The 57,671-nt window shown below is 37.4% G+C and carries 49 protein-coding genes, 3 pseudogenes and 1 other annotated feature (1 of these 53 running past the window's edge); of the genes and pseudogenes, 49 read left to right on the forward strand and 3 right to left on the reverse strand.

Annotated elements, in window-relative coordinates:
* Positions 1 to 104: 104 nt before the first annotated feature.
* A complete protein-coding gene (locus HT708_RS09165; RefSeq protein WP_054392792.1) occupies positions 105 to 404 on the reverse strand; it encodes a YbaB/EbfC family nucleoid-associated protein in 300 nt (99 codons plus the stop codon).
* Between the two features lie 402 nt (positions 405 to 806).
* Here HT708_RS09165 and HT708_RS09170 point away from each other — a divergent pair, with 402 nt between their 5' ends.
* The 4 genes from HT708_RS09170 (at position 807) to rpmA (ending at position 2,709) form a co-directional block, all read left to right on the forward strand.
* Positions 807 to 1,505 carry a YoaK family protein gene (locus tag HT708_RS09170; protein ID WP_000509046.1) on the forward strand — a complete coding sequence of 233 codons (699 nt, stop codon included), beginning with the start codon at positions 807 to 809 and terminating at the stop codon, positions 1,503 to 1,505.
* A 64-nt stretch (positions 1,506 to 1,569) separates the two neighbouring features.
* Positions 1,570 to 1,689, forward strand: a sequence feature (ribosomal protein L21 leader region).
* 35 nt (positions 1,690 to 1,724) lie between these two features.
* Positions 1,725 to 2,039, forward strand: coding sequence for a 50S ribosomal protein L21 (gene rplU / locus HT708_RS09175; RefSeq protein WP_000109141.1), 315 nt, complete (start codon positions 1,725 to 1,727; stop codon positions 2,037 to 2,039).
* 15 nt (positions 2,040 to 2,054) lie between these two features.
* Entirely contained in the window at positions 2,055 to 2,399 is a 345-nt protein-coding gene (locus tag HT708_RS09180) for a ribosomal-processing cysteine protease Prp (protein ID WP_000613692.1), read from the forward strand.
* A gap of 16 nt (positions 2,400 to 2,415) precedes the next feature.
* Positions 2,416 to 2,709, forward strand: coding sequence for a 50S ribosomal protein L27 (gene rpmA / locus HT708_RS09185; protein WP_000916509.1), 294 nt, complete (start codon positions 2,416 to 2,418; stop codon positions 2,707 to 2,709).
* 220 nt (positions 2,710 to 2,929) lie between these two features.
* Here the strand turns inward: rpmA and HT708_RS12220 are convergent.
* A pseudogene (locus HT708_RS12220) lies at positions 2,930 to 3,067 on the reverse strand (TIGR03943 family protein); the annotation flags it as partial.
* 478 nt (positions 3,068 to 3,545) lie between these two features.
* Here HT708_RS12220 and HT708_RS09195 point away from each other — a divergent pair.
* Positions 3,546 to 4,463, forward strand: coding sequence for a bifunctional riboflavin kinase/FAD synthetase (locus tag HT708_RS09195; protein ID WP_054392793.1), 918 nt, complete (start codon positions 3,546 to 3,548; stop codon positions 4,461 to 4,463).
* Between the two features lie 193 nt (positions 4,464 to 4,656).
* On the opposite strand, the gene HT708_RS09200 is transcribed toward HT708_RS09195, so the two are convergent.
* Positions 4,657 to 5,505: a YitT family protein gene (locus HT708_RS09200; RefSeq protein ID WP_000592055.1), complete on the reverse strand. Its 849-nt coding sequence runs from the start codon at positions 5,503 to 5,505 to the stop codon at positions 4,657 to 4,659.
* Between the two features lie 141 nt (positions 5,506 to 5,646).
* On the opposite strand from HT708_RS09200, the gene HT708_RS09205 reads away from it, so the two are divergent.
* From HT708_RS09205 to glgD, 44 genes and pseudogenes are all read left to right on the forward strand, one after another.
* Entirely contained in the window at positions 5,647 to 6,486 is an 840-nt protein-coding gene (locus HT708_RS09205) for a DegV family protein (RefSeq protein WP_023940128.1), read from the forward strand.
* A 105-nt stretch (positions 6,487 to 6,591) separates the two neighbouring features.
* Positions 6,592 to 6,867 carry an HU family DNA-binding protein gene (locus tag HT708_RS09210; protein WP_001284639.1) on the forward strand — a complete coding sequence of 92 codons (276 nt, stop codon included), beginning with the start codon at positions 6,592 to 6,594 and terminating at the stop codon, positions 6,865 to 6,867.
* Positions 6,868 to 7,348: 481 nt separating this feature from the next.
* Positions 7,349 to 7,679, forward strand: a pseudogene (locus HT708_RS09215) (hypothetical protein).
* Positions 7,680 to 7,890: 211 nt separating this feature from the next.
* Positions 7,891 to 8,169, forward strand: a complete 279-nt coding sequence (locus tag HT708_RS09220; protein WP_055387728.1) for a hypothetical protein — start codon at positions 7,891 to 7,893, stop codon at positions 8,167 to 8,169.
* Positions 8,166 to 8,330, forward strand: coding sequence for a hypothetical protein (locus HT708_RS09225; protein WP_016397553.1), 165 nt, complete (start codon positions 8,166 to 8,168; stop codon positions 8,328 to 8,330). The genes HT708_RS09220 and HT708_RS09225 overlap by 4 nt, the downstream gene beginning before the upstream one ends.
* Before the next feature lie 4 nt (positions 8,331 to 8,334).
* Complete coding sequence (locus HT708_RS09230; protein ID WP_172926290.1) at positions 8,335 to 9,480, forward strand: replication initiator protein A; 1,146 nt, start codon at positions 8,335 to 8,337, stop codon at positions 9,478 to 9,480.
* A gap of 311 nt (positions 9,481 to 9,791) precedes the next feature.
* Positions 9,792 to 10,106, forward strand: coding sequence for a hypothetical protein (locus HT708_RS09235; protein WP_050254393.1), 315 nt, complete (start codon positions 9,792 to 9,794; stop codon positions 10,104 to 10,106).
* A 190-nt stretch (positions 10,107 to 10,296) separates the two neighbouring features.
* Positions 10,297 to 11,991: an SEC10/PgrA surface exclusion domain-containing protein gene (locus HT708_RS09240; protein WP_172926291.1), complete on the forward strand. Its 1,695-nt coding sequence runs from the start codon at positions 10,297 to 10,299 to the stop codon at positions 11,989 to 11,991.
* Positions 11,992 to 12,136: 145 nt separating this feature from the next.
* Positions 12,137 to 16,051, forward strand: a complete 3,915-nt coding sequence (locus tag HT708_RS09245; protein WP_172926292.1) for an SspB-related isopeptide-forming adhesin — start codon at positions 12,137 to 12,139, stop codon at positions 16,049 to 16,051.
* An 11-nt stretch (positions 16,052 to 16,062) separates the two neighbouring features.
* A complete protein-coding gene (locus HT708_RS09250; RefSeq protein ID WP_172926293.1) occupies positions 16,063 to 18,552 on the forward strand; it encodes a G5 domain-containing protein in 2,490 nt (829 codons plus the stop codon).
* Positions 18,553 to 18,639: 87 nt separating this feature from the next.
* On the forward strand, positions 18,640 to 19,059 hold the full coding sequence (locus HT708_RS09255) for a hypothetical protein (RefSeq protein WP_050971563.1): 420 nt from the start codon (positions 18,640 to 18,642) through the stop codon (positions 19,057 to 19,059).
* An 80-nt stretch (positions 19,060 to 19,139) separates the two neighbouring features.
* Complete coding sequence (locus HT708_RS09260) at positions 19,140 to 19,367, forward strand: hypothetical protein (RefSeq protein ID WP_172926294.1); 228 nt, start codon at positions 19,140 to 19,142, stop codon at positions 19,365 to 19,367.
* Positions 19,368 to 19,376: 9 nt separating this feature from the next.
* Positions 19,377 to 20,126, forward strand: coding sequence for a conjugal transfer protein TrbL (locus HT708_RS09265; RefSeq protein ID WP_138703158.1), 750 nt, complete (start codon positions 19,377 to 19,379; stop codon positions 20,124 to 20,126).
* A 56-nt stretch (positions 20,127 to 20,182) separates the two neighbouring features.
* The gene (locus HT708_RS09270) at positions 20,183 to 20,557 is read left to right on the forward strand and encodes a hypothetical protein (RefSeq protein ID WP_033680424.1); all 375 of its coding nucleotides are present in this window, start codon (positions 20,183 to 20,185) and stop codon (positions 20,555 to 20,557) included.
* Positions 20,499 to 22,862, forward strand: coding sequence for a DUF87 domain-containing protein (locus HT708_RS09275; RefSeq protein ID WP_172926295.1), 2,364 nt, complete (start codon positions 20,499 to 20,501; stop codon positions 22,860 to 22,862). Before HT708_RS09270 ends, HT708_RS09275 begins: the two co-directional genes overlap by 59 nt.
* A gap of 10 nt (positions 22,863 to 22,872) precedes the next feature.
* On the forward strand, positions 22,873 to 25,620 hold the full coding sequence (locus tag HT708_RS09280) for a phage tail tip lysozyme (protein ID WP_172926296.1): 2,748 nt from the start codon (positions 22,873 to 22,875) through the stop codon (positions 25,618 to 25,620).
* A gap of 12 nt (positions 25,621 to 25,632) precedes the next feature.
* Positions 25,633 to 26,313 (forward strand): hypothetical protein, encoded by a 681-nt coding sequence (locus tag HT708_RS09285; protein ID WP_050223049.1) that lies wholly within the window; start codon positions 25,633 to 25,635, stop codon positions 26,311 to 26,313.
* Between the two features lie 10 nt (positions 26,314 to 26,323).
* Positions 26,324 to 26,563: a hypothetical protein gene (locus HT708_RS09290; RefSeq protein ID WP_172926297.1), complete on the forward strand. Its 240-nt coding sequence runs from the start codon at positions 26,324 to 26,326 to the stop codon at positions 26,561 to 26,563.
* Positions 26,556 to 27,443, forward strand: coding sequence for a hypothetical protein (locus tag HT708_RS09295; RefSeq protein ID WP_050223048.1), 888 nt, complete (start codon positions 26,556 to 26,558; stop codon positions 27,441 to 27,443). Before HT708_RS09290 ends, HT708_RS09295 begins: the two co-directional genes overlap by 8 nt.
* A gap of 1 nt (position 27,444) precedes the next feature.
* Complete coding sequence (locus HT708_RS09300; RefSeq protein WP_079253007.1) at positions 27,445 to 27,993, forward strand: DUF3801 domain-containing protein; 549 nt, start codon at positions 27,445 to 27,447, stop codon at positions 27,991 to 27,993.
* A complete protein-coding gene (locus HT708_RS09305; protein WP_138703163.1) occupies positions 27,990 to 29,825 on the forward strand; it encodes a type IV secretory system conjugative DNA transfer family protein in 1,836 nt (611 codons plus the stop codon). The genes HT708_RS09300 and HT708_RS09305 overlap by 4 nt, the downstream gene beginning before the upstream one ends.
* 17 nt (positions 29,826 to 29,842) lie before the next feature.
* The gene (locus HT708_RS09310; RefSeq protein ID WP_172926298.1) at positions 29,843 to 30,088 is read left to right on the forward strand and encodes a hypothetical protein; all 246 of its coding nucleotides are present in this window, start codon (positions 29,843 to 29,845) and stop codon (positions 30,086 to 30,088) included.
* Between the two features lie 77 nt (positions 30,089 to 30,165).
* Positions 30,166 to 30,573 (forward strand): hypothetical protein, encoded by a 408-nt coding sequence (locus HT708_RS09315; RefSeq protein WP_138703165.1) that lies wholly within the window; start codon positions 30,166 to 30,168, stop codon positions 30,571 to 30,573.
* 15 nt (positions 30,574 to 30,588) lie between these two features.
* On the forward strand, positions 30,589 to 31,062 hold the full coding sequence (locus tag HT708_RS09320) for a hypothetical protein (protein WP_138703166.1): 474 nt from the start codon (positions 30,589 to 30,591) through the stop codon (positions 31,060 to 31,062).
* Between the two features lie 47 nt (positions 31,063 to 31,109).
* Positions 31,110 to 31,337: a hypothetical protein gene (locus tag HT708_RS09325; protein WP_138703167.1), complete on the forward strand. Its 228-nt coding sequence runs from the start codon at positions 31,110 to 31,112 to the stop codon at positions 31,335 to 31,337.
* Positions 31,334 to 32,683: a hypothetical protein gene (locus HT708_RS09330; RefSeq protein ID WP_172926299.1), complete on the forward strand. Its 1,350-nt coding sequence runs from the start codon at positions 31,334 to 31,336 to the stop codon at positions 32,681 to 32,683. Before HT708_RS09325 ends, HT708_RS09330 begins: the two co-directional genes overlap by 4 nt.
* Before the next feature lie 11 nt (positions 32,684 to 32,694).
* Positions 32,695 to 36,861, forward strand: a complete 4,167-nt coding sequence (locus HT708_RS09335; protein WP_172926300.1) for a PBECR4 domain-containing protein — start codon at positions 32,695 to 32,697, stop codon at positions 36,859 to 36,861.
* Between the two features lie 48 nt (positions 36,862 to 36,909).
* Positions 36,910 to 37,218 (forward strand): hypothetical protein, encoded by a 309-nt coding sequence (locus HT708_RS09340; RefSeq protein WP_050223043.1) that lies wholly within the window; start codon positions 36,910 to 36,912, stop codon positions 37,216 to 37,218.
* A 221-nt stretch (positions 37,219 to 37,439) separates the two neighbouring features.
* Positions 37,440 to 37,808, forward strand: coding sequence for a plasmid mobilization relaxosome protein MobC (gene mobC, locus HT708_RS09345; protein WP_016398831.1), 369 nt, complete (start codon positions 37,440 to 37,442; stop codon positions 37,806 to 37,808).
* A complete protein-coding gene (locus tag HT708_RS09350; RefSeq protein ID WP_172926301.1) occupies positions 37,799 to 39,475 on the forward strand; it encodes a relaxase/mobilization nuclease domain-containing protein in 1,677 nt (558 codons plus the stop codon). The genes mobC and HT708_RS09350 overlap by 10 nt, the downstream gene beginning before the upstream one ends.
* A gap of 88 nt (positions 39,476 to 39,563) precedes the next feature.
* On the forward strand, positions 39,564 to 40,370 hold the full coding sequence (locus HT708_RS09355) for a ParA family protein (RefSeq protein ID WP_050262562.1): 807 nt from the start codon (positions 39,564 to 39,566) through the stop codon (positions 40,368 to 40,370).
* 52 nt (positions 40,371 to 40,422) lie between these two features.
* On the forward strand, positions 40,423 to 40,647 hold the full coding sequence (locus HT708_RS09360) for a hypothetical protein (RefSeq protein ID WP_172926302.1): 225 nt from the start codon (positions 40,423 to 40,425) through the stop codon (positions 40,645 to 40,647).
* Positions 40,648 to 40,689: 42 nt separating this feature from the next.
* Positions 40,690 to 41,457: pseudogene (locus tag HT708_RS09365) on the forward strand (Fic family protein); the annotation flags it as partial.
* A gap of 346 nt (positions 41,458 to 41,803) precedes the next feature.
* Positions 41,804 to 42,541: a hypothetical protein gene (locus HT708_RS09370; protein WP_050223039.1), complete on the forward strand. Its 738-nt coding sequence runs from the start codon at positions 41,804 to 41,806 to the stop codon at positions 42,539 to 42,541.
* 422 nt (positions 42,542 to 42,963) lie between these two features.
* Positions 42,964 to 44,286 carry an ISLre2 family transposase gene (locus HT708_RS09375; protein ID WP_240156214.1) on the forward strand — a complete coding sequence of 441 codons (1,323 nt, stop codon included), beginning with the start codon at positions 42,964 to 42,966 and terminating at the stop codon, positions 44,284 to 44,286.
* Positions 44,287 to 44,660: 374 nt separating this feature from the next.
* On the forward strand, positions 44,661 to 46,562 hold the full coding sequence (locus tag HT708_RS09380) for an ABC-F family ATP-binding cassette domain-containing protein (protein ID WP_023940130.1): 1,902 nt from the start codon (positions 44,661 to 44,663) through the stop codon (positions 46,560 to 46,562).
* 2 nt (positions 46,563 to 46,564) lie between these two features.
* The gene (locus tag HT708_RS09385) at positions 46,565 to 47,428 is read left to right on the forward strand and encodes an XRE/MutR family transcriptional regulator (RefSeq protein ID WP_054392794.1); all 864 of its coding nucleotides are present in this window, start codon (positions 46,565 to 46,567) and stop codon (positions 47,426 to 47,428) included.
* 79 nt (positions 47,429 to 47,507) lie between these two features.
* The gene (locus tag HT708_RS09390; protein ID WP_023940134.1) at positions 47,508 to 48,686 is read left to right on the forward strand and encodes an MFS transporter; all 1,179 of its coding nucleotides are present in this window, start codon (positions 47,508 to 47,510) and stop codon (positions 48,684 to 48,686) included.
* A gap of 92 nt (positions 48,687 to 48,778) precedes the next feature.
* A complete protein-coding gene (gene ligA, locus HT708_RS09395) occupies positions 48,779 to 50,737 on the forward strand; it encodes an NAD-dependent DNA ligase LigA (RefSeq protein WP_054392795.1) in 1,959 nt (652 codons plus the stop codon).
* Between the two features lie 2 nt (positions 50,738 to 50,739).
* Positions 50,740 to 51,699 (forward strand): diacylglycerol kinase family lipid kinase, encoded by a 960-nt coding sequence (locus HT708_RS09400; RefSeq protein WP_000134182.1) that lies wholly within the window; start codon positions 50,740 to 50,742, stop codon positions 51,697 to 51,699.
* A gap of 22 nt (positions 51,700 to 51,721) precedes the next feature.
* Entirely contained in the window at positions 51,722 to 54,001 is a 2,280-nt protein-coding gene (gene pulA / locus HT708_RS09405) for a type I pullulanase (protein ID WP_054392796.1), read from the forward strand.
* Positions 54,002 to 54,380: 379 nt separating this feature from the next.
* The gene (gene glgB / locus HT708_RS09410; protein WP_000375891.1) at positions 54,381 to 56,309 is read left to right on the forward strand and encodes a 1,4-alpha-glucan branching protein GlgB; all 1,929 of its coding nucleotides are present in this window, start codon (positions 54,381 to 54,383) and stop codon (positions 56,307 to 56,309) included.
* Complete coding sequence (locus tag HT708_RS09415; protein WP_023940141.1) at positions 56,299 to 57,441, forward strand: glucose-1-phosphate adenylyltransferase; 1,143 nt, start codon at positions 56,299 to 56,301, stop codon at positions 57,439 to 57,441. Before glgB ends, HT708_RS09415 begins: the two co-directional genes overlap by 11 nt.
* Positions 57,431 to 57,671: the 5' portion of a glucose-1-phosphate adenylyltransferase subunit GlgD gene (gene glgD, locus HT708_RS09420; RefSeq protein WP_000687036.1), read on the forward strand. 899 nt of this gene lie beyond the right edge of the window; 241 of the gene's 1,140 nt are visible here — the first part of the coding sequence; it begins with the start codon at positions 57,431 to 57,433; the stop codon falls past the right edge of the window. The genes HT708_RS09415 and glgD overlap by 11 nt, the downstream gene beginning before the upstream one ends.

Raw genomic sequence — 57,671 nt, forward strand, 5'->3', positions numbered from 1 at the left:
CTAACTTTTGGGGTGCAGTTCATTTGCTATTATGCGTTTTTTATAATTTTTGCACCTTTCTTAGCCTTTGTTATCGACAAGTATTGTTTTCTAGCTTCTTGTTTTTAGAATGGCAATTTCCCAGCGAAAGCACCCAGTTTTTTCTTGGTAGTTTTATCGATTTGTTCAAGAGCAGAGTTGATGGCTTGAACGGTCATATCAGAAAGAGTTTCAAGGTCCTCTGGGTCAACGACAGCTGGATTAAAGTCAATGCTGACAACTTTCTTATCTCCAGTTAAGGTCGCTTGGACAAGGTCTTGAGCAGATTTGCCAACAAATTGCATGGCAGCAAGTTCGGCCTGGCTTTGTTCCATTTGTTTTTGAAGTTTTTGTGCTTGACGCATCATGTTTTGCATGTTCATCATAAGATTTCTAAAGTTCCTTTCATCTCAAGGGGATAATCCTTGTTGTTAACAAGTGCCTGATTTTCTCTCCTAATTGTTATTAGTAGCATAGCCATCAAGCCCAAGTATTGATTTTATTATACCATTTTTTTAAGACATAGTCTTTTATTGGTGAGAGTTATTTATATCAAGGAGTGATTAGAAATAAATTAAAATAATTATTTTTGTTAAGAGGGGCTCTATTCTAGTTTCATGGAAATGATTTTACTAAAGGTTTGTATGCTTTGTCTACAAACATGGTACCTCTATCTATTTTCGGATAAATAGTTGTCTATTATTATTTTTATGCTAATAGTAAAATCTAAATGGTAGCCTACGATTTTTTAGAAAGAAAATGGTACAATATTTCTAAGAGAAAATACAATGGGAGGGAAAATGAGGTTATTACCTATAAGAAAAATATCACGTCAGTCTAAAAGGTTAGCACTTTTTTTGACGTTTTGTGCTGGATATGTGGATGCTTACACTTTTATTGTTCGCGGGAATACCCTTGTAGCTGGACAAACTGGAAATGTTGTCTTTCTTTCGGTAGAGCTAATACAGAATAATGTTTCGGATGTTAGGGATAAGCTTTTAACCTTAATAGCGTTTATGCTGGGAGTTTTTTTACTAACCATTTATAGGGAAAAATTGAGAATTGTGAAAAAGCCAATTCTGTCACTGATTCCTTTGGTAATCTTATCAATAATTATTGCTTTTGTGCCACAAACTGTAGATAATATCTATCTAGTGCCGCCCTTGGCCTTCTGTATGGGACTGGTGACAACTGCCTTTGGTGAGGTTTCGGGTATTGCTTATAATAATGCCTTTATGACAGGGAATATCAAACGAACAATGCTAGCTTTTGGAAATTATTTCCGAACTAAGCACACTCCTTTTTTGCGTGAAGGGTTCATATTTGTTAGCCTGCTTAGTAGTTTTATCCTTGGCGTTGTCTTTTCAGCCTATTTGACGATTTTCTATCATGAAAAGACCATTCTTGGTGTTCCTATTATGATGAGCATTTTTTATATCAGCATGCTTTTTGCCTCGTGGCGGAAAAAAGTAAAAGAAAAAGCTTGATTTTAGGTGTTATTACTTGTAAGAAAATAGGAGATATGCTATACTTAGAGAGTTGACTATGCACAATCCTGTGCAACCGCACGAACATCGTTGCTCGTCGTAGAACAAATTTAAACTTTGTTCTACATAGAGCTCTTCTTTTAAGTGGTTCGTCCCACGATGCTAGGCGAGTCTTCACAAAAAGTCGGGGAAACCCATAAAAATCATAGGAGGTGCATAATGAGCACATACGCAATTATCAAAACTGGCGGAAAACAAGTTAAAGTTGAAGTTGGTCAAGCAGTTTACGTTGAAAAATTGAACGTTGAAGCTGGTCAAGAAGTTACTTTTAACGAAGTTGTTCTTGTTGGTGGTGAAAACACTGTTGTCGGAACTCCACTTGTTGCTGGAGCTACTGTGGTTGGAACTGTTGAAAAACAAGGAAAACAAAAGAAAGTGGTTACTTACAAGTACAAACCTAAAAAAGGTAGCCACCGTAAACAAGGTCACCGTCAACCATATACTAAAGTTGTCATCAACGCAATCAACGCTTAATTTTAAGGAGAACACATGATACAAGCAGTCTTTGAGAGAGCCGAAGATGGCGAGCTGAGGAATGCGGAAATTACTGGACACGCCGAGAGTGGCGAATGCGGCTTAGATGTCGTGTGTGCATCGGTTTCTACGCTTGCCATTAACTTTATCAATTCTATTGAGAAATTTGCAGGCTATGAACCAATCCTAGAATTAAACGAAGATGAAGGTGGTTATCTGATGGTTGAAATTCCAAAAGATCTTCCTTCACACCAGAGAGAAATGACCCAGTTATTCTTTGAATCATTTTTCTTAGGTATGGCAAACTTATCGGAGAACTCGTCTGAGTTCGTCCAAACCAGAGTTATCACAGAAAACTAACACGGAGGAAAACATTATGTTAAAAATGACTCTTAACAACTTGCAACTTTTCGCCCACAAAAAAGGTGGAGGTTCTACATCAAACGGACGTGATTCACAAGCAAAACGTCTTGGAGCTAAAGCAGCTGACGGACAAACTGTAACAGGTGGATCAATCCTTTACCGTCAACGTGGTACACACATCTATCCAGGTGTAAACGTTGGTCGTGGCGGAGACGATACTTTGTTCGCTAAAGTTGAAGGCGTAGTACGCTTTGAACGTAAAGGACGCGATAAAAAACAAGTTTCTGTTTACCCAATCGCTAAATAAAAAGGTTCAGTGAACCTTTTTATCCCGAGCCTTGAACTGTAAAGGCGAGGAAGCTAGAAGTAGCATTAAATAAGGCTTTCCGAGTTTTCGGAGAGCCTATTTTTTTGTTTTGATACCCATACTTTTTAATATGTATAGTGGATTGAATCTGGAATAGAACACTGCTAAAAATTGATTTGAGTTTCCTACTCGATTTCTTCAGATTTTATTTCAATTGACTATAAGAACTGGTATCTGGTTTCAAATATTGGCTTGTCATCCCTCCACTTGTCTGAATGGCTTGAGCCGTTCCTTCTGATAAGGAAAAAGATATTCTTTAGCGAGAATCCAAGATAACAGATGGAGAGAAAAATAACCCAGTCTGAAGCACATTAGATGGGAGTTGTTGGAAAGCAGTCATCTAGTTTTTCTTTGCTGCTTTGGCTTTTTCTTTGTCATCAGGGAAAGTGACTTGCTTCAAATCAGGGAGTTTAGGAAATTCTTCAAACATCTTGCCCAAGTTGTCTCATTTTGTAAATTTTACAGCCATAGGTGTACCTCGATTCTAAATTCTACCTTTTCGGCACCAATTAGTAATTTAAAGTTCTCAGGAGTTAGTTGCATTGCTTTTTTATACATAAGCATAGTATGACACTTTATGGTTACCGAACAAGTCTAATCACTCCTTTCAAACTTTTGAAGATGTCCTACAAGTTTTTGAGAAGAATATTGCAAAGTTCATAGTTAAGCAACGATAGAGTGAAGTGCTTTTTGAAAATAGCTACACTTCAGGTGAAAAAAACGACATTTCAGATTTTCTGTTCCAGAAATAGCTATCGCTATGATATAATTATTTTATGATTATTACTATTCCTATAAAAAACCAAAAAGATATTGGCACACCATCTGATTCAGTCGTTGTTCTCGGCTATTTTGATGGCATACATAAGGGGCATCAAGAATTATTTCGTGTTGCCAACAAAGCTGCGAGAAAGGATTTATTGCCTATCGTCGTTATGACCTTTAATGAATCTCCAAAGATCGCTTTAGAGCCTTATCATCCAGATTTGTTTTTGCATATTTTGAACCCTGCTGAACGTGAAAGAAAATTAAAGCGCGAAGGTGTAGAGGAATTATATCTCCTTGATTTTAGTAGTCAATTCGCTAGTCTCACTGCACAAGAATTCTTTGAAACTTATATCAAGGCTATGAATGCCAAAATTATTGTTGCAGGTTTTGATTATACATTTGGTTCTGACAAAAAAACAGCAGAAGATTTAAAGGATTACTTTGATGGAGAAGTTATCATTGTTCCACCTGTAGAAGATGAGAAAGGAAAGATTAGTTCAACTCGTATCCGTCAAGCTATTTTAGATGGAAATGTGAAAGAAGCAGGAAAACTTTTGGGGGCACCGCTTCCATCAAGAGGTATGGTGGTTCATGGTAATGCTCGTGGTCGTACAATTGGTTATCCGACAGCGAATTTAGTGCTTTTAGACCGTACTTATATGCCAGCAGATGGCGTTTATGTCGTTGATGTTGAGATTCAAAGACAGAAGTATCGTGCTATGGCTAGTGTCGGGAAAAATGTGACCTTTGATGGAGAAGAAGCACGTTTTGAAGTCAATATTTTTGATTTTAATCAAGATATTTATGGGGAAACCGTCATGGTTTATTGGCTTGATCGCATTCGAGATATGACCAAATTTGACTCAGTTGATCAATTAGTGGATCAGTTAAAGGCTGATGAAGAAGTAGCTCGGAATTGGTCTTAAGAGCATAAGTAAATAAAAAAGAGGTTATTTGTAACCCAAAAGATAGATGAATAATACTCTTCGAAAATCAAATTCAAACCACGTCAGCTTCGCCTTGCCGTACTCAAGTACAGCCTGCGGCTAGCTTCCTAATTTGCTTTTTGATTTTCATTGAGTATAAGTCTAACTTTTGAGATCACTACACTACCTCTTTTTATTCTTTTTCAAAGGTGAATCCTTCTCCTAGGATTTCATGGGCTTCTGTAATGGTTATAAAGGCTTGAGGATCGATTCGATGAATCATTTCTTTCATTTTCACAATCTCATTTCTACCGACAATACAGTAGATGATTTTCAAATTTTCTTTACTATAGTAGCCGTGACCAGAAATAAAAGTAACACCTCTTCCGAGGTCATCATTAATTGCCTTAGCAAGTTGGTCAGGACGTTTTGTGATAATCATAAAGCCTTTGCCGGCATATCCTCCTTCACCAATCAAATCAATAACACGAGAAACAATAAAATCAAACAAAAGCGTGTAGGAAACCAATCTCAAATCCTTGAAGATTAGGAGAATCAACATGAGAATACAAAAATCTAAGATAAAGAGCAGTTTTCCTATGGATATATGAGTGTATTTGTTGAGAATACGAGCTAGAATATCAGTTCCGCCAGTTGTACCTCCAGCATTAAAAATAATTCCAAGGCCAATTCCTAATAGGATTCCCGCTATAAGGGCTGTGATTAGTAAATCACCTTGAAGATCAATATGAAGGGGAATATGCTCAAAAAAAGCTAACCAGGCGGACAAAGCTAAGGTTCCTAGTAAACTAGAATAGAGGGATTTGGCTCCAAAAATCTTCCAAGCTAGGATGAAAAGGGGAATATTAATCAGCAGGTTCATGAGGGAAACAGGGATTTTAAAAAGATAAAAGGTGATGAGGGTAATGCCTGTCGCCCCTCCTTCAAAGAGATGATGGGGAACTACAAAATAAGTCAGTCCAAAAGCATAAATAGCAGCACCTAGTAAAATGGTAAAAATGGGGTAAATTTTTTTAATCATAGGACACCTCTTTTCTTATAAGTTGATTATATCAAATTTTACAGAAAATTTGATTGACTCCATTAGGATTTTTAATCTTTTTTTTGATATAATTAGAAGCAAGGAAACCAATCTGAATCCTAAAATAGAAAGATTGATACTATGACAAAAATTAAGATTGTAACCGATTCATCTGTTACTATTGAACCTGAACTAGTAAAGCAATTAGATATTACAATTGTTCCATTATCTGTAATGATTGATAATGTTGTTTATTCTGATGCTGATTTGAAAGAAGAAGGTAAATTTCTTCACTTGATGCAAGAAGCTAAGAATCTTCCAAAAACAAGCCAGCCGCCTGTAGGTGTCTTCGCTGAAGTGTTTGAAGACCTATGCAAGGATGGCAGCCAGATTCTTGCTATTCATATGTCCCATGCTCTTTCGGGGACTGTAGAAGCAGCGCGTCAAGGTGCTAGTTTATCTACTGCCGACGTGACTGTTGTTGATAGTTCCTTCACTGACCAAGCCCTGAAATTCCAAGTTGTTGAGGCTGCGAAGTTAGCTCAAGAAGGTAAAGATATGGAGACAATTTTATCTCATGTAGAAGAGGTTAAAAACCATACAGAGCTTTATATTGGTGTTTCAACTTTGGAAAATCTTGTCAAAGGTGGACGAATTGGCCGTGTAACTGGATTGTTGAGCTCACTTCTCAATATCCGTGTTGTCATGCAAATGAAAGACCATGAATTGCAGCCAATGGTTAAAGGTCGTGGAGCTAAAACTTTTAAAAAATGGTTAGATGAGTTGATAACATCGCTTTCTGAACGTTCTGTAGCAGAGATTGGAATTTCATATTCTGGTAGTGATGATTGGGCAAAAGAGATGAAAGAAAGCTTACAAGCTTATGTTGAACAGCCAATTTCTGTTTTGGAAACGGGTTCCATTATTCAAACTCACACGGGTGAGAATGCGTGGGCTATTTTGGTACGTTACCATTCCTAAAAAATAAATAAAATGGGAAGAAATAGCGTTTTTAACTTGACCTAAAAGGGATTTTAGGATATGATTATATTTGTTAATTAGAAATTATTTGGAGGAATCGTTAACATGGCAAACAAACAAGATTTGATCGCTAAAGTAGCAGAAGCTACAGAATTGACTAAGAAAGACTCAGCAGCAGCAGTTGAAGCTGTATTTGCAGCAGTAGCTGACTATCTTGCAGCTGGTGAAAAAGTTCAATTGATCGGTTTTGGTAACTTTGAAGTTCGTGAGCGTGCAGAACGTAAAGGTCGCAACCCACAAACTGGTAAAGAAATGACAATTGCAGCTTCTAAAGTTCCAGCATTCAAAGCTGGTAAAGCTCTTAAAGACGCTGTTAAATAATCAGTCTTTAAAAAGCCTATTGTATCAAGCTTTCTAGCTTGGTCGGTAGGCTTTTTAATTATGAAATCTAGTAATAAATAGAGTTAAAAAGTTGAATGTTCCGAAAATATTGTATATATAGTAGACTGAATCTAAAATAGTACGAAACAATTGCTAAAACATTTATAGAAATTAATTTTACTTTCCCAATCGATTTGTTCTCATCTTATTTCAATTTGCTATACGTACGTATATAATGAAAAGAATTAAATAATAGACTTGTGCGATAACTATTTGAAGCAAGATTAGCTGGTTAGAAAGTCCAACAAGATAGCGAAGGAATCTAACATAAATTTTACATAATTTACTTTATGTTACAAACCCTTCGCTAAAATACTTACGTAAGTGTCTAGAGTTTTGAGAAACACAAGGAACATATAAATATATGCAGAGAACGAGGAAATTCGTTCTCTTTTTCGTTGCCAAAAATTAAGGAGAAAAAATGTCAGATAATATTGAAATTGTTATGGATATTGATTCGCTAGAAATTTTCGATGTAATAGATCTTGATAAGAATGAAAATATGGTTGATTGTATTTCTGAAGGAAATTCTGATGAAAAAGTATCTCCAGACAATGACCTTGCTAGAGTTTGGCTTGGAAACGATTATTATAAGCTCGCTAGTATTTTCTGGAAAGTCATAAAAGATGATGTTATTCATGAATTATATCTTAGAATTAAGCTTGGCACTTATCCGTATTTCAGAAGAGCTAGAGATGGAACATGGGGAATGGGGACAAACCAGCCAACTGACTTATGATGAAGCCCTGTAGACGACGATGGAATTTACTCCTGAGTTACTTGCTTCTGTTTGAAACGAGAGAGGCCGAGATAGCACGACAAGACTAGAAGTCTTAAGAAAACCTTACAAAAAAAAGTGAGGTACAACTGATGAGTGTAGAACGTGATCTTGTGAGAAAGAAAATCAAGGAATTTAAGTTAAGGATAGGCGAATTAGAAGAAACATTGGAAGGGAGTTAATCCATGTGGTTGGAAACAATCGTTTGTTTTGATTGTGATTATGAGGAAAAATGGGAAGAAGATGATATTTTCAAGCCTATTCATTGTCCTGAATGTGGAGATGTATTAGATGTTGTAAAAAGAGATTGGTTAGGTGAAACAATACTTAGAAGCACAGTGCAGTGTGAGCGATGTAACTTTTTATTTGACCATTTGGATTTTCAGCTTGGTCTATCTGAATGCCCGAGTTGCTTTTCAAAGGAGCTCAAATTGGTGAGACAGAAAAAGGAGATAGTAGAATGACTAAAGAAATGTTTGTGCAATTTTCAAAAAAAGCAGCTGTTAACGAAGTGATGAGAAAAACAGGAATGAGTAAAAAACGTGCTGTTAAGGCGGTTGAAGAATTAGAGAGAGAAGGAGTTCTGTTCTCTATGGGAAATGGTACTGTGATGATGGGGGTGTGATAACATGGCTGATATTACAGTAAATCAAGTAGCAACACAGACCTTCTATCAAATCCCACAAATTTTCATGGTAAATGTTAAGAAGAAATTTTCTGCTGAGGGGAAACCTACTGGGAAAATCAAGATGACGAGTCTCTATGCCAAGAAATTATCAAATGATGGCAAGATTGCTTATGGAGTACTCTATGATCGATGTATGTTGAGTATTCATTCTTACAGAAACGGTGAACTGACTTATGTTGATGAGAATGGTTCAGTATTTCTTGTCTATACGGTTGAGGACTTAATGGAAATTTTAGATCGCAGTAAGCCAACTGTATTGAAAATCAAGAAAGAATTGAAAGAGCTTGGATTGCTTCGTGAAGTGAAACAAGGGAAGAATCGTCCGAATCGTTTGTATCTTCAAAATGTGAATGCTGAATTACAAGAATATGAACACTATGATGCTGAAGTCGTAGAAAAAGGACGTGACAAAGGAACTGTAGTCTACCACCATGTAAAAACTTTAGATTACAAAGGTTGTGTCTTATTTGAAATTGAACGTCCAGGCAGTGAAGAAGAATCTTCTATTTTGAAAGATGAAAACTCTGTTTTAGAAAAGCCTATCAAATCAATAAATTCTGGAAGTCAAAAATCTTTACCTCCAAAAAAAGCTGTTAAATCAACGAATTTTGGAAGTCAAAAATCTTTACCTCCGGAGGTAAAAAATTTTAACCCTATTAAGACTGAGAAGAGTCATACTGAGAATAATAGTACTAGACATAGTTCTAGAAAGCCTGCTTCCAATTCTAAGGAATTGAATCAGACTGCTGGAACTTGTGACACTCCTTCTCAAAAAACAAGTGGGAAGAAATTTATCAAACCTCAAGTCTATTCTCTCTTGCAGGAAATTGCAGATAGCTACCGAGATCATTTACCGTGGTACCAGCATTATAATATGACTCACCGCCAAAAGATGATTGTTGGCCAATACATTCAGACAGGATGGATAACAAGTAGTGAGGTTCTTCACTGTATCGAACGGATTCCTGAATGTGATAGTCCTTTTGCTTACTTGATTCAATCTATTGAAAATTTGATTGGCGAACGTAAGAGCGAGGCCAAGATGCAAGCTCATAGAGAAGCAGAGTATAGGTATCTGAGTAACTAAGCTATAGATGACATGAGACTAAATCTAGCTTTTTTGACCTGAGCAAGTCATAAAACTACTTTTGACCTTTGAAAATTGAATACCCCCACTGTCCTGATTAGCGGAACTAAGCATAAAAAGAAGAACAAGGGCGGTGTGTAGGCTAGAAAAGGATATCTAGTGCTGTTCCACCACGTAAAAGCAGGCAAAGCCTAAGCTGAAGGAGTTTGCGGTTTCTAGACTTAAAACCGTGTGTAAAAAATACAGCAGGTATGTACGTCATACCTCGGCATGGCTGTAAATCAGCCTTGATTCAGTAAGGAGGAGACAAGATGAATCAATCAAAATTAGTTACAGAGGTCACTTTAGCTGACCTTAGACGCTTAGGAAATCAAGGGAATGCAACCGCAAGACTTGATAATGGTGATGAAATCAAATTAACTAGCAGATATGGTTTGGTATCTAAAAACGGATATCTAGCAGGTAAACTAGAAACGGTTTGGATGATTGTAGAATATTCAAAAATTTATAAAGAGATTCGCACCATCAAACGAGGTGATGTTTTAGTGGCTAGACGCATTAAACAAGGAAATACCAATCGTTTACTACTGACTGGTAAAGGATATCATCGTCCAACGAAGCATTAAACAGATAGAGCCTCATCTATCTGTTTCATCAAGGAGAGGAGATTTGAACTGTTTTAAACGTCCTATCTTTGATTAAGCGGATAGATGAATGAAAATCAAGAAAAAATTGAGAAAAACCTCTAAAAATGGTAAAATAAAAGTATAAAATAAATATTTTAAGAACGTTTTTAAACAAAAAGGAGATAAGATTATGAAATTGAGAACAACTATCTTAGCAACAACTGCTAGCGTAACTTTGCTTGGGTTAGGAAATAGTCAACCTGTGTATGCGAATAGTACAACAAGCAGTCAAGTAGAGAATTTAAAAAGTGAATTGATTAAAGCAAAGAGAGAATATGAACAAGCTAAAAGTATCTATGACAATGCTTTATCATCTGCACCTAGCAATACGATTACATTGAGCGATAAGTATATAAAGGCTTTGAAGACGACTTTTTCTGATTTTAATATTAGCCAGACTGAACGTGATAGAGCGAAATCTATCTTGCAGTCAGAAAGTTTGAGATTAAAGAATCAAAATAGCTTTCATAAAGATGTTGCTGATGAGGGAGAGCGTCTGGATGTCAACAATCTACCACTAGCTGTTCGTCAGGAGTTGTCATTTTTTGCCCAAGATTTAATTAACCAAGTTCGTTCTCAGGTTGGAACACCTAGAGTCAGTGTTTCAATTTCGGCACTTGACTTTGCAGATAAGGTGGCGAAAGCATATGTTCAAGATAACTGGGGTTGGGATAAAATGAGCGTATCTGGTACACTTGGTCATGATGCGACTGGAATCAATCATGTGGCGAGAGAATATGGACTGCCTACAACCAATTCTGAAGAAGAGAAAAAAGGGGAGCAAAACTATGAAAATCTAGCTTCTCGTCTACCTGGTTTCAAAACAGCTAACAAGGCTCAGTTAAAAGAGGCTATCTATATTGGGATGATAGAGTTTATGTTCAATGATACTGAGTGGATGCATGCTCAGAGTATTGCTGGCTTGAACTGGGGAAATGTGAACTCAAAAGATTATTTTGGGCTTTCATTCTCTAGTCGTTCTTCTGTTAGTTCAGCCCATTTTATCACGGTTTCCCAAGAAGATATCAAGCGTGCAAGCAAATCAAGCTTTAGCACGGCTGCTGTGAGTGATCCAACTAGTGTCAATCGCCGTCAAGCAATCAAAAAGCTAGAGGAAGACTACAAAGCCAAGGAAAAAATTTATCAAGATTTTCAAAAACAAGCAGATAGTAAAGGATCTCAAGGGCAGTCTAACCAAGGTTCAGCTACTGTGACAGAACCAAGTAAACCAAGCGCTGGCTCAGCTGAGCCTACTAAACCGATTGAAAACACATCTGATTGGCGTGACCAATGGAAGCAAGAGGGAAGTTATTGGTATTATTTTGATCATGCAGGAAAAGCTCTTGTCAGTGGTTGGAAGGGAAACTATTATCTCAAATCAAATGGTGTGATGGCACGTAATGAATGGGTTTATGATACAAGCTATAAAGCTTGGTACTATCTCAAGTCAGATGGAAGTTACGCACAAAATAGTTGGCAAGGAAGCTACTACCTTAAGTCAGATGGGAAAATGGCACAAAGTGAGTGGTTATACGATTCCAGCTATAAAGCTTGGTACTATCTCAAATCAGATGGAAGCTATGCACAAAATAGCTGGCAAGGAAGCTATTACCTTAAGTCAGATGGAAAAATGGCACAAAGTGAGTGGGTATATGATTCCGATTATAAAGCTTGGTATTATCTCAAATCAGATGGAAGTTATCTGAGAGATCAATGGTTCAAAGACGGAAGTGCTTGGTATTATTTGAAAGCAGATGGTAAGATGGCAAAAAATGAGACGATTGGTGGTTATCGTTTAGATTATTCTGGTAAGTGGATTTCTTAAAATTCATTACAATATTGTATAGAAAAGTCAGTGAAAACTGGCTTTTTTCTTTTGGAAAGGAAAGAGATGATTTTATATTATAAGAGGCCTCGGGCGCCAACATTTGAGATTTTATATTGATTAATAGTTTAGATAAGGAGATAGAATGCACAAAGTAAGAGAAACAAAAACATATGGATCTATTCGGAAATCAAAAATTTATGGAACTTGTGGAGTGATACTAGGTTTAGCAGCTTTAAGTATGATAAGTCCAGTTATGGCAGATGAGCGAACTGAAAATAAGGCCACAAATGCGCCTTATGCCCAGACGAGTCCAAGTAGTATTTCTACTGAAAATCAAGGAAAGAGTGAAGAAAAAACAGGAACGTTAGAAGTTTCTATTTCTCATTCCAGTTTAGATGAAACTATTCGTAAGGCACAGGAAGCTGGATTGAAGGTGGAATTTGATTCTGTAGTAGATAAAGGAACTGCAAGTACAGCCTCTGAGTTGGAAAAAAAGCAAAAGGAAGTCGAAAGTGATTATCGTACACAAACAGATAGTATTGAGAAAGCTACTGAAAAATATCGTGAAGATCAAAGACAAAATCAAACGAGCCGAAAGAAAATCCAAGATGAAAATACTGCGAAGAAGGAACAATATCAAAAGGATTTAGCTTCTTATCAGGCTGAAGTGAATCGAATTAATCAGAAGAATGCTGCTATTCGTGCAGAGAATGAAAAAAATCAACGAGAGAATCAGGCAGAAACAGATCGTATTAATCAAGAGAATGCAGAAATCCGAAAACGAAATGAAGCCAAGAGAGTAACTTATGAAAGCTCTTTGACAGACTATACAAAGAAGCTAGCAGCTATTAAAGCTGAACGAGAGGCAATTCAAACAAGCAAGCCTTTATTTGGATCTGAAACAGGTTTCAAAGTTTATGGAGGATATAATTCAGCTGGTCGGGGAAGTTTAGACTATTATAATGATTTTACAGTAGTACCAGATGATAATCTACCAGTAGAGAGTATGCGTGGTTTTTTAGGTTATCATGCAGATACCTATGTAACAGGAGGCACAGGAACTCGAGTTAGTAAGGACAGTACGGGAACTTACGATGTAATTAAATCTCCAACATTTGGAGATACATTTTATATTCATAATATTGGGACGTTGACAGATGGTAGAAAGATTATGGCAAAAGTCATGGTTTCGGATTTAGGAGACTATCAGGGAGAAGTTCGAAATGGTGTTCCTGTGACAGATCCAGATATTTATCTTAAGGGTGGAGATGGTGGTAGTCTTTATTTTGTTTATAATAATCATACACGTTTAGAGTTGATTTTTGATTTTTATCTTGAAGGTACGACAACTCCTGTTTCCCTCTTAATTGGAACAGTTATTACCGATGTAGATTGGGGTCAAGGTTCAAATTTGAGTTATGGCTCATCTGGTCGTGGAATGGTTCTTAATCCAAGTGGTTCAGGTTTGGATTTTGATGGTCGCGTTATGAAGGGAGTAGAAAATGGAGTTAATGATACCTCAGATATTCCTAAGGCTTCCTTTGCTTCAGTAGGGTATGGTTCTAGTTTAACGTACCTTCACACATCATCTCCTGGTTCGACAGAGGGAAGAACTCCCGCTGAATGGGATGCAGAGAATGCGAGTGGAAATGCTCAAAACGTTGTCTTCACAATTCTTGGGGAAGGGGCGGAGTTGAAAAGCATTCCACCAGTAAATCCACCTCGCAAACCAACTTATGAAGTTGAAACTACTCCACCCAATTCTCCAACTGGAAAACCTGAAGAGGTACTCCCACCCAAACCTGAGGAGATAAAGGAAAAAGAGATTCCTTCTTTAGTATCCCCTCCAACAGTAAGGGTTAGATATGCACGCTTACAGGCAATGCCTGGTCTAGAAAAGTTTGTAAAAAATTCTTCTGGTGAATCTATTGATAAAAGCTATGTGCCTAAGCTTTCAACGGTACAGTGGGAATTAACAACTAAGCCTCTTCCAGCTAATCGTGAAGCTATTACAGACTTTGAAATTGTGGATGCCTTGCCTTCAGGTTTTGTGTTAGATGTTGAAGCTTCAAAAAAAGTTAGCTCAGATTTTGAATTAACTTATGACGAATCGAGCCATGTTGTTTGGGTGAAAGGCTTAGAAAGTTTAAAATCTAAGCTTAATCAAGATTTAAGTAAGGAAGTACAAGTACCAGCTCCAATTTTAGTAGGAAAAGTTACAAATGATGGAGCGACCTACAAGAATAACTTCCAATTAAAGATTAACAATAAGTACGAAAGTTATTCAAACATTGTTCAGATTTCAACACCTGGGAAACCGAATGATCCGGACAATCCGAATAATAATTTCATTCAACCTCTTAAACATAATTACAATAAGGATAAAGTTATCATTGATGGTAAACCAGTTCTAGTTGGTTCGACAAATTACTACCATATTACCTTGGATTATGATCAATATAAGGGGATGAAGGCAGATCCATCTACTATTTTAAAAGGATTCGGAGCAATTGATGATTACCCAGAAGAGGCTGTTACGATTAATCAATCGGATATTCGTTATATTGACAGCGAAGGACAAGAAGTTGCTGGTATCTCAGTGTATCAGTATGATTCTATAGATGCCGTTGATAATGATAAGGTAAAAGCTTTTCTTGCTAGTTCTGAAATTAAGCCTAAGGGTGCTTTCCAAGTATTTTTAGTGGATGATCCAGAAGCCTATTTTAACCAGTATATTAAATCAGGAAAATCGGTTACAATTATTGATCCAATGCTAACTAAGGAAGAACTGCGAAATACAGGGAAATCATTTGAGAATACAGCTTATCAAGTTGATTTTGGTAACGGTTATCAAACAGATACAGTTGTAAATAATGTTCCTACTGCGAAACCAACCAAGAAGAATCTGAATAAAGCAGGCGTGAATATCGATGGGAAACAGGTCTTGGCAGGCTCTGTCAACTACTACACGGTAACGGCAGATTATAGTCAATACAAGGGTATTGAAGCAGATAAAGACAGTATTGGCAAAGGGTTCTATATCGTTGATGATTACCCAGAAGAAGCTGTTACCATCAATCAAGATGGTGTTCAAGTGACTGATTCTAAAGGTCAAGTAGTTAAAGGTTTGAAAATGGCTCTTTATGAAAGTCTGGATAAGGCACCAACAGGTGTCCAAGAAGCTATGAAGTCTAGGAATTTCACTCCGAAAGGAGCGATTCAAGTATTCGAGGCGGAGAATCCAGAGGAGTTCTACAAGACCTACGTGCAAGCTGGAGAAGTTCTGACTATTACCAATCCAATGACTGTTAAGAAAGAATTAGGTCAAACAGGTGGTAAGTATGAGAATACGGCTTACCAAATTGATTTTGGTATGGCTTATGTAACTGAAACTGTAGTCAATAATGTTCCGAAGATTGAACCAAAGAAAGATGTGGTGATTGACCATCTAAGTAAAGAAAGTTTAGATGGCAAAGATGTCAAGCTGAATCAAACATTTAATTATAAATTAGTTGGTTTCCTGATACCAAAGGATCGCTCGGAGCAGTTGTTTGAGTACCAGTTTAGCGATGATTATGATGAAACACATGATGAGTATCAAGGTGTTTATCAAGTGTTTGCGACTGTAGATTTTGAAACAAGTGATGGCCAAAAATTTAAAGCTGGTGATGAATTAACTAAGTTCACAAGTCAAGTAGTAGACAAGGCTAAAGGTAAAGTAGATATTAGCTTTGATGATGCTTTCTTGAAGTCGATTTTGGGAACATTAGAGTTTCAAGCAGAAGTATATCTACAAATGACACGTATTCAGTCAGGAACAGTAGAAAATACATATCGTCATACGGTTAATGGTGTGGAAGTTGTATCTAATACGGTTGTGACTCATACTCCAGAAGAAGTAAAACCAGAACAACCAAAGAAAGAAGAACCAAAAGAAGAAGTTTCAAAAGCGGAATTGCCTAATACTGGTATGAGTAGTTCCAACAATTTAGCTCTTCTTGGAATGGCTATGGGAACAATCGCTTTAGCTTTATCTATGCGAAAGAAAAAAGAATAGGTTAAAAATTTATGAAAAAATGGAAACAGCGTTGTAGTGTAATCTTAGGACTAGCAGTTCTAGGATTTGCGAATTTAGTTGAAGTTGTTACACCGTTTGTAGAACCTACAAGTGTTTATGCACAGGAGAATAGTAACGTAAATGGTAATACCCTAACTTTTACGGCTAAGTCTAGAGAAGAAATCATTCATACAACAGAGAAGAAAATAAAGCCTATGGATTTATTGGTGGTGTTAGATTTTTCAAGTTCTAATACAAATAATATCACTAAAATATTTTCAGATTTGAAATCGTTGGCCTCTACATTGACTGACAAAGATCAAATCTGGTTGTTTAGTTATTATATAAATTCATCAAACTCTTATACAGCTGACAGATATGAAATTACATCTGGTAAGCCGCTGAGTAAGACAGTTCTGATTCGTTTATTAGAAGAAGCATCTTCCATATCTTCGTTGAAAGATTTGTTAAAAAAGAATGGCTTTAATGTAAATGATGATAGTTTTGGAAAAGGTTTTTCGGAAATATATAATGAGTATACTGGAAAAAAGAACTCTTATGTTTCGACAATTCAGTTTACTGATGAATGGCAAGATGATGAAGAAATCGATGTTCAATATGCGAACTGGGCAAAAAATCATGCTAAAACATTTTATACAGTTACCTATAATGCCAATGAGGGTAGCCACTCTGTTGAAGCTATGAAGGCGGCAGGTCATAATAATATTTTTATATCTGATGCATCTACGAATGAATTAGAAAGACAAAAAGCCATTAATGCTCAGTTTGCTAAAACAGCTGTTGAGGAAATCAAAGAAGAGAAAGTTTCTGTGAAACAAAAAGGAACAGTCTCTATTAGCCCTGAAGCAGATTTGACATTAACATCAGCAGAGCTAATTTCTCCTAATGGTCAAAAAACTCCTCTAACTATTACTAATAATACCGTTTCTTGGTCAGGTGATTTGGATAATGGTTCTTATACTGTTAATTATACCTTTACTGGTACACCGTCTGTGGAACGTAGTATTCGCAGTTCTGTAACAGTAGATGGTAAAAAAGTCGATGAAAAAATCAATACTCTCAGACCTGAAAAAATTGCTTTTGAAACCAAATATGAAGAGGATCCATCACTGGCTGCTGGTCAAGAGAAAGAAAAGCAAGCTGGTAGTGAGGGTTCACAATTGGTTTCTCTAAAAGATGGTAAGGTTATTTCAACTACTATTACAAAACCTAAAGTTGATCGCATTGTTCTTAGAGGAACTAAAGGATCAGACGTTGAGGTGAAGACAGAAGACATTCCTTTTAACAAAACTTATACAGAGGATCCTGAGTTAGAAATTGGACAGACCAAAGTTGTAACTGAAGGTGCTGTAGGTCAAAAAGAAATAACAAAGACTTATGTTACTCAATCAGGTAAACGTGTAGGGGAGCCAGCTGTCACAGAGAAAATCCTTAAAAAAGCCGTTGATAAAGTAATTGCAAAAGGTACAAAGGGGCAAGATGTAGATGTTGCAGAGTCTGATATAGCTTTTAAGACGGTTTATACAGAGGATCCTGAGTTAGAGTTTGGACAAGAAAAAATTGTAACTGAAGGTGTTCTAGGAGTTAAAAGAACTACTAAAACCTATGTAACTCAAAAAGGAGTTCGAACGAAAGATGAACCATCTATAAAAGAGGAAGTTCTTAAAGAAGCTGTTGATAAAGTAGTAGCTAGAGGAAGCAAATCAGCTGTTGCGACTAAGGAACTAGATTATAAAACAACATATGTTGAGGATAAAGAGTCAGAAGCAGGTAAAAAGACAGTTGTTACAAAAGGTAGCAAAGGTCATGAAACAAGCACTGTTACTCATAGCTTTAATTCTGAAACAGGAGAAGTGACTGCAAATGAACCGAAGGTTGAAAAAACTGAATCTGTAGACGAAGTCATTTCTGTGGGGACAAAGCCTGTTGTCACAACTAAAGATTTAGATTACAAAACAAAATATGTTGAAGACAAAGAGTCAGAGGCAGGTAAGAAGACAGTTGTTACAAAAGGTAGCAAAGGTCATGAAACAAGCACTGTTACTTATAGCTTTAATTCTGAAACAGGAGAAGTGACCGCAAATGAACCAAAGGTTGAAAAAACTGAATCTGTAGACGAAGTCATTTCTGTGGGAACTAAGCCCAAAGTTGAAATTATGGAAACAGAATTTAAAACTGAAAAACGAGAAAATAAAGATTTAAAGAAAGGTGAAGAAAAAATTATTCAAGCTGGTGTTAAAGGTAGAGAAACAATTACGACAACTTATTATCTTGACCCAGATACAGGAGAGGTAAAAGAAAACAAACCGACTCTTGAAAAAGTAGATCCTGTAAATGAAATTATCGAAGTAGGCACCCAAGCTGAAAAAGTATTACCTAATACGGGAACTAGTTTATCCAATTTCTTGACTTTGACAGGAATGATTGGAATAGTATTAGGAAGCTCTGTAATAATCTATAGGAAATTAAATAAAAAGTAGTAAAATATAATGTAAAAACAATATAAAAATATTGTTAAGGTTGTCGATTTATGCTATAATAACGGTAAATCGTAGAGGAGTAGAGTTATGAAATTAGGGAGTGATTTTTCCTGGTTATGGGTAGCTATCATTAGGATTTTTACAGCTCCCTTTTATATCATTCTTTGGTGTATTAATGTTGTGAAATCCACTATTGGTATGTTTATTCTGTGGGTTATAGCTAAAATATGCATAACAATCGTATTGATTGGCGGAATGGCAATTATTCACCATCTATTCAATTTTCCAAGCGAAAACATAATTGATAGTATTTTTGGATGGTATACACCGCATATATTAGGAATGCCCCATAATTCACTTATTACTGCAGGTCAAGTAGTTGATGCACCAAAAGAAGGAGGGTTATTTTTCCCACATCCGAATATTGAAGTTCCAGTTATTATTGGTCTCAGTATTCTAGTAGCTACTGTTCGGACGATTTATCGTGAAGAATTTGATGAATTATAAAAATAGTATTGTGTTTGGCACTGTAGAAATCTCTGCAGTGCCTTTTGTTATAAAAAAAGAAATTAAAAGAGGTAAAATAAATGGAAATTCTTACAAAACTTTTTGCTGGTCTAGGCGGTGTTGGAACAATTACAGGTCTTGTTTGGATCTGGAATGGTTCATATGACTTTATCCAAGGAAGAAAGAATAATGATAAGCAAAGACGAGATGAGGGTTCTGATTCTATGACTCATGGTGCATTTCTGGCCCTATCTTCTGCGGGAATTTCAGCCGCAATTATTGCAGTACTAAATCTGATAAAATTTTAGGAGTAGCCTATGAATTTAGATATTAGAGAACTAACTAGTTCTCTTTCCAGTTACAGCTCTGCGACAAACCAAGCTGTAAATATGATGGCTGATGCAGTCAGACCTATTGGGTATATCCTTTTAGGTCTTTTTTTCTGGTTTGAAATGGCATCGTGGTCACAAATGGTCAAGTCCAGAGGGGGAGCGTTAACACAGAAGATTTGGTTAGAGGCTTTAATGAAATATTTATTTGCCTTAATCATGATCTCTGCCTCATCTCAAATTTGTGATGCCATTCTGGAATTACTTAATATTATTGTAAAGGTAATTGCACATGTAACACCTACTGTTAAAGCAACTATTGATTCTAATATTTCTGGTGGGAAAGGAATATTTGAAAAAACTATCATTACTTTAGTAGGGAAAGCTGTAAGTGGAGTAGCTAACATTATTTTAGGGATTATTGTTTTCTTACGTTACTTGGATTTATATATGCTTAAGGCCATAGCTCCATTGTTAGCAGCGTTCTTTATGATGGACTCGTTACGAACTGTCACGATTAACTTCCTGAAATACTTTGCGGCCTCTGCCCTTATTGGTGTCATCCTAATTATTGTTTCTGTTGTATACGATTCGATTGTGGCAACAGATATTCTAAAGGTTACGACTGGTTCCAGTGATTCTTGGGGGACGGCCTTTGCTTCAATTGCCAAAGGAGTAATCTATATCTTTGTAATGGTTGGATCTAGTCGAAAAGCCAAGCAACTTATAGGAGTTTAATCTATGTGTAGAAAAATTAGAATTAATCGATGTTATTTTGTATGAGAGGAAACTAATTGAAAAAAATTGGATCAGAATTTTTAAGAGAATTTGAAAACGAGGACAAGCCAATTCTATTTGGTCTAACTACTAGAATGCTTGTTCTATACGTGTGTTTGATAATAGCTGTCTCAGGGACAATTGCTATATACTTCTTTGGTCTACCTGATTGGTACATCTATCTTTGGGACGCTCTATTTGTCGTTCCTGGAGGAATGTACGGTACAGGCATGACCAAGCGAATGCGGATTAAAGAAAAAATCAATTTCTTTTTCCGAATCCAACAACGAACCTATGAGACAGAATTTGGAAAGGTAGGAATGTATACGAAAGATGAGTTTATTCAAAAGCAAAAGAGAAAAACTAGAAAACGCAGAAAAGAAAAGAATTGAGCGCTTGCGTCGTCAGATGAAACCTACGACGCAAAACACGATCAATTACACACATCTACATGAAGATGGATTGATGCACATTGCTCGTGAGAAATATTCTCGTAGCTTTATGTTGGGGGATGCTTCTTACTCGACAGCTCAACAAGATGAAAAAGAGAGTATCATCGATACAACGATGGACGCTCTAAATTCACTGGATGAGGGCAGTAACTACCAACTCCTAGTCATTAACCGTCGAGTATCGGATAACTCCTTGCAGAATATCTTGTTTGAAGAAACAAATGATGGCTACGATGACTATCGTGAAGAATTGAACGAGATGATCAAGGAGCGATTTACGACACATGCTAACAACTTCGAGGTACATAAGTATGTGACCATTTCAACTAACGCTGATGATCGAAAACAGGCGCAGTTGATCCTACAAGATATTGGAGTTTCCCTAGGGACTCAGTTCCAGGAATCTGATATTACTTTTAGGGATATGAATGGTTTGGATCGCCTAAAAGTCTTTTCTGAGCTACTACGAGGTAATCCATATGTCAATTTTGATTATAAAGAAATTGCTTTGACAGGTTTATCTACTAAATCATTTATTGCGCCAAACAGGATTGAATTTCAAGAAAAACGCATGATTATAGATGATAGTTGGGTCAAGGTACTTTATGCCCACCGCTATCCAAACTGGATGTCTGATCGTCTCATTCGGGATTTAACAACACTAGGATTTGAACTAGCTATTACTATCCATGCAGAACCTTATGAGAATGTTGAAATCTTAGAAAAGATTAACGATGCAGAAATGGATGCTGAAATTGGGAAACTTCGTTCTAAACGTAAGGCCGCTCAATCTGGTATCTTTGATGATGCGGTTGTGGCTGGTCGTGACCAAGAAATCTCAGAAGCTACCAAGAAGTGGCGAGACGAGATTACTGAGTATGATCAGAAAATCTTTTCTGGTTTGATTGCAGTGTATTTTAAGGCAGAGAGCCAAGAGGAACTACAACGTAACGAACAGAAGATTAAGCGTGCTGGCCGTAAATTAGGGGTAGAGTTTGAAGATCTTTATTATTATCAAGAAGAGGCTTTGAATACGATTTTACCTATCGGGGAGTGCTTCTTGAATGTGAAGAAGAATTTTATGAGAAAGATGACGACAGCTAATATTGCTACGCAAGTTCCTTTTACCAACGTGGACTTAAAGTCTGAAAGCTCACTCGCTCGCTACTATGGTCAAAATCAGTTATCAAACAATATCATTACACTAGATCGAAAACGTGATTTGAACACGGGTTCAGGAGTTGTGTTAGGTTCTTCAGGATCTGGTAAATCTACAACAATAAAGGGTGGAGAAGTTATTCCAACTTTACTGAAATATCCAGAAGACCGAGTTATCATCGTGGATCCCGAAGATGAATATTCTGATATTGGCCGTGCTTTCGGTGCTCAGATGGTGGATATTTCGATTGGTTCTAAAACACATATCAATCTTTTGGATCTACCAGATCTGGATCGTTTGGATGATGAGGATGACGATCCAATAGGGGATAAAGCAAACTTGTTGATGGGATTGTTTGAATCGATTCTGTCAGAGGTGACAGATGCACAGATTGGGATTATTGACCGAGTGACAGGTGTGACTTATGAACGCTATTTAACAGATCATTATACTCCAACTTTAAAAGAGTGGCACCAGGTCTTGAAAGAACAACCTGAACCCGAAGCACAAGACTTAGCTTTAGCGGTAGAAACCTATACAACTGGTTCTCAGGACATTTTTGCTCACAATACCAACGTGGATCTCAATCATCGCTTTGTTATCTTTAATCTGAAGAAGTTGTCTCATAAGTTGAAGCCGTTTGCTTTAATGGTTATTCAGGATTATATCTGGAATCAAATTGTAGAGAATCAAGGGAAATGTACTACATGGGTTTACTTTGATGAGATGCAGATTCTATTTAAAAATAAGGCTCAAGCAGACTTCTTTACTACGTTGTATTCACGGATTCGGAAATATGGTGCGATTCCAACAGGAATCACCCAGAACGTAGAAACGCTAGCTGCTGTTGAAGAAGGTCGGAAATTGCTCTCAAATAGTGAGTTTATGATTTTACTCAAACAAAAACCTCAAGATTTGGCTATCCTAAAAGAGATTGTCAATCTGACTGATAAACAGATTCGCTACTTAGCACGGCCAAAAGCTAAAGGTACTGGCTTAATCGTAGCTGGGCCAGTTGTGGTGCCATTTGAAAATCCAATACCAAAGAATACTAAGTTGTATAACTTAGTCGCAACAGACGCTTAGGAGTCTTACTATGGATCAGGAGAAAGGCAGACCAAAAACAATCGGTCATAGGTTAGATCGAAAGCTAGAAAAAGTTCGTAAGAATTACCGAACGGTTCAACAAGATAGCGCAAAACAACTTACGAAGTTACAATCTCAGACCAACTCTAAACGTCAGTTGGTAAAGAAGAGTCGAAGCCAATTTCGAGCTTCTAAGAACAAGCTCAAGAAAATACAAAAAGAGTATAAGAGAATCCAAAAAGAGTACAAGAATATCCAGAAACAAGGAAGAAATCTTGGAAAAGAAGGAAAGGCACTTCGTCCAGAGGAAATTAAAAAGCAGGTCTTCCTTAAGCAGGAATTAGATAAGGCGAAACTGGAGAAAAAAACTTCTAAAAGAACTTTTAAAGCCGCTCAAGAGGCTAATGGTGGTTCACGCAAGAAGAAGTTTCTTCGTGTGGCAAAACAATCTGTAGAACGAGTTGCTAATCAACAGGCTAGCTCTGTTGCGCAACAGGATGATACACTGTCAGATATAGCACGAACTAAATATCGGTATCAGGATATTCAGATTCAAGGGAAACGAATCAAAACGATTGGGAAGTATAGCGGTAAACTTGGCCAAGGAATGGTTAAATCGAGCTATAGCCTTGGAAATAGAGCCTACAATAAAGCTAAGGGTAGAGGTTTCACTCGAACTCCAAGAGAATTTTCTTGGGAAGGAAAACTCTCTCGTCGTATTCAGGATTATAAGAAACGCTTGGCTGCTTCTAAAACAGGGAAAGTGGCTAAGAAAGCGAGGAAGTTTTACCGTGTAGGTTCTAAACCGCTTCAAGCTATTATCAACAATCCATTTAGCTTAAAGGCTTATCTGATTGCTTTTGGTCTGCTTTTGTTTCTGGCTATACTTGGTATCGGTAGTTCAGGAATTACCCGTCAAGATGAATTTGATTTGAATGATACTTGGTTGTATCTTTCAAAATTAGATCGTGAAAAATCGAATGACAAGGTAGATTATTGGACAAAAATTGACGATCCGCTTTTGTACTTGAATTATAAGTATGATGATATTTCAGATAAGCTTCGTATAGACGGGAATAAGTATTTTTCACAACAGAATCGTGGAAAACTTTACTTAGATACCTTATGGAAGAATTTGAGTGGGGATAAAGACAATCTTAAAACGATGGAAGAGCTTTATACCAAAAATAATCTCTATAAGCTTGACAAGGACGAGTTAGAGGAGTATAAACAACTCTTAGAAATTGCTAGAGATAGTGGAAAATATATGTTGCTTCAAGAACTAGATAATCCATTTTATACAGAAGAACAACCTGAATCACAAGCACCTCTTCAGATTATTGAGCGTTTTGGATATAAATCGAAGACGGAAGTTTTTAATGGCTCTGTTTTGCAGGCTTCAGGAGGTCAGTCTCTGTTAGCTGTTTTAGATGGGAAAGTTGAAGTTAAGGGGAGTGACATAGAAATTAGTGATCAGGATTCTAAGTTTCTGTATAAGAATGTAGATACGATTCGCTATAAAACAGGTGATCATGTTAAATCTGGAGAGATCATCGGAAAGGTAGCACCTGAAGGGAATCAAACTGTTTATTATCAAAAGCTAGAACCTGATCGATCAAACAAGAAAGATAAAGATGGGAATATCAAGAAGAGCTGGACTTATGTCAATGTCGGTTTTTACTTCCAGCGTGTAGAATATACCCAAGCAACGTCTGTTGTCAGTAATATTGAAACATCTGGAGATAAAGGAAGACGTGCAAGAGCTTTTGCGGATACAATCAAAAAAAATATACCAGAAGCAATAGATGAAGGAATCGCAGCCGTTTTGGGAGGATTTGATATTGAGAGTTCCATTACCTTTAAACGCTATGAAACAGACTTTCTAACCAATAATCAGTTCGATAAAGTTGCTAAAGAACCAACTGCAGAAAATCTAGTTGGTAATTGGGGAGCCTTTCAAGCTATGTACCCTACCTTGCCTCTAAATGAAAGAGGTTATCTAGTCAACGGTTTGCACTATATCGGGATTGGGATTGGTCAATTTACTGGTCCTCGTGCTCTTGCATTGTGGAATTTTGCAAAATCTGTGGATGGAGATATTTGGTCTGCGGAAGTCCAAACAAAATTTCTTCTGGAGGAAGATGATCCAACTAGGCGTGCAGCATTCAGAAGAATTGTAACGTCTACTGGATCCGTAGAAGCTCTTGCGGAGGACTTCTTGAATGCTTGGTTAGGAGTTCCAGGAAACAAACTCTTAGAAAGGCAATCTGCAGCCCGTCAATGGCTAAATTTCTTAAAAAATAAAGGAGGAGGTTCAACAGGTGTTTCTAGCAAGCAAGTTCCAGCAGAATATAAAGATAAGCTACCTTATGGACTACCTACCGATCAAGCACTTTTAGAAGGACAAGGCTATTCAGGTAACGCTTATGCACTAGGGAATTGTACTTGGTATGTCTATAATCGCTTTGCTCAAATTGGAGTTGGCATTCATCCCTATCTAGGCAATGCCAATCAGTGGGTTGATAGTGGCCAAGCGCAAGGATATGACATTTCAACGACTCCTAAACCAGGTTCTGCAGCTGTATTCATGAATGGTGTAGCTGGGGCATCGCCAATCTATGGTCACGTTGCTTTTTGTGAGTACGTTAATAGCGATGGTAGTTTCTTGGTTTCAGAAATGAACTTTGGTGGTTTATATGTGTCGAGTTGGCGTACTTTGAAACCACAATCAGGTATCTATTTTGTTACCCCTAAATAAGAAAGGAAAAGAATGTATAATCAAAAATTAATCAAAATGGTAAAGGGATTCTTTATGGGATTCATTGCTGTTTTATGTATTGTATTGGGTTATTCTATTGCTCAAGTACAACAGAATTTGAGACAGACTAGTCAAAGACAGGAAGAGGTGAGGCAAGATAAAGAAGAGAAACAGCAGGAACAACTTTCTCTTTCTGAGCAACAGGTTGAAGATTTTTTGATTGCTTACTATACGAAGAAGGATTTAGAAGAGAATCGCCCACGTTATAAGCCTTTTATGACAGATTCCATGTATCAGGAAACTATTCAAGAAGAACAGAAACCAGTTAATCAGACCTATAAGGGGTATGTGGTTGACCAAGCTTTTGAATCAGGATCTATCTACATTGATAAACAACATAAAATTGCTTTAGCTCAGGTTCAATATACTAGTACCACCCTAACAGAGAAAGATAATAGGGCTTCTAAGGGGCTTACTGGTAGTACTAAGGCTACAATTCGGTTGACCTATGTAGAAAAATCAGGGAAACTATTGATCAATAAAATAGAGCCTATTGTATTGACTGAAGCGAGAGGACAAAGTATAGGAACCTATACAGATACTAGCAGTTCAAGCGCGACTCCAGTTTCCTCTACATCGACGGCAACACCTACATCTTCTGAACCAACAACCGCAACTAGTAGTAACCAATAAGGAGAATGGAATGAATAAAAAAATAGAACAACTTGAAGGTAAGCTTGAGAAAGTGAGGAAAGATAAGAAAAAAGCGCAACGACAAAAAGAAGAAGCAGATCAAAAAATCAAGAATTACATAAATCAAGAAAAAGATTTGGAAGCACAGCTTTTTGTTGCTCTATCAGAAGAAAGTGGCTTATCCTATCAGGAAATGAAGGAACTAATCCTTCCAGCAAAATCAAGTAACCAAGGAGTGAACCATGTATAAAATTATTAATCAATTGACTAATCAAGAGGAAACATTTGAGAACCGAGATGATTTGTTTTCAAAGTTAGAAATCATAAACGAGAGAATGAAGAGTAATAAAATAAATGGAATCTATCGACTTTATTCTCTCAATTCTGAAGGTGAAATCCTACAAGAAGAAAGTCTTGAAATACCTTTTGTTGGTATCATTGATCAGTTGTTGGAAAATTTTGGTATGAGTGCTGGAAAGAAAAAGAGAGGTTTTCTTCATTTTTTAGAAAAACATAAAGAAAAGAACTCTTCACTAGGCACACCAGGATCTCAACCCCAACCAGAACCAGCTCCTGAACTAGAAGATCTAACGGTAAAGAAAGAGGCGAATTTAGCTCGTCAAAGAATTGCTGAGCTAGTTTCTCAGAAGCCTCAAGATGAGGTTGGAGAGGAAGTACATTTGGAAGATAAAAATACCTATTCTTCCAGTGAATGGACTACAGAAGACTTCAGTAGATTGGATGAAAAAGAGGAAGAACTAGTAGAAGCTTCACAAGATATGCCCACACAAGAAGTAGTTTCTATTGTTGAAAAATCAACGCAGGAAGAGAAAAGCCCTCTTTCTGTTAAAGAAGATAAGGGTAATGTTGAGCCTTTCTTCTCCCTTTCTAATGTGACTTCAGTAAATTTACCTTCAGAGGTTATTGATAGCTTTGAGGCTCAGACGGTTACTTATAAGCAATCTATTAAACATAAAATTCAGTCTAACGAAGAGTTTATTAAGGAAGCAAACGAGGAAATTAATGAGTGCCAAAACAAAATCAATGAGTTGCGACAACAGATTCTTGCCAAAGAGAAACAAGCTAGTCAACTGAAGGATCTTTATTTTAAAATTGAAGAGGTGAGCTAAAATGGAACAAGAACAAGTGGTAGCCCAATTAGGACGGGCAACTCTTGTGACAGGAGAAATCATCTTAAAAGGACTCTTTCTGGTGAGCTCTAAGGCAGTTGAAATGTATCAAGCCAGAGGGGAAAATGTCCTCTTTACTGGTGAGACAGACTGGAATAAATTCATGGCAACGGCAGATGCGAAAGAAGTCCAGCAATTACTAAATAATGAAGTCAATCTCGAGGCAGTTCGAAAAGAACTTGGCCAATACGGGATTGGCTTTTCTTTTTATACACACCCTGATGGTAAGACAACTCTTGCTTTCAATGCAAAAGATAAAGGAGTTGTCGAACAAGCCTTTAAGGATGTCCTAGAAGGCATCACAAGAGATCCGAGAGGATTCAATGAGCGGAACCTTAAAAATGGGAAAACGACTTCTTTTGAGGAGAAATTGCAACATTTCAAAGCAGTGGAGCAAAAGAAAATTTCTTCCCTCCAGGTAAACATTCATACGAAGGAGTTTGTTATTCCAGAAAATATCGAACCACAGATTGGAGGAAAAATGAAGTGATTACAGAAAAGAAGAAACGGAGACTTAGACCGTATTTGTTGTTAGGAATTGGTCTATTCTACCTCTTTCATTGGTTCTTTAAACTATGGCTGTTGGCACCAGATACTGATTCAGTAACGGATGTATTTGGATTTGGAAAGCTTAACTGGATGAATGACCATCTAAACGATAAATCTTGGTTTGATTTTCAATTTACTCCAGCTTCTTTATTAATTGGTATGGGCGGATTTTTGATTGCTTTTCTGCTGTATTTGAGAGTATCGGATACAGGGATTTACCGTTATGGAGAAGAACATGGATCAGCTCGTTTTGCGACGAGAGAAGAGTTGATGAGATTCCGAGACGAAGAACCTGAAAAAAATATGATTTTTACCCAGAACAGTCAGATGGGACTATTTAATAACCGCTTGAGCTTTGAAAATCAGATTAATAAAAATATTCTGGTGTATGGAGGTACAGGGGATTCAAAGACACGTAGTGCTGTAAAACCGAATATATTACAAGCTAACTCTAGTTTTGTAACTACAGATACTAAAGGGATTTTGATTCATGAAACAGGGAAATCACTTGTAGAAAAAGGCTATAAGATGAAGATTTTTGATTTGATTACTTTCCTGAATTCAGATGGCTTCAACGTTTTTAGATATATTCATAATGAAATGGATATAGACCGAGTGGCAGAGGCAATTACAGAGTCTCTCAACAGAAATGGTCATGAAAGTGATCCTTTTTGGCCTGCAGCTAATAAACTACTCATGCGTTCTCTAATTGGCTATCTTTATTTTGATGGTCAGCTCGATCACTATCTACCTAATTTAGGGCAGGTTACAGATATGATTCGAGAATTGAGACGGAATCATCCAGAAGCGGAAAGTCCGGTTGAATTGATGTTTGAAGATCTGGAGAGAAGGAGACCAGGGAATTATGCCTGCAGGCAGTGGGAGCTATTTAATAAAAACTTTGATGGTCAGACACGAGCTTCTGTTTATGCCATTTTTGCAACAACTTTCTCAGTATTTGATCATGAGCAACTAAGAAAGATTATTGAAAAGGATACACTGGAGATTGAAAAATGGAATATTGAGAAAATAGCAGTTTTTATTCATATTCCAGAAGTGGATCCAGCTTATCAGTTCTTATCTGCCCTTCTTTTTAGTACCATTTTTGATGTGCTAATAAAAACTGCAGATGCAGTTATATTAGGTGAGCATCCAACAAAGATCAAGGAAGACTTATTGCATCTACAGGTGTGGGCAGATGAGTTTGGTCAGATTGGGAAGATTCCTAATTTACCACCAATTATCTCAGTTATTCGTTCTCGAGAGATTTCTATCAAGATGATGGTGCAATCTCAAAGTCAGATTGAAGTGTTATATGGTAAAGAAAATACGAAGACGATTATCAATAACTGTGGTGCTATTCTTTATTTAGGATCCAATGACTTAGACACGCTTAAGTACCTATCTGAGCGATCAGGGAAGCAAACTCTGAATGATCAGAATTATAGTGAGAGCAGAGGAAGAAATGCCAGCAGCTCTAAGCAGAACTCTAAAATTGGTCGAGAACTGTTGACACCGCACGAGGTGGCTACGATTGGAACAACAGAAGCCCTACTCTTCCTATCCAAACAAAATGTTTTTCGAGATCAAAAATTTAACCTGGACACGCATCCAAGAGCTTATCTCTTAAGTAATGGCCCGACCGATGAGAACTGGTATCGATACAAGCGCTATCTAAGCGATATTGATGAGTGGAAAGCCCAGGTTGGGGAAGAAAATGTTATTCATATTGGGATTAAGGAAGTTGAGGAAGTTCCTCTCAAAGTGAGTTAGGAAAGAAAGGAAATCTAATGGAATTTTATGACTCTTATTGCGTTTTAATTGCTATAAATTGGGATCAGTATGTGTGGCTGCATCAGGAAGGCGAAAAAATAACCTGGCATGAAAATTTTGCTCATGCAGGTTTTTTCCGTGATTTTAATACAGCTAAAAGGGTAGCGGAAACTCATTTATTAGAAACTTTTGGAGCCATAGGTTTCTATAAGATTGTTGGTTTTTCTACAGATGAACTTGGCTATATAGAAATTAAGAACTAGATAGCACAATGTGTTTTAGTATTTTGTGATATAATGAATGGAGAATAAGCGATGATTGAGAGGAGTGTAATAATCCTATGAAATCTACCATAAAAAATTATTATGAAATGTGGACGAAACGGCATGAACGTCGATACAGAGAAGCCTTGGGTTACTATAACCAGCAGTCTAAAGAGGCATTATTAGCAGAATTGACAGAGCTAGAGATAAAAAAGGAAAGGAGTTCTCGCAACTGGAAATTATTGGTAGGTCTTGTATTAACCATTATTTTTTCAGATGATTTAAAACGACTTTTAGCAATTTTATTTTCACCTTTAACAGGTGTACCTACCAATAAATTGCATGAAAGTGTGTTACTGAGCATCAGTATTGCACTATTTATAGTTTTGTTATTTTTGACTATTTTAATCTATAACTTTAGCTATTCGTTGCTACTGAGACGATATCTCATTTTAAAACGCTATATAGAAGAACATTATACTTGAATATAGGAGATAAATTTGTATAGAGATCGATTTTTTGAAGTATTAGAAAGCCCTTATACGCCTTATGTGGCAATAGAATTAATTTATGCAATAGTTGTCATTTGCTTTAATCTTAATCTGGGAAATTTAAATAAGCAACTAACACATCATTTTGATATTGATAAAATGATAAATCAGAAAGATGTGTCAATTGCATCTAATGTCATGTCATATGAAAATAATATTTCATGGCACTTTTTGTTTTTTGGAATCTTGTTAATTATCATTGGTTTTATAATACCTATATTATTTTCAATGATAAATAAGTCTAGTTATAAGAGAGAAGAAATAAAAAATGCCATTTGGTTTATTATTGCCATAGTCATAGTGGTTAATTTCTTTTTAATTATTTCAATATCAAGAGTTCTTTTGAGTCCAATCATTATAGCAACTTTAATAGTGTGTGCGTTAGGAGCAACATTGGGATCTCTTGCAATTTCTAATACCTAAAAGTACAAGGCAGCCGTAATGGCTGTTTTTTTGGTGAGGAGAATCAAATGAATTTAGAACAACTTAAGCAACGGCGAGATGAGCTGATTAAAGATAATGAGTTTATGGATAACTTAATTAAGGAGAAGGAAGAAGAGTTATGGGAAGTGAAAGTGAGAACAATTGCGGCTTCTGAGTTGGCTAGATCAGCATTGGAATCGGCTTTACGTTCCGCAGGTATCGTAGACACCTTTTACGGCCCAGATAACGGAAAGAAAGGAAACGAAATAGAATGAATATACTACCACAAAAACAATTTAAACGAATGAAGCGTGAAGTTGAGGAGGAAACTGCACGAGGGATTGGTTATTTTGAGGGGATTTTAGAACATATCCCTTCTTACCCCTTATCTGAAGCAGTAAAAGAGTTGGCTTTAGCTGGTTGGATTACACCTCATACAGATGTTATCGATGTCCAGAATATGATTGTTACTGAATCTATAAAATGGATGAACTACCAGGACTTCAAAGAAGTTGCTCCCTACTTGTTTTCCTACCCTCTAGAACAAAGAGAGAAAGATTTATTGGTTCAACCAGTGAAAATCTCCAGAGAGTATTTTGAAGAATTAAAGGCCAATGCAGAAGAATTATTTCACTTGAAACAAGACTTGCTTCAGGTTAATAATCAATTAGATGCTAAGATCCAGGAATTGGAGATGGATCAATTACCAAATGGCGATCAAGTTATTGGAGTGGATTTAAAAGCTGAGGAGGTATTGTTGCTACGAACTCCAGAAAATGCTCAGGTTGAGGAGTGGGAGGTTCGTAAAGATGGCTTGATTACTGATTATCGTTCCAATCTTTCAGAATATGCTCAAATTGTAGATACTTTACTTGAAATGGAGAATCCAGAGATTGATACGATTCTCTATGAAGAAGTAATCAACTATTCTAAGAAAACTTGGCCAGAATCAGAACCAATTCAACTTCCAGAAAATATCAAGGAACTATTGAATCAAGAGGGCAAGCTTGATCCCTCATATTATCAAATAGCCCAGTTTGAAACAGTAAAACAAGCCTATATCTATGGAATGATTTCACCTAGTTTTCAGGAACATTTCCCTCATTATTCAGATTTTGTTAGGAACTATGTAGAAGATAGAGAACAATATGAGTTTTTCAACTATCGTACAGAAGTCGTTTCATTAGCTCAGGAAATTCTAGTACCACGTTTAGGAGATATTAACCAGATTTTAGGAACGAATAATCAGGAGTTAATCGTTCAAGAAGTTATTGGTTATTCTCAGGGTGAAAGCTGGGAACTAGCTTATTTACGGGATACAAAGACGGAAGATAGAGAATCCGTTCGGTTTTATCTTGAAAGTGAGATTGGAGCTTGGTATAAGGGAAGTTTGACAGAGTTGGCTGTTATCCGCTTTGATGATATTGATTTAGAGAAAGGATTTAATGGCCATCAGGAAGCAGTCTATCATATCGATGAGAACTTGTTAGTTCAGGATAAGCTAAAACAAGCCCAACTCCATTTTCCTGATTTAAAACGCTTTGTAGAATCGGAAGAACTTGAGAAAGAACAGAGACAAGATATAGCAGCAGAAAAAGAAGAGCCAGAATTTTCATTGTAGGGGGACAACAGATGGTGTTAAGCAAAGAAGAAGCCAAAAGATTATCTATTATTTCTGTTGCAGAGCAACTAGGCATGGAGTTAAAGCGTACAGGTAGCTATAGCTATAACTGGGTAGAACATGATTCCTTTGTAATAGATGCAAAGAAAAATGAATTTTACTGGAACTCAAGAACTGAATTTGGAGATGTCATTCAGTTAGTTCAAACCATACGAGGTGTTTCTTACAAGGAGGCGATGCATTTTTTAGAAACTGGAGAATTTAAGGCAGTCGATGTAGAAGCTCAGACGGCCTCAAAAGAGCCTTTTAGCTATCACTTGGAAAGATATGAGCGTCAGGATTTCAGCGCCTCTAGACGCTATTTGAAGGCACAGAGAGGCCTTTCAGATGATACGATTAACTTTTTTATTAGCCAAGGCAGTATAGCGGAAGCAATCCGAAAAAAAGGAGACTATTTTGAGCCTGTGATCGTCTTTAAATATAAAGACAATACAGGCTTTTTAGCTGGAGCGAGTCTTCAGGGAATAGTAGAGAATCGAGAGCACTATCCTGAACGTGGGCGTTTAAAACAAATTATGAGAAATTCAGACGGACAACTAGGTTTCTCAATTGATATTGGAACTCCTAAACGTTTGGTATTTGCGGAAGCTCCAATCGATCTTATGAGCTACTATGAGCTCCATAAAGATAGGCTTCAGGATGTTCGCTTAGTAGCTATGGATGGAGTAAAAGATGGGATTATTAGTAGACGGTTTATGGAATTGTATGCAGAGATAAATGATAAATCCTATCAAATCAATCAGAATACAGGGAAAGCTCTAGAATTAGTAGCCAGAACAACAAACTATTTTAAAGATGGTCAGCATCAGGATATGATTACCTTAGCTGTAGATAATGATATGGCTGGACATAAATTTATAACTAGTCTTCAGGAAAAGGGGATCCCAGTACAGATTGCGATTCCACCTATCCTTCAGAGAGACCAGGAGAAGGAAGATTGGAATGATTTCCTGAAGGGAAGGAATAACACTCCTAAAGAGTTAGCACATGTTTATACGGTAGATGAAAAGTCTTGGTATTACCAGGGCTTTTTTGAGAAGGAACTAGCTCTTGCAAAAGCGCAAGAGCTAACTGCAGATGATGTAAAAGCCTTTGTCTCAGCTAGGCAGCTGACGAAGGAAGAAGTCCATCAGGAATATACAAGGATTGTCAATCAAGAAAAAGAAAGGAAACATACTATGTCGGAAGTACATGAAGCAGGGGCTGAGTATGAAGCGCAGGAACAAATTCAGAGCACAGAAAAAACTCCTGAGAGTACTCAGGAGCAAATGAATGATAGGGCCAGTGGTGGAGAGGGCTATTCACAGCCGGATGCTGTGGGCAGTGCCGAACCTGAAGCTGAACCATCAGCAACCTTTGAGCAAACTGTTACCAGTCACCCGACATCACCCTATCGTTACTTACAGTTTAGCACAAACTTTGAAGAAGTGCAACGAAGATATTCAAAATATCATCCAATTACGCAAGATGATTTAAAAAAAATGAATCAGTATGCAGGCTCTATTCAGAGGTCTTCTCAATGGTATTTAGAAGAGTTAGCAAATAGTAAAGTCTATTATTTTTACTCAAATAATGGAGAAGTAAATTTGTTAGATGTTAGTTTTAAACAAGAAAACTTTTTACACTTAACAGGAATCAGACCTATTGTGGAAGGGAAAAAAGCTTCAGATTTTGTAGTTGATTTTGCAGAAGGAAGAGGAAACTATAACCAAATAATGGTTAGTAATAGTCTAAAAGAAAAATTACAAGTCATTCCCATGTTGGAAGATATTCTTGATTCTAAATCGTTTGTATTGGATAACTTAGATGAGGTAAGAATAGCACAACGGCTTAATTTTTCAGAAGCTATTAAGAGTAAAGATGAAGACTTCCTACTTCTTTTCAAAGATATAGGAGAAGAACGTGTCCCTGCATCTCTTATGAAAATTAAGAAAGATTTAAAAGTTGATGTAGAGAAAACCGATGGAAAAGTTATTCTAGGTATCTTCCGTGAACGTAATGGCCACATTGAACAGCTATCAATCAATGAGGACTATATTAAAGATGGGGGCAAAGAATTGCAATCCATTATGGAAAATGGCTTGTTTGAGGCAATTCAACCAAATGAGATTGACAAAAATAACTACAATGTCCGCCTTCAATGGGCAGAAAAGCATGATGGTGGGCCAATTTTACCTTTTAGCGAAACAGAGTTGATTGATTATCAGTCTTTTGCAACAGAGCTATATAAGCAGAATAATATCTATTACGACAAACATCATGCGAGTGTAAGTGATCGAATGAACCAGGTAGAAGGTGCTTCCTATACACCTATTACAAAGGTTCAATTTGCTTTATACAGTCCTGACGGTGAACTAATTCAGGATAGCATCCGTTACAATATTGGTGAGGAGATTAATCCAATCGCTCATAAAGAAAGACTTGGTACACGAGAAATGAGAGAGCATCCAGAGCTGATGAAGGTAGATGGGACATTATTTAATCAGTATCATCTGGAGAGATTAGCGAGTGAACTAGATATTTCTCAGTTCAGTTACGCTTTGGAAGATACTCCTTATGCCAATCAACTTTTATCCCAAGTACCTTATGGAGTGTTAGAAAACAGCCCGATTGGTTTTTCGGATAGTAGTCATGATAGTCGTCTTGGTTTTATCTCTTTTGATGGAATGGATAGCGTTGAAGTTGAAAATTTATCTGCTTGGTTTGAGAAGTTGGGAGTTAGAGATTCGCCTCAAGAACAAGTAGCTCTTGTAGAAAAATGGCAAAAAGAAGTGAATGATTTATCAGAAAAAGTTGAACAAACTATTGCCAATGTTCGAGAAGAATTTGAAAAATTACAAGTCAAAGATTCGCAAGAGACACTAGATAATACATACGAAAAAATTTATCAGTATAACCGAAAAGATGAGAGGGATCGTGATTTGGATGGTGATGGTATTTCCAATTCTGATGAGATGTTGCAAGGAACAGATCCTTACAATGCTGCTTCTAACCTTCATAAAAAACAGGAAGAACGAGAAAGAAGGATAGATTCTGAAGCGGAAACTGGAGCGATTGTCACCGAAACAATTACTGCTAAAACTTCAGAACAAACCATTTCCCAGTTAGTCGCAAATAAAGATACAAAAGCTTTAGCTGAACACTTGAAAGAGGGAATGAAGAACTATTTAGATTCAGAACAGTTTAAATCGTTCTTGGATACGATGAGTAAGTTTCACAACTACTCACTTAACAATATTCATTTGCTGAAGATGCAAAATCCTAATGTTTCCCGTGTTGCAAGTTTTAATAAATGGAAAACGGATTTTGACAGAACAGTTAAAAAGGGTTCAAAAGCTCTGAAGATTTGGGTTCCTTACCAAGTGAAAACAAGCATTCCTGTTAATCAAAAAGAGTTGAGTTTTTCTCCGTCTGAGAATGAAACAGAAGAGAAGGCAGTCACTGTTACTCGATTTAAGTTAGGGAATGTCTTTGATGTATCTCAAACAGAAGGAAAAGAATTGCCAAAAGCAATTCATGAATTGACTGGAGACGTTAAAGATTATGAAGATTTGTACCGAGCAGCCAAAGCTGTTTCAATGGATAATCAGGTTTCGATCAGTTTTGAAGAAATTAAAAGAGAGAGCACAAATGGTTATTACTCTCCAGATGAAAATCGAATTGTTATTTCAAAAGGATTAAAGGGTCAAGAACAGATTTTAAAAACCATTTTTCATGAAATGGCTCATGCAGATTTACATAGAGGAAGCAATGCCCAATATGGGGACGACCAATATCGTAAGCAAGAATTACAAGCTGAAAGTGTCGCTTATGTCGTGGCTAATCATTTTGGTTTTGATACGAGTAGCTACAGTTTTGGATATTTAGCTATCTGGGCGAAGGATAAAAATGGTTTTGAAGATATGGTAGAACAACTGCAGGTTGTTCAGAAAGAAGCAAAAAGTTTGATTGATCGGATGGATGCTAAGTTAGAATTAGTGAAAAATAAAACTGTGACGAAAGATAAGTTTGCTGATAAACTCCAACAGGCAAAAGAAAAATCTGAGCAGTTGGGGAATCAAAAGGCGGAGGCTGTAAAGCAGGTGGAAGAAAAAAAGTCCCTGAGCAGCCCTCGATAATGGAGGCATTGGTCCGTAGGAAGAAAAACAAAAAAGGAGAAACGGAAGATGATTGAACATCTAAAACAAGAAACTTTTGATCTTTTAATGGAGATATTTTTTGAGGAGGAGGCTACAGATTCGCCAAAAGTGAATGAAGTTAACCAGCACATTTCACGTAAAGAATGTCTCTACATTCTTCGTAGAGATATGCGAATTAAAACAAACTATGAGCTAGAAGAAGTAGAAATGTATCCCATTGCACTTAAAGAAATTGAAGGGATGAGTGATGAGAGATTTGAGCAACTCAAAGACGAAATTCTTAAAATGGAGATGGTTGATACAATGGAGCTTCTACTGGAAGACTTAAAAGTTTAATCAAACTTTTCCCTCGTTATAGAACAAGATTCCTGCTTGCAGGGATTAGGGGATTGGGGATTTCCCCAAAGATTTAAAAAGTCAAGAATAGTCAGGGATGACACCCTGACTAACTTTGACCTTTTTAAAAACAGCATTTGGATATCCAAGTGCTAATCTTGCCAGAAGAAAAGGGGGCGGACCCCCTCAGTCAAAAAATAGCAGAATAGAGGTGTAAGGTTTTGGAAAATGGAGAAAAACGCAAAAGACCAGTTCAAAAATTAATCAGATTAACTGAGGAAGAAAATCGGTTCATTTCAACAAAGGTTGCAGAATCTGGAATGACAAATTTTAATGCTTTTGCCCGAATTATGTTGATTATGGGCGAGGTCAAAATTTTAAATTTTGAAGAATTGAGAGAATTGCGTAAGGAAATAAATCGGATAGGCGTCAATATTAATCAGGTCGCAAAAAAGGTAAACGAAGATGACCAGGCTAGCCTAACTGAACTGAGTCAGATTCTTGAATTGCAGAAATATTTGAAAGATACAGTTAGCCAATTTATCCAAAAACAGGAAAATCAAACAAAGGAACAAGAGCGATGGTTGTAACAAAGGTTCTTCAAATAAAGGGTGTAGCTTCTTTAGGACGATCTACAAAATATATTGAGGATGAAGCTAAGACGGTCGATCTGACTGATACGAAAAGTTTAAATAATGCTTTACGCTATATCGAGAATCCATCTAAAACGAGTTTTTTAGAACAAGATGAACAGTTTGAATTTCCAGCAGTGGTTAAAGATGGCCGAGTAGTCAAGCAACTGGTATCTACTTATGGAATTACAGACGCTAGCACAGCGACAGAAGAATTTCTTTTGACCAAAAAGAATGCTGCTCAGCGAGCAGGGACAAAAGAACGATCTGACATTCACAATCCGAATCGGGTTTTGGCTCACCACATCATCCAATCATTTTCTCCTGAAGATGATTTGACTCCACAAGAAATTCATGAGATTGGTCGAAAAACAATTTTAGAATTAACTGGTGGACAACATGAATTTGTCATAGCGACTCACATGGATAAGGGGCACATTCACAATCACATCATTTTCAATTCCACTAATTCTGTTACATTAAAAAAGTTTCGTTGGCAGAAAAATACTGCTAGAAGCTTATTTAATATTTCAAACAAGTATTCTGATTTGGCTGGAGCTAAAATTCTCAAGGAGAGATTATGGACTAATCGAAAAACCTATCATGCCTATCGCAAAAAAAATTCTTTTCGCTATGAAATTAAATCACGCTTAGATTTTCTTTTGAAACATTCAACCTCTTTAGAGGATTTTAAGATTAAGGCACGAGCTTTAAATCTTGAAGTTGATACTTCAGGGAAGGAAATCAAATATTGTCTGACTGATCGGGATCAAACAAGAAATGTGAGGGATCGTACACTGTCCAAAAAAGGAAATTATTCTTTAGAGAAAATTTCTGAGAAAGTGGTTTCTAACGAGGTAACCTTATCTGTTGATGAAATAAAATCTGAATATGAAAAGATGGTGGCAGAACGAGAAGATGATTTTGAAATGAGAATCACAGTTGAAGAATGGCAGGTGATGGAAGAAACAAAAAATGGGATCTATCTTGAAATGGAATTTGGGATTAGAAATAAGGGAACAATTCTTATTCCAGCTCATCAGATTGAAAAAGCAGAAGATGGCTCTTATGAAATTTTTATCAGAAAAAATGATTTCTACTATTTTGTTAATCCTGAACACGCTGATAAGAATCGGTATATGAAGGGAGAAACAGTCGCTTCCCAGTTGTCGTATGATAATGGAGAAATGATTGTTCGGAAACATCCGAAAATCTCTAGTTTGGATCAGCTTGTTCGTGAATATAATTATCTATCTGCTCATGGAGTAACAGAAGGACAGCAATTTGATGAATTGTTAAATCGTTTTGAAGAGGAACTGGAAGAAGTAGATAACTTGCTTGATAAACTAGATCAACGCTTGGGTGAGCTTAATAAAATTCAGTCTGCATTTCTTGCATTGGAATCAAGCGATCCTCAGGAAGTGAAACTAGCTATTGCTATTATGAAAGACTTGAGAGTAGATCCTAGCACTCGCAAATCTGAGATTGATAAACTTGTTAAAGAGGCAACCTTTGAGCGCCAGGCTTTGTATCAACGGGTAGAAGCAATTACAAAAGATTATAAGCTACATCAAGACATTGAGAAAAATGTGGAGCAGCGTAAGGAAAGAGAAACTTCATTGTAAAAAATAATTATAAATATAATTATAAATATATTGACAAATATAATTATAATGGTATAATAGAAATATAGAAAAAGGATGGAGAAATAGAATGAAGATTATCACATTTGCCGCTATCAAAGGCGGTGTTGGAAAAACAACTTTGACATTTAATTATGGAGAATGGTTGGCTCGCAAAGGTCATAAAATTCTCTTTATAGATTTAGACCATCAATGTAATTTGACTCAGTGCTACAATATTTACGAAAGCAAGAATACGATTGCGAATGCCTTCAAAGGAGGTGACGTGGATATTAAGCCACTCAAGGAAAATATCAGTCTAATTCCAGGATCGGTTCAACTTGATACTGTAGAACGAGATCTGGAGAACAGCGATAAGAAAAATATGCTACTTTATCTTTGGCTAGAGGATAACTACGAAAAGAAGAAGTTGGATCAGTTTGACTATATCTTGATTGATTGTAGACCAGATTTTGCGACAGCTACTAAAAATGCTGTTGCGGTCAGTCACGCTATTATTAGTCCATTGACTCCTTCAGAGTTTGGTTATAATGCTAAATTCAATCTATCAACTCGGTTAGAAGCATTCAGAAAGGATGTAATTGACTATCGTACAAGAGAATCATACATTACTGCTGAGTTATATTTCTTAGCAAATATGATTCGACCAAACTACGGATCATCGAGAGAATTACTGGAAGCCCTGGGACTTGAAGCCAAAGAAAAGGGAACAGATAACCTTCTAGGAATTGTACCAGCAAAAGAGTTATTCAATCATTCCACGATTGATAAGATCTCTATTGCAGATATGGAGGAGAATCCTGAACTTTATCAAAAACACAAAAAGTTTTTCACTGAGCTGGAGCAGACTTTTTCAAAAATTTATGATACAATATAATTATATTTATAAATACAAATACAATTATAAATATAATTAGAAGGAGATTGTTATGGCATTCACACCAAAAGAAAAAGAGATTTCGCAGATTATCGAAGCACCCCACCAACCTGAGCAGGTTTCAGAGGTAGCCAACTTTGAAAGTTTTGAACGCAAAAAGCAATTCCAGTTTACTTTGAAACCAAGCAATCGGAAAAAATTAGATGAAATTGCTAAAGCAGCCGGAGCAAAGTCTGCATCAGATTATCTTGATAGGTGGCTAGAAAGTTTACAATAAAAAAACAGATATAACTATATCTGATTGCTACGAGGAGAAATTATGGATTTAATCACGAGACTCTTAGCAGAGAGAGAAGGAAAAGTACATGGTGGTATTTATGATATCACACAGAAACGCTTTGCTTATAATTCTAACCGAATTGAAGGAAGTCGTCTGACAGAAGAGCAGACTAGCTTAATTTATGAGACAAAGACGATCGCAAATATTGATGCAAAAGGAATCAAAATTGATGATTTGGTAGAAATGAATAATCATTTTAAATGTTTTGATTATATTTTAGATACCGTTAACGAGCCACTGACAGAGGACTATATTAAAACACTGCATCGTATTCTAAAAAGTGGCACCAGTTCTGAGCATAACCCGATAGCTCCAGTTGGTCGTTATAAAGTGTTGCAAAATGAGGTAGGAAAAATTGCGACAGCTTCTGTTGAACAGACTGAAGATGAGATGCTTTCTTTACTGATTGGCTATGATTTGAAAAAACAAAAAGATTTGAATTACTTAACAAGCTTTCATGCACAATTTGAAAGGATTCATCCTTTCGCAGATGGTAATGGTCGAATAGGTCGATTGCTCTTGTATAAACAATGCTTAAAAGAAGGGCTTACCCCCTTTATTGTGGACGATACGAATAAGGCAACTTATTATTCAGCACTTGAAGCCTTTCAGGTTCATGATAACAGACAGCTATTATTTGATTATTTCCGATCTGAGCAACTTTTTTATATGAATTATCTTAAAAATAAAGGGTTTGAAGGAGCTATTAATGATGAGAAAGAGGGAGACTTCATAAAAAAGTTCAGTGAAGAAAACAGAAAAGTAGACTTAGATGCTTTCTATAATGCAATTCAAGAAGGTGTAGATAAAGTAAATACGCAATTAGGAGCAAATATGCTTGAAATGGAAAAAACATCTGTAACACCTGGCATCAGAATCATTCTCACAGAAAATAATGCTTCGTATTCAAACAAAGAACTTAGAGCAATTATCAGTGCATTAAACAAATCTTTATATAAAATTGCCAAATCCCACGGAGTAAATAGCCCTAGATTCTACTACACTCTCAGTGGGGAAGAAGTAGCTGTGAATCGTTATGTAATGGCACCTGATGAAGTTAAGTTTTCTGGAATATTAAAGTAGGAGAACACTAATGAACATAGGGAAAATAATTAAAATAACTGAATATACTGCTTATATAGGTTATGAAGATGGAAGTTTAAAGGAAATTCCTATTGAATCTTGTGACTTTGAACCTAGTATAGGGGATTATGTAGAAGTTTATGAAGGTATTATCATAAAAGTCGACATCAACAAGAACAACATAGAGAAAAAGAACCAATATAAAAAAATAGGAATTATAGTCACTCTACTATTACTGTTTGTAATTATTGTTATAAGTTTTATAAATATTAAAGAACAAATTTCAAACAATCAAACAACTTCAAGTTCAACATCAAAACAAATTTCATCATCCAAAAAAAGTAGCTCTACCTCTTCATCTTCCTTAAAGGAAAGTAGTTCCAGTTCCTCATCCTCAGTACCATCAAAACCTAAGATTACTGTAGATAATGATAAAGCGAATTATGGTAAAGTAGACTATAACAAGTGGAATCATGATGAAATAGCCGTAGATACTAAAGTAAGAGTATATGGTAAAGTTTTACAAGCTATGGAAGATGGGAAAGCCTATACACTGCGTGTAGCCATAAATGATGACTATGATAAAATTATTTTGGTTTCTATTCCTTCTGAATACAACAATAGAGTTATAGCCGAAGATGACCATATAACATTGTACGGACTAGTAAAAGGAAGACAAAGTTATGAAACGGTCTTTAAATCCACAAAAACACTACCTCTCATGGTTGCCTATATGTACGAGAACTAGTACTACATGAAAAATAAAAAAACATAACCAAATTATTCACGTTTCAGATACACATATTATCATTCGACTCCACACAAACGATACTCTAAATGTTCCTATCAATGAGTTAACTTTTAATCCTAAAGTAAACGATATTGTTGAAGTTTACCAAAATCAATATTTTCTATTGGTTGCGAGATAATAATCTTGACAACTGTACTGAGCCTGGTTCTTATATCAGGCTTTTATTTTTACCTTGAAATAGAAACAGTTGAATTTCTGATACTCAATTAAATCACTTTAGTATTTTTCAATAAGAAATAGGGCGTTGATTTTAATTTAAAGAAACAGCCTATTTTATTCTTGGAACAAAAATAAATTTGAAGACTTGTTTTAAAAATCATACAATTTTCATAAGAATTGAAAGGGAAATGAAAAATTGTATGAAACAATTTGATGAATTGAGATTTAGTAGTCAGGAACAAGAAAAGACAAAACAAAATTTTTTACAGCATATTGCACAGTATGATGAGTCGATAAGCTCTAGTATGAGATCTAAAGGATATCGTTGTAAAAATCAGTCTGAACGTACCGTAGCTTTTACATTTGGAGAAGTGACCTTTTCTAGAAAACGTTGGTATAAAAATGGTGAATGTAGAATACCAGTTGATGAAATGTTAGGCTTAGAAAAGAATGTACGTCATTCACAGGAACTATTGTATCAAGCTGCGGTTCTAGCTACAAAACTACCCTATCGTCAGGTAGGAGAGACAATTGAGATGGTTTATAATGTAACTGTCACTAAAGATACCGTCAATAAGGTCGTCAAATTAGCCAATCAATTACTGGAAGAAAAGGATGATTATCGATTTTTTAAAGAAGAGAAGAAGATTGAAAAAATTAAAGCAGATACAATCTATATAGAGGGAGACGGTGTATATGTAAAAACGTCTGAAGATGGTTCTGAAAAAAGGAATATGGATTTATCACATTTTGTAGTTCATACAGGATCAAAACAGATTAGCCCGAATCGTTTTGAGCTAGAAAATAAAAAAGAGCTTATCCGATTGGATAATCGATCAGCTCGTAGAGAATTGTTGGATTTATTGGAAAATGAATATGAAATTACAAATGAGACTGTACTAGTTACCAATTCTGACTGTGGCAAGGGTTATACTCCACATGTATTTACTGAAATTGCTAAATCATTTAATGTTAAGAGACATGAGCATTTTTGGGACGAATATCACTTGAATAAAGAAATTAAAGAATTTACAAAGTCTTATCCGAGAGAGTTGAGAGAAGACTTATTTCAAGCTATTAGAGAGCATAATAAGAAATTATTAAGGCGTTCACTAGATACTATAGAATCTTTGATTAGTAGTGAAGAGGGAGAGGAAAAATTTGAATATTATTCGAGTAGGTTAATGAGGAATTTTCAGTATACGAAACCAGCGGAGATGAGAGGACTTCCAAAGGCAGGTATTGGGATTATGGAGAGCCAGCATAGAAAAATAACGTATAGAATGAAGCATAGAGGGATGTATTGGACAAGTGAAGGTGGGATAGCCGTAGCGAATATGATATTGTTAGAACGTGAAGGAAAATTAAGAGATTTATTTTTTGGAGAATGGAAGAGGGACTATGATAAGTATAGGTCATTGGATCATATCAGTGCGGATAGTGTTCGACCTAAAAATGACTCTAAAGACTACAAACTTCCCCGTTTACATAAAAATATAGAAAAGATATTTAAGATGAAATAATTTAAGTGCTAATTTCAACGAAAACAAAAATATAAATAAGCAAAAATTTCTAGTGAGATTTGGGCTTTTTTGGCGTGGAATAATTGACATTTATCCTGATTTTGGTATAATAGAGATATAAAAAACAACGAAAAAAGGAGTTGGAAATGAGCCTCCAACTCCGCAGAGTAACACAAACCACACTTGTATTACTCAGTCAATAAAATGATAGCATAAGAAGAAATCATTGTCAAGGGCTGAGCATACAAAAATGTTTAGCCCTTTCGTGTATCTGCATATATTTATATGTGATTTTGGCGTTTCTCAAAAATCGCGACACATACAATACTTACCATTATCTTGAATGCCTTAGGGAAACATGCTATACTACTTGTATGATTATTTTACAAGCTAATAAAATTGAACGTTCTTTTGCAGGAGAGGTTCTTTTCGATAATATCAACCTGCAAGTTGATGAACGAGATCGGATTGCCCTTGTTGGGAAAAATGGTGCAGGTAAGTCTACTCTTTTGAAGATTTTAGTTGGAGAAGAGGAGCTAACTAGCGGAGAAATCAATAAGAAAAAAGATATTTCTCTGTCTTACCTAGCCCAAGATAGCCGTTTTGAATCTGAAAACACTATCTACGATGAAATGCTTCATGTCTTTGATGATTTGCGTCGGACTGAGAAACAACTGCGTCAGATGGAGCTGGAGATGGGTGAAAAGTCTGGTGAGGATTTGGATAAACTGATGTCAGATTACGACCGCTTATCTGAAAATTTTCACCAAGCAGGTGGTTTCACTTATGAAGCTGATATTCGAGCGATTTTGAATGGATTCAAGTTTGACGAGTCTATGTGGCAGATGAAAATTGCTGAGCTTTCTGGTGGTCAAAATACCCGTCTGGCGCTGGCCAAAATGCTTCTTGAAAAGCCAAATCTCTTGGTCTTGGACGAGCCAACCAACCACTTGGATATTGAAACCATCGCCTGGCTAGAGAATTATTTGGTAAACTATAGCGGCGCCCTCATTATCGTCAGCCACGACCGTTATTTCTTGGATAAGGTTGCGACGATTACGCTGGATTTGACCAAGCATTCCTTGGATCGCTATGTGGGGAATTACTCTCGTTTTGTTGAGTTGAAGGAGCAGAAGCTAGCTACTGAAGCAAAAAACTATGAAAAGCAACAAAAGGAAATCGCTGCTCTGGAAGACTTTGTCAATCGCAATCTAGTCCGTGCTTCAACGACCAAACGCGCCCAATCCCGTCGTAAACAACTAGAAAAAATGGAGCGTTTGGACAAGCCTGAAGCTGGCAAGAAATCAGCCAATATGACCTTCCAGTCTGAAAAAACGTCTGGTAATGTTGTATTGACTGTTGAAAATGCAGCTATTGGCTATGATGGGGAAGTCCTGTCACAACCGATTAGCCTAGATCTTCGTAAGATGAATGCTGTCGCTATCGTTGGTCCAAATGGTATCGGCAAGTCAACCTTTATCAAGTCTATTGTGGACCAGATTCCTTTTATCAAGGGGGAAAAGCGCTTTGGCGCTAATGTTGAGGTTGGTTACTATGACCAGACCCAAAGCAAGCTGACACCAAGTAATACTGTACTGGATGAACTCTGGAATGATTTTAAGTTGACACCAGAAGTTGAAATCCGTAACCGTCTAGGTGCCTTCCTTTTCTCAGGAGATGATGTCAAAAAATCAGTTGGCATGCTGTCTGGTGGCGAGAAAGCACGTTTGCTTTTGGCTAAATTGTCTTTGGAAAACAACAACTTCTTGATTCTGGACGAGCCAACCAACCACTTGGATATTGATAGCAAGGAAGTGTTGGAAAATGCCTTGATTGACTTCGATGGAACTCTTCTCTTCGTCAGCCACGACCGTTACTTTATCAATCGTGTGGCAACTCATGTACTGGAATTGTCTGAGAATGGCTCGACTCTTTACTTGGGAGATTACGATTATTATGTCGATAAAAAGGCTGAAATGGAAGTCGGTCTGACAGAGGAAGCTTCAACCAGCAATCAAGCAAAAGAAGCAAGCCCAGTTAATGACTATCAAGCTCAGAAAGAAAGTCAAAAAGAAGTTCGTAAGCTCATGCGACAAATCGAAAGTCTAGAAGCTGAAATTGAAGAGCTAGAAAGTCAAAGCCAAGCCATTTCTGAACAAATGTTGGAAACAAACGATGCCGACAAACTGATGGAATTGCAGGCTGAGCTGGACAAAATCAGCCACCGTCAGGAAGAAGCTATGCTTGAGTGGGAAGAATTATCAGAGCAGGTGTAAAGATGGAACATCTTGGAAAAGTATTTCGTGAATTTCGAACAAGTGGAAATTATTCTTTAAAGGAAGCAGCAGGCGAGTCCTGTTCAACCTCTCAGTTATCTCGCTTTGAGCTTGGGGAATCTGACCTAGCAGTCTCACGTTTTTTTGAAATTTTGGATAATATTCATGTGACCATTGAAAATTTCATGGACAAGGCTAGGGATTTTCAAAATCATGAACATGTTGCTATGATGGCACAGATTATCCCACTTTACTACTCAAATGATATTGCAGGTTTTCAAAAGCTTCAAGAAGAACAACTTGAAAAGGCTAAGAGTTCGACGACTCCCCTTTATTTTGAGCTGAACTGGATTTTGTTACAGGGTCTGATTTGTCAAAGAGATTCGAGTTATGATATGAAGCAGGATGATTTGGATAAGGTAGCAGATTATCTCTTCAAAACAGAAGAATGGACTATGTATGAGTTGATTCTTTTCGGTAACCTCTATAGTTTCTACGATGTGGACTATGTCACTCGGATTGGTAGAGAAGTTATGGAGAGGGAGGAATTTTACCAAGAGATTGGTCGCCATAAGAGATTAGTGTTGATTTTAGCCCTTAATTGTTACCAGCATTGTTTAGAGCATCTTTCTTTTGATAACGCTAGCTATTTTGAGGCTTATACAGAGAAGATTATTGGTAAAGGTATTAAGCTTTATGAGCGTAATATTTTCCATTATTTAAAAGGTTTTGTCTTATATCAAAAAGGAAAGTGTAAAGAAGGTTATAAGCAGATGCAAGAGGCCATGCATATTTTTGACGTGCTAGGTCTTCCAGAGCAAGTAGCCTATTATCAGGAACACTACGAAAAATTTATCAAAAATTAATTTTCCCAAATAAGGGAAAAAATAAAAAGCTCCTTTCAGTTTTGATAAAATAGTTTCAAAATTTGAGAGGAGTTTTTATATGAATCGCTATGCAGTACAGTTGATTAGCCGTGGAGCTGTTAACAAGATAGGGAATATGCTCTATGATTATGGAAATAGTGTCTGGTTGGCTTCCATGGGGACTATGGGACAGACAGTTTTAGGAATGTATCAGATTTCTGAACTCGTCACATCTATTCTAGTCAATCCCTTTGGTGGAGTCATTTCAGACCGTTTTTCTCGTCGTAAGATTTTAATGGTGGCAGACCTTGTTTGTGGGATTCTTTGTCTGGCTATTTCTTTCATAAGGAATGATAGCTGGATGATTGGGGCTTTGATTGTTGCCAACATTGTTCAGGCGATTGCTTTTGCCTTTTCTCGTACAGCCAATAAAGCTATTATAACTGAGGTTGTTGAGAAAGATAAGATTGTGATCTATAACTCTCGCTTAGAGCTGGTTTTGCAGGTTGTAGGTGTTAGCTCTCCTGTTCTTTCCTTCCTTGTTTTACAGTTTGCAAGTCTCCATATGACGCTACTGCTAGACTCGCTGACTTTTTTCATTGCTTTTGTTCTAGTGGCTTTCCTTCCAAAAGAGGAAGCAAAAGTTCGAGAGAAAAAGGCTTTTACTGGGAGAGATATGTTTGTAGATATCAAGGATGGGTTACACTATATCTGGCATCAGCAAGAAATTTTCTTCCTTTTGCTGGTAGCTTCCAGCGTTAATTTCTTTTTTGCAGCTTTTGAATTTCTCCTCCCCTTTTCGAATCAGCTTTACGGGTCAGAAGGAGCCTATGCAAGTATTTTAACTATGGGGGCTATTGGTTCCATCATTGGGGCTCTTCTAGCTAGTAAAATTAAAGCTAATGTTTATAATCTTTTGATTTTACTGGCTTTGACAGGTGTCGGAGTTTTTATGATGGGATTACCACTGCCAACTTTTCTTTCCTTTTCTGGAAATTTAGTTTGTGAATTGTTTATGACGATTTTTAATATTCACTTTTTTACTCAAGTACAAACCAAGGTTGAGAGCGAATTTCTTGGGAGAGTACTAAGTACAATTTTTACCTTAGCTATTCTATTTATGCCTATTGCAAAAGGATTTATGACAGTCCTGCCAAGTGTACATCTCTCTTCTTTCCTGATAATTGGAAGTGGTGTTATCATCTTGTCTTGTATATCGTTTATTTATGTTCGAACTCATTTTGAAAAATTTATATAAGGTTGCTTGAGTTTTAAAAATAATTCCAAACTAAGTGTTTTTTCCGCCCTTCTCGTTTGTGAGGAGGGCTTGTTTTATGGTAAAATGGTTTTATGAATAAAAGAATGAATGAGTTAGTCGCCTTGCTCAATCGCTATGCGGCTGAGTACTATACCAGCGATAATCCCTCGGTTTCAGACAGTGAGTATGATCGCCTTTACCGAGAGTTGGTTGAGTTAGAAACTGCCTATCCAGATCAAGTGCTAGCAGACAGTCCGACCCATCGTGTTGGTGGCAAGATTTTAGATGGTTTTGAAAAATACAGTCATCAGTATCCTCTTTATAGTTTGCAGGATGCTTTTTCACGTGAGGAGCTTGAAGCTTTTGATGCGCGTGTTCGTAAGGAAGTGGCTTATCCGACCTATATTTGTGAGCTGAAAATCGATGGCTTATCTATCTCGCTGACTTATGAAAAGGGGATTTTAGTTGTTGGTGCAACACGTGGAGACGGTTCTATTGGAGAAAATATCACAGAAAATCTCAAACGTGTTAAGGACATTCCTTTGACTTTGCCAGAAGAACTAGATATCACAGTTCGTGGGGAATGTTACATGCCACGCGCTTCCTTTGACCAAGTTAACCAAGCGCGCCAAGAAAATGGAGAGCCTGAATTTGCTAATCCTCGTAATGCGGCAGCAGGAACTCTGCGTCAGTTGGATACAGCAGTAGTTGCCAAGCGCAATCTTGCTACCTTCCTCTATCAAGAAGCCAGCCCGTCAACTCGTGATAGTCAAGAAAAGGTTTTGAAGCACCTAGAACAACTAGGTTTTGTGGTCAATCCTAAGCGAATTCTGGCTGAAAGCATGGATGAAATCTGGAATTTTATCCAAGAAGTTGGACAAGAACGAGAAAATCTGCCTTACGATATTGATGGAGTGGTAATCAAGGTCAACGACCTAGCAGGCCAAGAAGAACTTGGCTTTACCGTTAAAGCTCCAAAGTGGGCAGTAGCCTACAAGTTCCCAGCTGAAGAAAAAGAAGCTCAACTCTTATCAGTTGATTGGACAGTTGGCCGTACGGGTGTTGTAACCCCAACTGCGAATCTAACACCAGTACAACTAGCTGGTACAACTGTTAGCCGTGCGACTCTGCACAATGTGGATTATATTGCTGAAAAAGATATCCGAAAAGATGATACGGTTATCGTTTATAAGGCTGGAGATATTATCCCTGCCGTTTTACGTGTAGTAGAGTCCAAACGGGTTTCTGAAGAGAAACTGGATATCCCTACAAACTGTCCAAGTTGTAACTCTGACTTGCTGCACTTTGAAGATGAAGTGGCCCTGCGTTGTATCAATCCGCGTTGCCCTGCTCAAATCATGGAAGGCTTGATTCACTTTGCTTCTCGTGATGCTATGAATATTACAGGCCTTGGTCCATCTATTGTTGAGAAACTCTTTGCTGCTAATTTAGTCAAGGATGTGGCGGATATTTATCGTTTGCAAGAAGAAGATTTCCTCCTTTTAGAGGGGATCAAGGAAAAGTCCGCTGCTAAACTGTATCAGGCTATCCAAGCATCTAAGGAAAATTCTGCCGAGAAGCTCTTATTTGGTTTGGGAATTCGCCATGTCGGAAACAAGGCCAGTCAGCTTTTACTTCAACATTTCCACTCAATTGAAAATCTGGTTCAGGCAGATCCAGAGGAAGTGGCTAGTATTGAGAGTCTGGGTGGTGTGATTGCCAAGAGTCTCCAGACTTATTTTGCGACAGAAGGCTCTGAAATTCTCCTCAGAGAATTGAAAGAAGCTGGGGTCAATCTGGATTATAAAGGTCAAACTGTAGTAGCGGATGCAGCCTTGTCAGGTTTGACAGTGGTATTGACTGGAAAATTGGAACGGCTCAAGCGCTCAGAAGCTAAAAGTAAACTCGAAAGTCTGGGGGCCAAAGTGACAGGCAGTGTGTCTAAAAAGACCGACCTCGTCGTGGCAGGAGCAGATGCTGGAAGTAAACTTCAAAAGGCGCAAGAACTTGCTATCGAAGTTCGAGATGAAGCTTGGCTAGAAAGTTTGTAACAATGACAGAAGAAAGAAAACGTGCGCGTTTAATTTATAACCCAACCTCAGGGCAGGAAATTATCAAGAAAAATATAGCAGAAGTGCTGGATGTTTTGGAAAATATTGGCTATGAAACCAGTGCCTTTCAAACGACTCCAGAACCTCTTTCGGCACAAAAAGAAGCTGAGAGAGCAGCCAAAGCTGGTTTTGATTTGATTATTGCTGCAGGTGGTGATGGAACAATTAATGAGGTAGTCAATGGGGTTGCCTCGCTCGATAAGAGACCTCGGCTTGCTATCATCCCAACAGGTACGACTAATGATTATGCGCGTGCCCTAAAAATTCCAATGGGTGATCCTGTTGCGGCTGCTCAGATTATTGCTAAAAATGAGACCATTCATATGGATATTGGACGAGCTTTTGGCGACAAATATTTTATTAATATTGCCGCTGCTGGAACCTTAACCGAATTGACTTACAGTGTTCCAAGTGAAGTCAAGACGCGTCTTGGTTATTTTGCCTATGTTGCTAAAGGCATTGAAATGTTTCCTAAGACCAAGGTTCGTCCAGTGAGAATCACACACGATCAGGGGGTCTTTGAAGGAGAGGTGTCATTGATTTTTGTTGCCTTGACCAATTCCATTGGAGGGTTTGAGCAGTTAGCGCCTGATACCAAGTTAGACGATGGTAATTTTACTCTGATTTTGGTCAAGACAGACAAGCTATTTGATATGTTGGGCTTATTGATACAGGCCATTAATGGTGGTCAGCATGTCTCAGACGTCAATATCGAATACCTTAAAACTAGCAAACTACGTTTAGAAGTTTTAGATGACCAAGAACCATTTATGCTGAACCTAGATGGGGAATATGGAGGAGATACCCCAGTTGAACTTCAAGTCTGCCATCATCACATCGAATTTTTTGTCAATCGAGACGAGATTAGTCAAGAATTTATTAGTGAAATAGAAACGAATTAAAAAGTAAAAAGGAAAAATAAAAATGTATAACTACCCTATGCGCATTCATTACCATCGCAAGAATGGTGAATACGACACTTGCTCTTTTGTAAAGAGTAAGGATCAACGAATTGATTTACTAACTTACCAAGAAGATTATTTTGGAGCCTTATTTAGCTTTGAACACCCAAGTGCTCATCCCTTAGAAAGCTTGAATTTTGTGGTTCACACAGGCCAAACTAGTAAAGAATATGCTATCCGTTTTAATCACTATCCCCTCTTAACAGAGGTCTGGATTTTGGAAGGCGATGATAGAATTTATTATTCTGAAAATCCTGCAATTGCAAGTCCTTTCTATAAAAATCAAAATCCTTTTGCTTTTGACAAGGCTATCAATAGCGCTAGTTTCGACCACCACTGGGGCTACCAAGGGGAATTGGGTTGCCGTGTAGAGGACAATCAGGCTCGTTTTGCTCTCTGGGCTCCAACAGCGACAGAAGTGCAGGTTGTCGTTTATGAATCAGCTGCTAATGATGCTCCTGTTTGGAAGACCTTTGAGATGGAGAGAGGCAATCGCTACTCTTATAATCACAAGGACAATACAATCGGTGTCTGGAGTTTGGATGTTGAGGAAGATTTGACTGGTAAGGCTTATCAGTATCAAGTCCAATTCCCTCACCACCAAACAGTGACACGCGATCCCTATACCATCGCGACCAGTCCTGATGGCAAACGTTCAGCTATCCTGAGCCATGAAGAAAAGCAAGTTGCAAACTTCGAGGTCAAGCACTGTTCAGAGGCTACTTGGCGCTTGGCAAATCCATGTAAGGCAGTTATTTGTGAAATGCACATTCGTGATTTGACCAAATCACCGACCTCAGGTGTGGATGAACATCTTCGAGGAACTTTCTTAGGTGCTGCACAGACTGGAACAGTTAACCAGTACGGCCAAGCAACTGCTTTTGATTACATCAAGAAGCTGGGCTACAATTATGTTCAGTTGCAACCAATTGCAGACCGTCACAAAGAATACGATGAGGATGGGAATGTAACCTACAACTGGGGTTATGACCCACAAAACTATAACGCGCCAGAAACTAGTTTTTCAACTAATCCAGACGACCCAGCTCAGGTTATTCGTGATTTGAAGACCATGGTTCAAGCTTACCACGATGCGGGTATTGGTGTTATTATGGATGTGGTCTATAACCATACCTTCTCAGTTGTTGATGCACCTTTCCAAACAACTGTCCCTGATTACTATTATCGTATGAATCCAGACGGTACCTTCCAGAATGGAACAGGCGTTGGAAATGAAACAGCCAGTGAACACGAAATGTTCCGCAAGTATATGATTGATTCTCTTCTATACTGGGTTCAGGAATACAATATTGACGGCTTCCGTTTTGACTTAATGGGGATTCATGATGTCAAGACTATGCAGATGATTCGTCAAAGCTTAGATGAAATCGACCCTAACATTATCCTCTATGGAGAAGGTTGGGACATGGGAACAGGTCTTGCACCTTATGATAAGGCTAAGAAAGACAACGCCTACGAAATGCCAAATATTGGTTTCTTTAATGACAATCAGCGTGATGCTGTCAAAGGTGGAGAAGTTTACGGTGCTATCAAGTCAGGTTTTGTCAGCGGTGCTGCGACAGAGCCAATTCTAGCCAAAGCAATCCTAGGAAGTCGTGAATTAGGAACCTATACACATCCAAATCAGGTGCTTAACTATGTGGAAGCCCATGACAATTACAATCTTCACGATTTATTGGCAACCCTTCATCCAAACCAAAGTTCAGAACAAATCATGCGCAAGGTCGAGACAGCCACAGCTATGAACCTACTCATGCAAGGGATGGCCTTTATGGAAATCGGTCAAGAATTTGGTCGTACCAAACTGGTTGCGACTGGTGAGAATGGTGAGTTGACCCATGATGATAGAGAGCGTGCGATGAATAGCTATAATGCTCCTGACAGTGTGAACCAAGTCAACTGGGATTTGATCAATGAGCGTCAAGACAGTATTGAGTTTATCCGTCAAGTCATCCGATTGAAGACAAAAACTGGTGCCTTTTCTTACTCTAGCTATGATGAAATTTACCATCATGTCTTTGTGCATTCTGCGATTGAACATAGCGGCTGCCTTATCTATGAAGTTCATGGGAAAGAACACCTCTTGGTGGTTGTGAATGCTAAATCAGAACCCTATCAATTTGAAAATGCAGGAAATTTAGCTATGTTGGTAACTAATAGTCGTTCAAAAGAAGATAATGTGTTAGATGATATTAGTCTAGCTGTCTTGAGTGTTTTATAAAGACCATCTATCTCGCTATTCTAACACATCATTGGAAGTGAACGAATAGAAAGAACTTAGTTGATAACTCACTTGTATAGAAAATTTGATAAATATTTTCATCAAACGTGTAAAATCAGGAAATTGTTTTCCTGGTTTTATTTTTTTGCTATAAAACAATAATAATCATAGAAAAATACGAACTTTTTGGTATTATAGTAGAGAAAAGAAAGGTGTTTTCACATTTTTTGAAAAAATATTGCTTTACAATTGAACGAGAAAGTGAACTTTTTGTAGATTTTCAAAATAATTTTAAAGAAGTATAGTAATTTACTTGAATCTTCTCTAAAAAAGTAGTATAATAAAAACACAGAAAACGCTTACAGCAGAAAGGGAGTATATGGATAGAAGAGAAGCATTGCGCACCTTTATGACAGGTGAGAATTTTCACCTCCAGCATTATCTGGGAGCGCATAGGGAAGAAAAAGATGGTGAGTCTGGCTATACTTTCCGAGTTTGGGCACCCAATGCTCAGGCAGTTCACTTGGTAGGGGATTTCACCAATTGGGTTGAAAATCAAATTCCGATGGAACGGAATGAATTTGGAGTCTGGGAAGTCTTTACCAGTTTTGCTCAAGAAGGCCAAATTTACAAGTACCATATCACACGTGCAAATGGTCATCAGCTTATGAAGATTGATCCTTTGGCTGTACGGTATGAGGCACGACCTGGTACTGGAGCGATTTTAACAGAGATTCCAGAGAAAAAATGGAAGGATAGACTCTGGCTAGCCCGTAGAAAACGCTTAAGCTTTGAAGAGCGTCCTGTCAATATTTACGAGGTTCATGCTGGCTCTTGGAAGAGAAATCCAGACGGTAGTCCCTATAGTTTTGCTCAATTGAAAGATGAACTCATTCCTTACCTAGTTGAGATGAACTATACTCACATTGAGTTTATGCCCTTGATGTCTCACCCTCTCGGTTTGAGTTGGGGCTATCAGCTTATGGGTTACTTTGCTTTAGAGCATGCCTATGGTCGTCCTGAAGAGTTTCAAGATTTTGTTGAGGAATGTCACTTAAACAATATTGGGATTATTGTGGACTGGGTACCTGGTCACTTCACTATTAATGATGATGCCTTAGCCTATTACGATGGGACACCGACTTTTGAGTATCAGGACCATAATAAGGCTCATAACTATGGTTGGGGAGCACTCAATTTCGACCTTGGGAAGAATGAAGTCCAGTCCTTCTTGATTTCTAGCATTAAGTTTTGGATTGACTTTTACCATTTGGACGGTATTCGCGTGGATGCGGTTAGCAACATGCTCTATCTAGATTACGATGATGCCCCATGGACACCGAATAAAGATGGCGGTAATCTCAACTATGAAGGATATTATTTCCTTCAACGCTTGAATGATGTCATTAAACTAGCTCATCCAGATGTGATGATGATAGCTGAGGAAAGTTCATCAGCTACTCAGATTACTGATACAAAGGATTCAGACGGTCTTGGCTTTGACTACAAATGGAATATGGGCTGGATGAATGATATTCTCCGTTTCTATGAAGAAGATCCGATTTATCGTACATACGACTTTAACCTAGTGACTTTCAGCTTTATGTATGTCTTCAAGGAGAATTATCTCCTACCATTCTCACACGATGAAGTTGTTCATGGCAAGAAGAGTATGATGCACAAGATGTGGGGAGATCGCTATAATCAATTCGCAGGCTTGCGCAATCTCTATACGTACCAAATTTGTCACCCTGGTAAGAAATTGCTCTTCATGGGTAGTGAATACGGCCAATTCCTAGAATGGAGATCTGAAGAGCAGTTGGAATGGTCTAATCTAGAAGACCCTATGAATGCTAAGATGAAGTATTTCACTTCTCAGCTAAACCAGTTTTACAAAGATCATCGCTGTCTGTGGGAAATCGATACCAGCTATGATGGTATTGAAATCATTGATGCGGATAATCGAGACCAGAGTGTTCTTTCCTTCATCCGTAAGGGTAAGAAGGGCGACATGCTAGTCTGCGTCTTTAATATGGCACCTGTTGAACGAAAAGATTTTACAATCGGTCTGCCTGTTGCAGGGATTTATGAAGAAGTCTGGAATACTGAGTTAGAAGAGTGGGGAGGCGTTTGGAAAGAACATAATCAAACTGTTCAAACGCAAGAAGGACTATGGAAAGATTATGAGCAGACCTTGACCTTTACCCTACCGGCTATGGGAGCAAGTGTTTGGAAAATCAAACGCCGCTTGAAATCTGATAAAACTGTCACAAGTAAAAACCAAAAAGGAGTAGAAAATGAAGAATGAAATGTTAGCTTTGATTCTTGCTGGTGGGCAAGGAACTCGTCTCGGTAAACTCACTCAAAGCATCGCAAAACCAGCTGTGCAATTTGGTGGGCGCTACCGTATCATTGACTTTGCTCTTTCAAACTGTGCCAACTCAGGTATTCACAATGTTGGAGTCATCACCCAGTATCAACCACTTGCTCTCAACAACCATATCGGGAATGGTTCAAGTTGGGGTCTAGATGGGATTAATTCTGGTGTCTCTATCCTTCAACCATATTCTGCAAGTGAAGGAAATCGTTGGTTTGAGGGGACTAGCCACGCTATTTACCAAAACATTGATTATATCGACAGTGTCAACCCTGAGTATGTTTTGATTCTTTCGGGTGACCATATCTATAAGATGGACTACGATGCTATGCTCCAGTCTCATAAGGATAATAATGCTAGTTTGACAGTAGCAGTTCTTGATGTTCCTCTGAAAGAAGCTAGCCGTTTTGGTATCATGAACACAGATGCTAACAATCGTATTGTAGAATTTGAAGAAAAACCAGCTCAACCTAAATCTACAAAAGCTTCTATGGGTATTTACATCTTTGATTGGCAGCGTCTCCGCAATATGTTAGTCGCTGCTGAAAAGAGCAATGTCGATATGTCAGACTTTGGTAAAAATGTCATTCCAAATTACCTTGAGTCAGGTGAAAGTGTTTATGCTTACGAATTTAGCGGTTACTGGAAAGACGTCGGTACTATTGAGTCACTTTGGGAAGCGAACATGGAGTATATTTCTCCAGAAAATGCCTTGGATAGTCGTAACCGTCAATGGAAGATTTACTCAAGAAACTTGATTTCACCACCAAACTTCCTCGGAGCAAATGCTGATGTGGAAGACTCATTAGTTGTAGACGGATGTTTCGTTGATGGAACTGTTAAACATTCTATCCTTTCAACAGGCGCGCAAGTTCGCGAAGGAGCGGAAGTTGTTGATTCAGTTATCATGAGTGGAGCTATCATTGGTCAAGGAGCTAAGATTAAACGTGCCATTATTGGTGAAGGTGCGATTATTTCTGACGGTGTCGAAATTGATGGAACAGATGAAGTACAAGTTGTAGGATATAATGAAGTAGTGGGGGTAGCAACAGATGAAGATTGATAAATATTCTGCCATTTTAGGAAACACAGTTGGTTTTCACGATATGTCGACATTGACAGACCACCGTCCAGTAGCAAGTTTGCCATTTGGTGGGAAATATCGTTTGATTGACTTCCCACTTTCAAGCCTTGCTAATGCAGGTGTTCGTAGTGTCTTTGGTATTTTCCAGCAGGATAATATCAGCTCAGTCTTTGACCATATTCGTTCAGGACGCGAGTGGGGCTTATCAA

The sequence above is a fragment of the Streptococcus sp. 3613 genome, from assembly GCF_013277375.1.
Classification (GTDB): domain Bacteria; phylum Bacillota; class Bacilli; order Lactobacillales; family Streptococcaceae; genus Streptococcus; species Streptococcus pseudopneumoniae.

Coding starts and splice junctions, on each gene's coding strand:
- HT708_RS09165 (WP_054392792.1), bottom strand. CDS start 404: ATGATGAACATGCAAAACATGATGCGTCAAGCACAAAAACTTCAAAAA.
- HT708_RS09170 (WP_000509046.1), top strand. CDS start 807: ATGGGAGGGAAAATGAGGTTATTACCTATAAGAAAAATATCACGTCAG.
- rplU (WP_000109141.1), top strand. CDS start 1,725: ATGAGCACATACGCAATTATCAAAACTGGCGGAAAACAAGTTAAAGTT.
- HT708_RS09180 (WP_000613692.1), top strand. CDS start 2,055: ATGATACAAGCAGTCTTTGAGAGAGCCGAAGATGGCGAGCTGAGGAAT.
- rpmA (WP_000916509.1), top strand. CDS start 2,416: ATGTTAAAAATGACTCTTAACAACTTGCAACTTTTCGCCCACAAAAAA.
- HT708_RS09195 (WP_054392793.1), top strand. CDS start 3,546: ATGATTATTACTATTCCTATAAAAAACCAAAAAGATATTGGCACACCA.
- HT708_RS09200 (WP_000592055.1), bottom strand. CDS start 5,505: ATGATTAAAAAAATTTACCCCATTTTTACCATTTTACTAGGTGCTGCT.
- HT708_RS09205 (WP_023940128.1), top strand. CDS start 5,647: ATGACAAAAATTAAGATTGTAACCGATTCATCTGTTACTATTGAACCT.
- HT708_RS09210 (WP_001284639.1), top strand. CDS start 6,592: ATGGCAAACAAACAAGATTTGATCGCTAAAGTAGCAGAAGCTACAGAA.
- HT708_RS09220 (WP_055387728.1), top strand. CDS start 7,891: ATGTGGTTGGAAACAATCGTTTGTTTTGATTGTGATTATGAGGAAAAA.
- HT708_RS09225 (WP_016397553.1), top strand. CDS start 8,166: ATGACTAAAGAAATGTTTGTGCAATTTTCAAAAAAAGCAGCTGTTAAC.
- HT708_RS09230 (WP_172926290.1), top strand. CDS start 8,335: ATGGCTGATATTACAGTAAATCAAGTAGCAACACAGACCTTCTATCAA.
- HT708_RS09235 (WP_050254393.1), top strand. CDS start 9,792: ATGAATCAATCAAAATTAGTTACAGAGGTCACTTTAGCTGACCTTAGA.
- HT708_RS09240 (WP_172926291.1), top strand. CDS start 10,297: ATGAAATTGAGAACAACTATCTTAGCAACAACTGCTAGCGTAACTTTG.
- HT708_RS09245 (WP_172926292.1), top strand. CDS start 12,137: ATGCACAAAGTAAGAGAAACAAAAACATATGGATCTATTCGGAAATCA.
- HT708_RS09250 (WP_172926293.1), top strand. CDS start 16,063: ATGAAAAAATGGAAACAGCGTTGTAGTGTAATCTTAGGACTAGCAGTT.
- HT708_RS09255 (WP_050971563.1), top strand. CDS start 18,640: ATGAAATTAGGGAGTGATTTTTCCTGGTTATGGGTAGCTATCATTAGG.
- HT708_RS09260 (WP_172926294.1), top strand. CDS start 19,140: ATGGAAATTCTTACAAAACTTTTTGCTGGTCTAGGCGGTGTTGGAACA.
- HT708_RS09265 (WP_138703158.1), top strand. CDS start 19,377: ATGAATTTAGATATTAGAGAACTAACTAGTTCTCTTTCCAGTTACAGC.
- HT708_RS09275 (WP_172926295.1), top strand. CDS start 20,499: ATGAGTTTATTCAAAAGCAAAAGAGAAAAACTAGAAAACGCAGAAAAG.
- HT708_RS09280 (WP_172926296.1), top strand. CDS start 22,873: ATGGATCAGGAGAAAGGCAGACCAAAAACAATCGGTCATAGGTTAGAT.
- HT708_RS09285 (WP_050223049.1), top strand. CDS start 25,633: ATGTATAATCAAAAATTAATCAAAATGGTAAAGGGATTCTTTATGGGA.
- HT708_RS09290 (WP_172926297.1), top strand. CDS start 26,324: ATGAATAAAAAAATAGAACAACTTGAAGGTAAGCTTGAGAAAGTGAGG.
- HT708_RS09295 (WP_050223048.1), top strand. CDS start 26,556: ATGTATAAAATTATTAATCAATTGACTAATCAAGAGGAAACATTTGAG.
- HT708_RS09300 (WP_079253007.1), top strand. CDS start 27,445: ATGGAACAAGAACAAGTGGTAGCCCAATTAGGACGGGCAACTCTTGTG.
- HT708_RS09310 (WP_172926298.1), top strand. CDS start 29,843: ATGGAATTTTATGACTCTTATTGCGTTTTAATTGCTATAAATTGGGAT.
- HT708_RS09315 (WP_138703165.1), top strand. CDS start 30,166: ATGAAATCTACCATAAAAAATTATTATGAAATGTGGACGAAACGGCAT.
- HT708_RS09325 (WP_138703167.1), top strand. CDS start 31,110: ATGAATTTAGAACAACTTAAGCAACGGCGAGATGAGCTGATTAAAGAT.
- HT708_RS09330 (WP_172926299.1), top strand. CDS start 31,334: ATGAATATACTACCACAAAAACAATTTAAACGAATGAAGCGTGAAGTT.
- HT708_RS09335 (WP_172926300.1), top strand. CDS start 32,695: ATGGTGTTAAGCAAAGAAGAAGCCAAAAGATTATCTATTATTTCTGTT.
- HT708_RS09340 (WP_050223043.1), top strand. CDS start 36,910: ATGATTGAACATCTAAAACAAGAAACTTTTGATCTTTTAATGGAGATA.
- HT708_RS09350 (WP_172926301.1), top strand. CDS start 37,799: ATGGTTGTAACAAAGGTTCTTCAAATAAAGGGTGTAGCTTCTTTAGGA.
- HT708_RS09355 (WP_050262562.1), top strand. CDS start 39,564: ATGAAGATTATCACATTTGCCGCTATCAAAGGCGGTGTTGGAAAAACA.
- HT708_RS09360 (WP_172926302.1), top strand. CDS start 40,423: ATGGCATTCACACCAAAAGAAAAAGAGATTTCGCAGATTATCGAAGCA.
- HT708_RS09370 (WP_050223039.1), top strand. CDS start 41,804: ATGAACATAGGGAAAATAATTAAAATAACTGAATATACTGCTTATATA.
- HT708_RS09375 (WP_240156214.1), top strand. CDS start 42,964: ATGAAACAATTTGATGAATTGAGATTTAGTAGTCAGGAACAAGAAAAG.
- HT708_RS09380 (WP_023940130.1), top strand. CDS start 44,661: ATGATTATTTTACAAGCTAATAAAATTGAACGTTCTTTTGCAGGAGAG.
- HT708_RS09385 (WP_054392794.1), top strand. CDS start 46,565: ATGGAACATCTTGGAAAAGTATTTCGTGAATTTCGAACAAGTGGAAAT.
- HT708_RS09390 (WP_023940134.1), top strand. CDS start 47,508: ATGAATCGCTATGCAGTACAGTTGATTAGCCGTGGAGCTGTTAACAAG.
- ligA (WP_054392795.1), top strand. CDS start 48,779: ATGAATAAAAGAATGAATGAGTTAGTCGCCTTGCTCAATCGCTATGCG.
- HT708_RS09400 (WP_000134182.1), top strand. CDS start 50,740: ATGACAGAAGAAAGAAAACGTGCGCGTTTAATTTATAACCCAACCTCA.
- pulA (WP_054392796.1), top strand. CDS start 51,722: ATGTATAACTACCCTATGCGCATTCATTACCATCGCAAGAATGGTGAA.
- glgB (WP_000375891.1), top strand. CDS start 54,381: ATGGATAGAAGAGAAGCATTGCGCACCTTTATGACAGGTGAGAATTTT.
- HT708_RS09415 (WP_023940141.1), top strand. CDS start 56,299: ATGAAGAATGAAATGTTAGCTTTGATTCTTGCTGGTGGGCAAGGAACT.